32 protein-coding genes and 8 pseudogenes are annotated in these 52,393 nt (G+C 70.2%); 21 read left to right on the top strand and 19 right to left on the bottom strand.

The annotated features are described in order from the left end of the window. Nucleotides 1-744: 744 nt before the first annotated feature. Nucleotides 745-1,225: pseudogene (locus tag ACH4DZ_RS43270) on the top strand (DEAD/DEAH box helicase family protein); the annotation flags it as partial. Nucleotides 1,226-1,773: 548 nt separating this feature from the next. On the opposite strand, the gene ACH4DZ_RS43265 reads toward ACH4DZ_RS43270, so the two are convergent. From ACH4DZ_RS43265 to ACH4DZ_RS43230, 8 genes and pseudogenes are all read right to left on the bottom strand, one after another. Beyond that, on the bottom strand, nucleotides 1,774-2,268 hold the full coding sequence (locus tag ACH4DZ_RS43265) for a GNAT family N-acetyltransferase (RefSeq protein ID WP_398295108.1): 495 nt from the start codon (nucleotides 2,266-2,268) through the stop codon (nucleotides 1,774-1,776). 351 nt (nucleotides 2,269-2,619) lie between these two features. Next, nucleotides 2,620-2,802, bottom strand: a pseudogene (locus tag ACH4DZ_RS43260) (transcriptional regulator); the annotation flags it as partial. A 757-nt stretch (nucleotides 2,803-3,559) separates the two neighbouring features. Continuing rightward, nucleotides 3,560-4,864: a helix-turn-helix domain-containing protein gene (locus tag ACH4DZ_RS43255; protein ID WP_398295106.1), complete on the bottom strand. Its 1,305-nt coding sequence runs from the start codon at nucleotides 4,862-4,864 to the stop codon at nucleotides 3,560-3,562. A gap of 276 nt (nucleotides 4,865-5,140) precedes the next feature. Next, on the bottom strand, nucleotides 5,141-5,398 hold the full coding sequence (locus ACH4DZ_RS43250) for a hypothetical protein (protein ID WP_398295104.1): 258 nt from the start codon (nucleotides 5,396-5,398) through the stop codon (nucleotides 5,141-5,143). Between the two features lie 305 nt (nucleotides 5,399-5,703). After that, nucleotides 5,704-5,874, bottom strand: coding sequence for a hypothetical protein (locus tag ACH4DZ_RS43245; protein ID WP_398295103.1), 171 nt, complete (start codon nucleotides 5,872-5,874; stop codon nucleotides 5,704-5,706). 93 nt (nucleotides 5,875-5,967) lie between these two features. Further along, complete coding sequence (locus ACH4DZ_RS43240) at nucleotides 5,968-6,246, bottom strand: hypothetical protein (RefSeq protein WP_398295101.1); 279 nt, start codon at nucleotides 6,244-6,246, stop codon at nucleotides 5,968-5,970. A gap of 66 nt (nucleotides 6,247-6,312) precedes the next feature. Further along, the gene (locus tag ACH4DZ_RS43235; RefSeq protein ID WP_398295099.1) at nucleotides 6,313-6,483 is read right to left on the bottom strand and encodes a hypothetical protein; all 171 of its coding nucleotides are present in this window, start codon (nucleotides 6,481-6,483) and stop codon (nucleotides 6,313-6,315) included. A 1,279-nt stretch (nucleotides 6,484-7,762) separates the two neighbouring features. Further along, nucleotides 7,763-7,870 (bottom strand): annotated as a pseudogene (locus tag ACH4DZ_RS43230) (transcriptional regulator); the annotation flags it as partial. Nucleotides 7,871-8,003: 133 nt separating this feature from the next. Between ACH4DZ_RS43230 and ACH4DZ_RS43225 the strand changes: the two are divergent. Then, nucleotides 8,004-9,743, top strand: a complete 1,740-nt coding sequence (locus ACH4DZ_RS43225) for an AIPR family protein (protein ID WP_398295097.1) — start codon at nucleotides 8,004-8,006, stop codon at nucleotides 9,741-9,743. Nucleotides 9,744-9,746: 3 nt separating this feature from the next. Here ACH4DZ_RS43225 and ACH4DZ_RS43220 read toward each other — a convergent pair whose 3' ends face one another. Beyond that, entirely contained in the window at nucleotides 9,747-10,034 is a 288-nt protein-coding gene (locus tag ACH4DZ_RS43220) for a hypothetical protein (RefSeq protein ID WP_398295095.1), read from the bottom strand. 706 nt (nucleotides 10,035-10,740) lie between these two features. Here ACH4DZ_RS43220 and ACH4DZ_RS43215 point away from each other — a divergent pair. From ACH4DZ_RS43215 to ACH4DZ_RS43200, 4 genes and pseudogenes are all read left to right on the top strand, one after another. Further along, nucleotides 10,741-11,004, top strand: coding sequence for a hypothetical protein (locus tag ACH4DZ_RS43215; protein ID WP_398295093.1), 264 nt, complete (start codon nucleotides 10,741-10,743; stop codon nucleotides 11,002-11,004). 26 nt (nucleotides 11,005-11,030) lie between these two features. Further along, nucleotides 11,031-11,450: a hypothetical protein gene (locus tag ACH4DZ_RS43210; protein ID WP_398295091.1), complete on the top strand. Its 420-nt coding sequence runs from the start codon at nucleotides 11,031-11,033 to the stop codon at nucleotides 11,448-11,450. A gap of 694 nt (nucleotides 11,451-12,144) precedes the next feature. Further along, nucleotides 12,145-12,486, top strand: a complete 342-nt coding sequence (locus ACH4DZ_RS43205) for a DEAD/DEAH box helicase family protein (protein ID WP_398295112.1) — start codon at nucleotides 12,145-12,147, stop codon at nucleotides 12,484-12,486. A gap of 320 nt (nucleotides 12,487-12,806) precedes the next feature. After that, nucleotides 12,807-12,920, top strand: a pseudogene (locus tag ACH4DZ_RS43200) (hypothetical protein); the annotation flags it as partial. A gap of 309 nt (nucleotides 12,921-13,229) precedes the next feature. Here the strand turns inward: ACH4DZ_RS43200 and ACH4DZ_RS43195 are convergent. Further along, nucleotides 13,230-14,716, bottom strand: a pseudogene (locus ACH4DZ_RS43195) (UvrD-helicase domain-containing protein). A 68-nt stretch (nucleotides 14,717-14,784) separates the two neighbouring features. On the opposite strand from ACH4DZ_RS43195, the gene ACH4DZ_RS43190 reads away from it, so the two are divergent. Both ACH4DZ_RS43190 and ACH4DZ_RS43185 read left to right on the top strand, forming a co-directional pair. Next, nucleotides 14,785-14,910, top strand: a complete 126-nt coding sequence (locus ACH4DZ_RS43190) for a hypothetical protein (RefSeq protein WP_398295089.1) — start codon at nucleotides 14,785-14,787, stop codon at nucleotides 14,908-14,910. Nucleotides 14,911-15,482: 572 nt separating this feature from the next. Further along, entirely contained in the window at nucleotides 15,483-15,677 is a 195-nt protein-coding gene (locus ACH4DZ_RS43185) for a hypothetical protein (protein WP_398295087.1), read from the top strand. A 426-nt stretch (nucleotides 15,678-16,103) separates the two neighbouring features. Here the strand turns inward: ACH4DZ_RS43185 and ACH4DZ_RS43180 are convergent, their stop codons facing one another. Beyond that, nucleotides 16,104-16,583, bottom strand: coding sequence for a cupin domain-containing protein (locus ACH4DZ_RS43180; protein ID WP_398295085.1), 480 nt, complete (start codon nucleotides 16,581-16,583; stop codon nucleotides 16,104-16,106). A gap of 90 nt (nucleotides 16,584-16,673) precedes the next feature. Between ACH4DZ_RS43180 and ACH4DZ_RS43175 the strand changes: the two genes are divergently transcribed. Next, on the top strand, nucleotides 16,674-17,138 hold the full coding sequence (locus tag ACH4DZ_RS43175) for a MarR family winged helix-turn-helix transcriptional regulator (protein ID WP_398295083.1): 465 nt from the start codon (nucleotides 16,674-16,676) through the stop codon (nucleotides 17,136-17,138). 897 nt (nucleotides 17,139-18,035) lie between these two features. On the opposite strand, the gene ACH4DZ_RS43170 is transcribed toward ACH4DZ_RS43175, so the two are convergent. Further along, on the bottom strand, nucleotides 18,036-18,824 hold the full coding sequence (locus ACH4DZ_RS43170) for a GntR family transcriptional regulator (protein WP_398295081.1): 789 nt from the start codon (nucleotides 18,822-18,824) through the stop codon (nucleotides 18,036-18,038). A 148-nt stretch (nucleotides 18,825-18,972) separates the two neighbouring features. Here ACH4DZ_RS43170 and ACH4DZ_RS43165 point away from each other — a divergent pair, with 148 nt between their 5' ends. Next, a complete protein-coding gene (locus ACH4DZ_RS43165; RefSeq protein ID WP_398295114.1) occupies nucleotides 18,973-19,281 on the top strand; it encodes a hypothetical protein in 309 nt (102 codons plus the stop codon). Between the two features lie 279 nt (nucleotides 19,282-19,560). On the opposite strand, the pseudogene ACH4DZ_RS43160 reads toward ACH4DZ_RS43165, so the two are convergent. Beyond that, nucleotides 19,561-19,818, bottom strand: a pseudogene (locus ACH4DZ_RS43160) (HD domain-containing protein); the annotation flags it as partial. A gap of 565 nt (nucleotides 19,819-20,383) precedes the next feature. On the opposite strand from ACH4DZ_RS43160, the gene ACH4DZ_RS43155 reads away from it, so the two are divergent. After that, on the top strand, nucleotides 20,384-20,848 hold the full coding sequence (locus tag ACH4DZ_RS43155; RefSeq protein WP_398295079.1) for a hypothetical protein: 465 nt from the start codon (nucleotides 20,384-20,386) through the stop codon (nucleotides 20,846-20,848). Nucleotides 20,849-21,498: 650 nt separating this feature from the next. Then, nucleotides 21,499-22,989: an FG-GAP and VCBS repeat-containing protein gene (locus ACH4DZ_RS43150; RefSeq protein ID WP_398295077.1), complete on the top strand. Its 1,491-nt coding sequence runs from the start codon at nucleotides 21,499-21,501 to the stop codon at nucleotides 22,987-22,989. A gap of 199 nt (nucleotides 22,990-23,188) precedes the next feature. Here the strand turns inward: ACH4DZ_RS43150 and ACH4DZ_RS43145 are convergent, their stop codons facing one another. After that, entirely contained in the window at nucleotides 23,189-23,635 is a 447-nt protein-coding gene (locus tag ACH4DZ_RS43145) for a hypothetical protein (protein ID WP_398295075.1), read from the bottom strand. A gap of 377 nt (nucleotides 23,636-24,012) precedes the next feature. On the opposite strand from ACH4DZ_RS43145, the gene ACH4DZ_RS43140 reads away from it, so the two are divergent. Together ACH4DZ_RS43140 and ACH4DZ_RS43135 are read left to right on the top strand one after the other, a co-directional pair. Next, nucleotides 24,013-24,429: a phosphopantetheine-binding protein gene (locus tag ACH4DZ_RS43140; RefSeq protein WP_398295073.1), complete on the top strand. Its 417-nt coding sequence runs from the start codon at nucleotides 24,013-24,015 to the stop codon at nucleotides 24,427-24,429. 677 nt (nucleotides 24,430-25,106) lie between these two features. Further along, a pseudogene (locus tag ACH4DZ_RS43135) lies at nucleotides 25,107-25,634 on the top strand (nucleotidyl transferase AbiEii/AbiGii toxin family protein); the annotation flags it as partial. A 128-nt stretch (nucleotides 25,635-25,762) separates the two neighbouring features. Here the strand turns inward: ACH4DZ_RS43135 and ACH4DZ_RS43130 are convergent. The 3 genes from ACH4DZ_RS43130 to ACH4DZ_RS43120 are packed head-to-tail and all read right to left on the bottom strand — an operon-like array spanning nucleotide 25,763 to nucleotide 45,284. Continuing rightward, the gene (locus tag ACH4DZ_RS43130; protein ID WP_398295071.1) at nucleotides 25,763-26,770 is read right to left on the bottom strand and encodes a 3-oxoacyl-[acyl-carrier-protein] synthase III C-terminal domain-containing protein; all 1,008 of its coding nucleotides are present in this window, start codon (nucleotides 26,768-26,770) and stop codon (nucleotides 25,763-25,765) included. A 3-nt stretch (nucleotides 26,771-26,773) separates the two neighbouring features. Further along, the gene (locus ACH4DZ_RS43125; RefSeq protein ID WP_398295069.1) at nucleotides 26,774-33,907 is read right to left on the bottom strand and encodes an amino acid adenylation domain-containing protein; all 7,134 of its coding nucleotides are present in this window, start codon (nucleotides 33,905-33,907) and stop codon (nucleotides 26,774-26,776) included. A gap of 34 nt (nucleotides 33,908-33,941) precedes the next feature. Then, a complete protein-coding gene (locus ACH4DZ_RS43120) occupies nucleotides 33,942-45,284 on the bottom strand; it encodes an amino acid adenylation domain-containing protein (RefSeq protein WP_398295067.1) in 11,343 nt (3,780 codons plus the stop codon). Between the two features lie 485 nt (nucleotides 45,285-45,769). On the opposite strand from ACH4DZ_RS43120, the gene ACH4DZ_RS43115 reads away from it, so the two are divergent. The 4 genes from ACH4DZ_RS43115 to ACH4DZ_RS43100 are packed head-to-tail and all read left to right on the top strand — an operon-like array spanning nucleotide 45,770 to nucleotide 49,426. Continuing rightward, nucleotides 45,770-46,078 (top strand): acyl carrier protein, encoded by a 309-nt coding sequence (locus ACH4DZ_RS43115; RefSeq protein WP_398295065.1) that lies wholly within the window; start codon nucleotides 45,770-45,772, stop codon nucleotides 46,076-46,078. 29 nt (nucleotides 46,079-46,107) lie between these two features. Next, the gene (locus ACH4DZ_RS43110; RefSeq protein WP_398295063.1) at nucleotides 46,108-47,256 is read left to right on the top strand and encodes an acyl-CoA dehydrogenase family protein; all 1,149 of its coding nucleotides are present in this window, start codon (nucleotides 46,108-46,110) and stop codon (nucleotides 47,254-47,256) included. Continuing rightward, the gene (locus tag ACH4DZ_RS43105) at nucleotides 47,253-48,488 is read left to right on the top strand and encodes an HAD-IIIC family phosphatase (RefSeq protein ID WP_398295061.1); all 1,236 of its coding nucleotides are present in this window, start codon (nucleotides 47,253-47,255) and stop codon (nucleotides 48,486-48,488) included. The genes ACH4DZ_RS43110 and ACH4DZ_RS43105 overlap by 4 nt, the downstream gene beginning before the upstream one ends. Next, nucleotides 48,485-49,426, top strand: coding sequence for a 3-hydroxyacyl-CoA dehydrogenase family protein (locus tag ACH4DZ_RS43100; RefSeq protein ID WP_398295059.1), 942 nt, complete (start codon nucleotides 48,485-48,487; stop codon nucleotides 49,424-49,426). Before ACH4DZ_RS43105 ends, ACH4DZ_RS43100 begins: the two co-directional genes overlap by 4 nt. A 112-nt stretch (nucleotides 49,427-49,538) precedes the next feature. Here ACH4DZ_RS43100 and ACH4DZ_RS43095 read toward each other — a convergent pair whose 3' ends face one another. Continuing rightward, nucleotides 49,539-49,982: a zinc ribbon domain-containing protein gene (locus ACH4DZ_RS43095; protein ID WP_398295110.1), complete on the bottom strand. Its 444-nt coding sequence runs from the start codon at nucleotides 49,980-49,982 to the stop codon at nucleotides 49,539-49,541. Between the two features lie 141 nt (nucleotides 49,983-50,123). Between ACH4DZ_RS43095 and ACH4DZ_RS43090 the strand changes: the two genes are divergently transcribed. Beyond that, nucleotides 50,124-50,432 (top strand): helix-turn-helix transcriptional regulator, encoded by a 309-nt coding sequence (locus tag ACH4DZ_RS43090; RefSeq protein WP_398295057.1) that lies wholly within the window; start codon nucleotides 50,124-50,126, stop codon nucleotides 50,430-50,432. A gap of 154 nt (nucleotides 50,433-50,586) precedes the next feature. Then, nucleotides 50,587-51,264 carry a class I SAM-dependent methyltransferase gene (locus tag ACH4DZ_RS43085; protein WP_398295055.1) on the top strand — a complete coding sequence of 226 codons (678 nt, stop codon included), beginning with the start codon at nucleotides 50,587-50,589 and terminating at the stop codon, nucleotides 51,262-51,264. Between the two features lie 216 nt (nucleotides 51,265-51,480). Here ACH4DZ_RS43085 and ACH4DZ_RS43080 read toward each other — a convergent pair. Next, nucleotides 51,481-52,056, bottom strand: a pseudogene (locus ACH4DZ_RS43080) (TetR/AcrR family transcriptional regulator); the annotation flags it as partial. 52 nt (nucleotides 52,057-52,108) lie between these two features. Between ACH4DZ_RS43080 and ACH4DZ_RS43075 the strand changes: the two are divergent. Further along, on the top strand, nucleotides 52,109-52,393 hold a 285-nt coding region (locus ACH4DZ_RS43075), incomplete at its 3' end, for an NAD-dependent epimerase/dehydratase family protein (protein WP_398295053.1).

Raw genomic sequence — 52,393 nt, 5'->3', positions numbered from 1 at the left:
CGCGCGGTCTGCTCCGCAGACACGACGCGACGACGCTACGCGTCGTTACCGTGGCTACGCCACGGAGCATTGCGCTCCGCGCAATGCGGCGGAACTCCGTTCCGCCTCCCGGAATCGCTCCGCGATCCAGGACGGATCCGGCTGACGCCGGATCAGGACCTGGTACGGGCCTGCTCCGCAGTCCTGTACCGGAGCTGACGCACCCTCCGGGCGCGTCAGAAAAGAGGCTGGCTACAGGGGGTCAGTGGCGTCTGGCTCGCCGGTTCGCCCGGTTGCGGATCAGGAGACTGCTAAAGAGCACGCTCAGGAGGGCTTGATAGAAGGCCTGTCCTACGGAGCCTTCAGCTATGCGCCACACCGTCAGACTCAAGCACAGGACCAGCATCGGCCAGTACACCCAGGCCATCCAGCGGGCTCCCGGCTTCGTCCAGGCCGGCGGGTGATGTCTTTCTGATGATCGGGTCACGCGTACACCTCCCGCTTTGCGGGTACCTGCATTCACCGCAGACAGGCCAGAGTTCCCGATCCCGTCGGGTTCGGTCATCACCGGACAAGATCTGGCCACTTTCGAACCAACCGCGTGCGTCACTTTCAACTCCAGCTTGCTTCTGGGATGATGGCTCAGTACTTCCCCCTCACGTAGAGGTCCAGAAGAACACCAATCTGTGGGAGTCAAGGAATTCGTCATTTTGGAGCCTGGATGAATTCTGGGTTCAGAATAGACCACCTCCTCGAATATTGAGAATGCGAGTTCTTGTGACTCAGATGGAATTGCGTCCGCATCAGGCTGAGGCAGTCGATAACGTCGTTCGTATTCTCGGTGTGCCGCCCGGTGGCCGTATGCCTCCTGAGGGTTTGAGGACTCAGGTAATCGCCGCTACCGGCTCCGGAAAAACCCTGATTGGTGCCAAGTCGGCGCACCGGCTTGCGGCCCGGCGTGTGCTGGTGTTGGTGCCGACGCTGGACCTGCTGACACAGATGGCCGGCGCCTGGCGCAGGGCGGGCCGTTCCGGGGCGATGGTCGGGGTCTGCTCACTGCGGGCGGAGGAGAGCCAGGGGCTGCCGTGCACGACCGAGCTGGTCGCCTGGATGGCAGGCTGCAGACGGTCACGGTGCGAGGCGCACCGTACGAGTGGGGATGGTCTGAAGCGGTGGGGCGGCCGTGCACGACCAGGCGCAGCTGCCTGCTGAGCGCCGGCTGTACATGACGGCCACCGCGCGGGTCTGAAAGCTTGCATTTGATCGGCTTTTCGATGTCCCGTGAGCGCCTAGGGGTGGGCGCCGCAGACGCAAAAGTTTCATCGCGTCTCTTACCGTTGGCCGCATGCCTTGATCGATGAGTGCTTCCCGCTGGTGGGCACTACAGAGGGCCCCTCGTGATCAGCCGCCGCGGTCCTGTGCCAGGTCAAATGACCTGGCACAGGTAAACGGGCTACGAGCGATTCCTGCCGCGAGTCGCTCTGACTGTTCTTTGGGGCCGAACTGGACACAGGCAGCTACGACCTCGGCATTAGCGTCACCCCCGCCGAGTTCCATGCCCTTGTGATCACACACAACGCCTTCCACGGCGACTGGAACTACACACTGGCTCCCGTTCCACCGCGAAGTTGGCCAATGGTGTCGTTCATCAGCCAGGTCTGGTACCCACCTTCGTTGCACTCTGTCGCGTAGGGGAGGGGCCCGTAGTCGGCCCGGTAGTCCAGGCAGTTGCGCGTGGCGTTGTTCTGCAGGTGGTAGTAGGCCGGTGCGCCGACCCACGAGCAAGATCAAGTTCTATGGCTGGAGGTTGCGCTGGTACCAAGTGCCTGCCTTGCCGCCGAGATCGGCCGGGGTGGCAGGGCCAACCGAGACGAACCCGGCCTTGGCCAAAACTTTCTGGGACGCGGCGTTGTCGTGGGAGGTGGCCGCCCGCAGTGTGAGCAGGCCGTGCATCGCTGTCGCCATCCGGCACAGCTCCCGGACGGTCGCGGTCGCCACGCCGCGGCTGGCGACCCGCTCCGCGACCCGGTAGCCGAGTCTGGCAGTGCCGTCCTCCAAGTCGTACAGGTTGAACCTGCCGAGCACCGAGCCGTCCTCGGCGACGAGCACGTAGAAGGCGCAGATGCCGGCCTCCTGTTCGGCCAGCGAGGCGTTGTACCGGTCGGTGAACTGGTCGAAGAAGTCGTCGCCGCGGTCGGAGATCGAGGCAGCGAAGTAGGCGCGGTTCGCCAGCTCGAAGGCCAGAACCGCCGGGGCGTGGCCGGCATGCAGCGGCTTCAGCTTAGGCATTGCCCGACCTTACTCAGACGGTCCGTTGCGGCCACCTGGTTTTGCAGACAGCTCCAAGACCAGGGCACATAACGATCTACGACTGGAGTACTAGGTGGTCACATTCGCGGGGAAATAGCCACAACCCCTCTTGAGCAATGGATCGAGCTACTAGGCGCATGCAAGGAAGAAATACTGCAATGGCGAGATGAGATGGGGCGCCGGGGTTTAACGGTTCGACTGGATCCTGAGCTCCTCCTTTGAGCCACCTACTAGCGGTGGCTGAATATGCAAATTCCCTGCGACTTACACCGCCGGAGCAGGTGTTGCGGTCTTCCTGGAAATGCGGGGACATCGTCGCTCCGTGAAAGGTTAGGCGGCGAAGCCGATGTTGGTGGCGTACTCGTACTGCCCCCACTGCGAGCCGAGGTCGACGACCTGGTCCGCCCGCGCCTTGTCCACGTCCTGGTCGTCACCGGCCGCCCACGCGGAGACGGTCCGGTCCCAGTTGTGGACGTTCATGGTGCGGAATTCCATGGCGCGCTGGCGGGGCCGGTCCTTTCACCCCTCAATCCATACGCTGCCGAAGAGATCTCCTGTTCCGTCTCCGTCCCCTCCGAGCCAGCAACCTCCCACCTTGCGGTCCGGACGTTCCTCCTCACGAGGAGGAACGCCCGGTGCCAGCAGTCGCTCCTGCATCAGCAGTGCTATCGGCGCACGTTGACGGTGATCTGCCATCCGGCATTACCAGCCGCGGCAGTGGCTACCGCCACGGCAATGAGCGGTGGGCCTCCAAGAGCCCAAATGGCAGTCGCGGCGGTGATGCCGCCGGCACACAGTCCCATCTGTGCCCAGTGCAGGGCGCGACTGGTGTCGCGGGGTGGTGTCGTTGCGTGTTCGCCGTCGCGGTCTCCTTCTGGGGTACCGTCGGCGGATGTCACGCGGTGGCTGGATGTCATGCGGTGGTCCTTTGCTTTTCGATTGGGCAGGACGGCCGTCCCGGGTGACGCGGCTTGGGGAAGCACGGTTTTGCTTGGCGGCTGCCGTTGCTTCCCTTTGTCGTGTCGGGGCTGGTCATGCGGGTTCAAGGTACAGAGGCGTGCGCCGGGCAAAGGGCGCCCCCGTGGGTGTTATGTCCGAATTTCGGCGACCCGGGGCAACGTCATTCAGAAGTTTCGGTATGGTCGCCGTACCCGCTACGCCTTCTCTGCAGTAGATCCGCAAAACGGCAGGTAGAAGCGTTGCCCTGCATTCCGACGGCACTGCAACAACGGTGGTGGGGATCACATCGCAACGAGTCTGCGATCGGCTCTCAAGCGCCGCTATTGCTGGTTGCTGGCTGGCTCAGTTGGGCGCTGTGGTCTTCCTGATTGCTGCCGTGAGAAGCCAGTAGCCCTTCCTGGACGGGATCACCGTGGAGCTGACCGGCGGCCGCAGGTTGTGGCGTGACGGCTTTGCCCAGTGGTTGCAGCGGGGCAGGCTGGCGCGCCATGCCGGTGAAACGGTTTTTGGCCCCCTGTGCCTTGGGGAGGGCGTAGTCGGAGACGATCAGAACATCCAGGTGGAATGATCGACGGATGTGACGCCGCAGAGCGGTGTGCAACGCCGGGTGCCACGTGTCTGACTGCAGAAGTTCTTCTGTCTTCTTGTTCTTCACGAACACAGGGATGTCCAGGCGGTTCCGCTGCAGCCGGGGCTGGCGCACCGTGGAGTCGCGAAGCGCGCGCAGTTGCGGACGGCTGAGAGTTCCAGATGTGTTCTCCAGGAGGTCAGCCCATGCCTTGTGCACGCGTTTGCTGACTTCAGGACAGTCCACGCACTCTATTCGTTGCAGCACGACGTCGGACAACCTCACCCGACGCGTGGCGGCGCAGCGCAGGCACTCGACAGTCCAGGGCGTGTCAAAGCTGCGGTAGCGCTCCAGAGCGTCGAAACCGGCCTTGCGTAGCAGTCGTGCCGCGGTGTCCTGCAGCACCTCACCTGTTGGGTTGGCTGCGACGACCGCTTCCAGATTTTTCATCTCCCGCACATCGCCCTGGCGCTCGATGTCGGCGCGCTGTTGCGCCCGCACCCATGCCTCGACCCACAGGTCTTGGGAACGGGGGGCCAGTCCGCACCCCACCAGAAATGCTTCTAACGAGGCCATCGAGCCGGGCACTTGGCGCCGTGTGGCAATGCGGTTCGCGCTGCTGCGAGACAGGTCCATGCCCGCAGTCCGGGCTCTTCTCTGCATCGCGCGGTAGGACGGTGCCCCACTTGCCTGCCAGAGTTTCTCTAGTGCGGCACTGAAATCCTGAAAATCCCTGATCAACCGGGGCGAAGGTATCTGTGCGCCGGGCTCGCGGTTTTGCTGGCCTGCGCGGTAGGCGTCGAGCCACATCCGATCGGTCTCGTCGATGTCCATCGCGCAGGCGTGTGCAAAGGCGCGGACCACCTCGCGTTTCGGCACCATCCGGCCCGAAGCCGCTCGCTGTAGCGTGGCAGCGCTGTAGGGCGGCGCCTGTTCTGCGAGCGCGTCATACGTCACGCCAAGGATCTTTCGGGCGTTACGCAACTCCTGGGCCAGTTTGCCCAGCGGACTCACAGGGTCTGGGATCGGCTTTTCCGGTCGTCCCACCGCGTCACACCTCGCTCCACAAGGCGCGTACGACGACTATGCATGACAGTGCTCCTATCCGTCGCTGCCCGCTCCGTGCGTGCAGCCGTACTTGATGCTCCAACCGACAATGAGCCAACGGCAGTTGGCGCTACCGTCAAATCGCACAGCATCTTGCCACCTGCCCGGACCAGCCGTAGAGCCGTACGTGAAAATTCATTGATGTCCCGTCCGAAAAAGCAAGCCAGTCATGGCATGAGACACTTTGAATCAATACTTGACCAGCACTTTCAGGGCTCAGTGAGAACAGATGGATGCCGCCACCGCGCTTTTAATTTCATTTCGTCCCACGGCTGCTTGCACGGTTCCATCAGCACTGGCACTATCAAAATCACTTTCACCGAACACGGTGTTGGCCCTGTCTGCTTGGCTCCAACCGCCGATGACCAGGGAAAACCAGCCGGACGCGTTGGCGCGCTGAACGGCTAGCAAAGGGTCGACCCGACGAATCGGGTCGGCCCTTTCGCATGCCGGATTGCGCTTCTTGACGATCACGGATCAGGCGGTGCTGATTCACGCACGATCTTGATCTTTAACGAACGCCTGCGATCGGGTACGGATCTAGCGAAGCATCCGGAATTTCCCGCTCCGCCAGTCTCGTGCCCGCCCTCACCCCGCAGTCGGTGGCGAAGATCCGCATGTGTCGAACACGACACCCGTCCGTGCCAAGCAAGCCGCATCTCAGACGGTGTGCTTCGCACCGCCGGCAACCCGCCCACGTACGGCGTGCCGGTGTCGCACGTCCTCGGGCGGTGGCCTGTGCACGGTGGCCACCGCCGGAGATTACAGACGGTCTGCGGTCACAGCAGTCGCTCGGCCCAGACGAAGCCGAAGCCAATCAGGCCGGTGCCGAGGCTGTAGCAGGCGCCGCGCAGGATGTGGGTCAGCGCAGTCCTTCGGCGGCGGGCGATCCAGGCCATGGCCGGGGTGCGCGGTTTCGTCTCCGCGGCTGGCGGGTGGCTAGGGTGCATGACAAAGCATGCCTTTCTGGGTGGCGTCGTGGTGGGGAGTCCGCCCGGCCGGGGCCTTGGAACCGGCGGCTGGGGGCAGGACTCCCCCTGCTTTTATGTCTGGGACCGGTCAGCGGCCCGTGCCGAACTCCCGCAGGCTGGCCACCAGCTGCCGGTCAGGCCGGACGACGATGACGGAGCAGCAGGGTGTGCGTGCGGCGAGGCGGTCGATCTCGTTTTCCGGGCGGGGGCGAGGGCGCGGGAGCCGTTGGTGCGTACGTAGCGGGCGAAGAGTTCCAGGCCTTCGAGGAAGGCGGCGTCGGGCGGGGTGGTGTCGGCCATGGAGTGGATGAGCTGGTGGAACCAGTGCCAGGCCCGCCGTGACTCGCCCAAGGCGAGGTGGTGCAGGTGCAGGCAGTAGGCGGCGGCGCGGCTGCCGGCGCCAGCGGCGAGCTGTCACTAGAACTGCGCGGATTCCTGATGTCCGGTCAGGTAAAGCAGGCAGCCGAAGACGAGGGCGCCGTCGACGTCGAGTTCTTCCTCGGTGAGCGCTCCGCGGTCCGGCCCTTCGGCGATCTTCGCGACGTGGGTGGCGGCGTCGGGTTCATTGAGAACCCACCGGCAGACCACGCCCAGGCGCTGGCCGGCCTGTGCCGAGCGGGTGACTTAGGTGGTGGGGGGCGGCGGGAAGCGTCCGCGGCCAGGCGGCGCAGGCCGGCGGCGACGTCGAAGCGCTGCGGAGACCGGGAGGCGGGCGTCGGCCAGGAGAGTGTCGATGGCGGTGGTCATGAGTCTTCTCGCAGGCACCCAGCGTCAACTCGACTGTGCCGAGCGGCTGTTGGGCTTGACCCCTCCCTAAGTGATTTGCCGGGCGAAACACTCACGCCGCCCCACAGAAAATCACCGACTGTCCCCGAACCGCCACCCTGTGCGGCCTTCAACAACCAGCGCTAGTCACCCTCAGTAGTCCCCTGATCAGGCTCAACCCGTCCGAAGGACGCTACGAACAACCCTCCGCATCACCATCGTGTTCTGCGTCACGCCCCCACCTCACCCGGCGCGCCCCAAGCCTCCGCACCTCGCCTCACCACCCCACCGGGCGAAGCGCACTGCCCAACTGCACCAGTGCCGCGGCCGTTCCGGCGCTGTGTTCGTCGCAGTCCCGATCCGGGGTGACCGAACATGAACCGGTCCGAGCCCTACACGCGTACGCATGCACGCGTGTCTTGGGCACCAGGATTCATAACGCACGGCCGACGATGGCACGCACGGAGTGCCAGAGGATGCCTCAATGGAGGCGGACCGTGCGTCACCCGGCGGGTTGGACGCGAAGGACAGCGGCCGCGTCCAGGATGTCGACGACCTTCAGGCTCATGGCGTCGTTGATGATCGCAGCGGCCCTCGCTGCAACTGAATCCGACACCGCCTCCGTCGTCCGATAACACTCCGCCGCCGCCGGAACAGCCCGAGATGCTGTAACCCGACCCCGTCAACCGTGCGGCCATGTCCACTTTCCGCCGGTGACCGCCCTCACCCTGATCGGCCCGAGCCCGTACGCCTCCGGAACTGTCAAGGTGTCCCCCACATGGACCTTGATCTCGCACGTCCCGTCAGCGCACGGCCCAGTGGGCGAGGGCGCCGCAGTGGCCGTTCGTGTGGGATCGGACGCCGACCCGGATGCAGATCTGCTGGGCCGGCTCTCGGCGGGGGACTCATCCGAAGGGTCCGAGGAACACGACGTGAGAACGGCGAACACGACGGCGACAATAGCAACGCCGGCAGATGACGCTCCTCTGCACATCATGCTTTCCATTGAACCCTGCCACCTCCGCCTGGACAGGTACACCTCAAGACGCGCCCAAAGACCTTCGCCGCCACAGTCGGCTCCGGCCGGAGCCGATGTTGACGTCTGGCCCCACTGCGAGCCGAGGTCAACGACCTGGTCCACCCACTCCTCGTCCAGTTCCTGGTCGTCGCCGGCCGCCCACGCGCCGACGATCCGGTCCCAGTGACGGACGTAGTGGCCCGACCTCGGGATGCAGCTCCCTGACAGTGCTACCCGCATCCGGGCGGCACGCGGGGGTGTTCACAGTCGCGTCAGCCTGTCAGCATCTTTTATTGGGGTTTCCAACACTTGGCGGGGGCATTACATGGCGTCGACGCAAAATAACGATCAACGGCTGCTCGACCGGATCCTGGAGGACCAGCACCGGAAGCTGGCACCAGAGAAGAGCAGAGATGACTTTTTTACCTTCTTCTCTGCGGACAAAGCACTGCAGGACTGGGACCTCGACAACGATGAGATCACGGACGGCATCGTCGACGGGGCGCATGACTGCGGGATCGACGGTATATGGACTTTCGTCGATGAACGTTACATCACCGCGGATGCACATCAGTACCTGCCATCGCGGGCAAATAAGATTGAGTTGGTGCTTTTACAGGCTAAAAACTCGTCGGGCTATCAGGAAACGGTCATTGAGAAGCTGCACTTCCATCTTCCCACACTGTTAGACATGAGCCGCAACGAGGAAGAATTATCAGCGCACACAAATGCCAAGCTCCTGGACCGCACACGGAGATTCCTTCACATCCTTGAGGAGCTGGCTTCGTCCTTTCCCCAAGTACGCGTCAAAGTGATTTATGCCAGCAAAGCAGCAGAGACTCCACATCCCAATGTCAAATCAAAAGGTGACAGGCTACGCAGGGAGATCGCAAGGATCACTTCTGACACCAAGGCAGAAATTGAGTACCTCAGCGCAGCAGATCTGCGTGAACGTACCGCTCGCGGTGCCAGAGCGGTCGCACAGCTGGTGTTCACCGAAACCCCTATGAGCACCTCGCTCGGCGAGGGATACGTATGCCTCGCCCGCATAGATGAATATTACCGCTTCATCACCTCAGACAACGAGGCACTACGACTGGAACTGTTCGATTCCAACGTACGTGACTACGCAGGGTCCACAGCGGTAAATACTGCAATCGGCGAAACCCTCAAATCCGGCACAGGAGAAGACTTCTGGTGGTTCAACAACGGCGTCAGCGTCGTAGCAGATGCCGCCCAAATCGCCGGAAAAAGAATCATTGTCAAAGATCCACAGATCGTCAACGGACTGCAGACCAGCCACGAAATCTACAGCTACTTCCAAAATGGCGGTCAACACCGAGACCGCTCACTGCTGGTGAAAATTGTCGTAGCACCAGAATCCGGAACCGCACGCGATCGCATCATTCGTGCCACCAACAGTCAAACTCAGCTGCCCGCTGGCGCACTACGTGCCACCGAATCAATTCAGAAGGACATCGAAGAGAGCCTTACACACGCCGGCGGCTACTATTACGAACGCCGCGCCAACTACTATCGCAATCTTGGGTTCCCCATTGACCGCGTCGTCAGCATGACCCGGTTGGCGCGAGAATTTACTGCCTTCGCTCAACACGAACCGCACACCGCTCTCCGACACTCGGAGGCACTTCTCTTAGATGACCAGCGCTACGCACAGATTTTTTCCCCTCGCCACAACCTCGACCTCTATCGACTCTGTCTCGATGTTCACACTCGGCTGCGCACTTTCCTCACTCAGTACGCCGAAGACCGACCCCTGCTAGGAGAAACACTGGAGAACTGGCTCTACCACCTAGCAGCCATGTCCGCTTACACGCTTACCAGGCTGCGCCAACCCATCATGAAGGACCTCCTCAACATCGACTTCGACCACCTCAGCGACGACCTAATGTTCCGCATGACCGGCACCTTAGAACAGAACTTCAAAAGCGCCTTGCGTCACAATAAAGCTGGCGGCGTCGACCGGATCGCTCGCACCCCAGACTTCACCACCAGGCTCCGTCAAGCCGTTATCTCTCAAAGTCGCTATCGCATTGCCCGATAGTCCTCAGCCCTTACTGCGGCACACGGTCAGCGACTGCCAAAAACAATTACGCGGCTTGGTGACGTACTCGTACCGACCCCACAGGGAGCCGAGGTCGACGACCTGGTCCACCCACGCGTCGTCCAGCTCCTGATCGTCGCCGGCCGCCCACGCAACAACGATGCGGTCCCAGTCTCGGACGTTGAGATGCCAGAACTCAACGGGGCACTGGCGAGGCTGGCTGACCTGGAGATGGTTGAGGGGGTGCACTTCGACGCGAATGCCCCGGCCGTCACGGGGTGAGGCGGGCACGGAGGTAGCGGGCGACGTTGTGGCAGCGAACGGTGCCGTAAGCCTCGTCAACTGCGGTGAGGTTTCTGCTTGAGGAGCCGCGTGCCTGCGCGGCCCGTGGCCGCCCGTCTACGCGCTCTTCCGCGACCGGTCCGTGCCCGTCGTCCCAGTCGGCCTCCTTGATCTCGGTCCAGGTGATCCAGGTGGTGGCGTATGCCTGGTCCGGCCATGAGGCAAGCTGATCGAGTTCGGCCGAACGGTCTCCGATGCATCGTGCGGGAGTCCCCGGTCTGCAGCCAGCGGCCGGGAGTTGGCGTAGTTGCGGACTCCGAAAAGGCAGCCGAACGCGTCGCAGTTCCTGGTGATGTTGAGGAAGAAGAGGTCGATGGCGGCTCGCCAAACCGAGTCCTTCCCCTCCTTGTGAAGGTGCCATGCCCGGCATTCGACATAGCCGCTGATGTCCGTCCCCATGACGGAGATTCTGCAACCGCCGTCAACCGGGTTTGGGGGCAGCCGGCCACCGATGCCGCCACGGACCGTCGCCCCGCCCGGTGCTGGCCACCCCCCTCCGCCGCGCGCGGTTGCGCTGCAGCGTCGCCGTACTCGGCGCTCCCCGCGGCTGCTGCCGTCACGATGGCGGTACGGGCTCCGCGCCGCCGGTGTACGGGGGCGGCCGTGTTCTTCTCGCACGGCAGACTGGGTGACGCCATCCGCGGCAGGGGGACACATGCAAGACGATGGTGCGGTAGTCCGGGAGCTTTCGGGAGACGCCTGGTGGAGCGCCATGCTCAAGCAGTCCGATGACCTGACCAGGGCAGCGCAGGCTCGCGTCCCGCAGGCGGTCACCCGGATGGACGCACTCCTGCAGGCGCGGGCCGTCGGCTTCGCCGCCGTACGAGCCGACGTCCTCTCGCCGTTCATCGCCGCGTCCCGACACGGCCTTGGGGCGGACGAGTCTGCGGGGTTGCGGACGAGTCTGCGGGGTTTTTGACGGCCCTGGATGCCCGGCTCCTGCACATGGACTCCGCGGGGTTCGTCAGGCCGCAATCCTTCCGGCCGGAAAACCCCGGCGGCCGGGACGCCCTGTTCAGCCGCAACGGCTCCGGTATCTCGCTCAACCTGGAGTATCTGATCCAGCTCACCGCCGCAGCCGAGTTCATCTCCATCCACGGCATCGCCGGCCATGATGTCTGCTTCGAGCAGGGCGAGTTCGATGCCGTGGTCGAGACCGATGGCGTACCGGCGACAGCGATGGAGGCCAAGGCCAGGATCCAAGGATCTGACAGCCTGACAGGTCTGCTGGCATCACTCCTGAAAATTGCGTCACTTCTGGCACTGGATGAGTTCTGGGAGTGCGAAAACCCGGGCGCCGCAGTCAGCCTGAACATCAGCGTAAATACGCCACTCTCAGGAAGATCACCACGGGAGCCCCCGTGACCTTGGTGCTGGTCGCCGAAGGCGCGCGCTGGACCTTCGACGCAGGCGCAGCCGACGGCTGCCTGGAGCTGGCGCCCCGGCCATGCTGACCGGCACTGGGCAGACGGTCGGCCCCGGACCCGGTCACCCACGGTGTGCTGCTTCGTTGAGGACCGGCAGGGGGGAGCCCTCATTGTGGCGGGGTGCGCCCCTCCACAATGAGGGCATGGCAGTCAGCCGGCAGTCCTCTTTGTCCGGGGCGGGCCTGGCTCGGGCCTGGCTGAGGATCTTACGCTCTACCGGGAGAAGCTCCGGCGGCGTCTTCCCACCGCCCTGGAGGACCTGCGCGGGCCGGTGACCGGTGTGATCGAGCTGCCGCTGCACGTGACGTGGTCAGATATGACCGTCTACGGCCTCGACGAAGCGCGCCAGCGCACGGGGCTCTTGGGCCGTGCAATGAGCCGACCGTCTCACAACCCGGCTCCTCGAAGACACCAGCCAGTGCGACACCGACTGACCCGGCCGCCGCCACGACCCACCGGCCGAAGCCTCCCTCCTCCTGCTCCTGCCCCCAGGAGCAGACGCGCGGCCGGTACAACTGGTCCACAAGCAGGGCGGCTCCACTAACGCGTCTGCGGCCGTCCTGAATCAATGACCAGCAGCACTGCACAACTCGTCGTCAGATCAGAGAACAAGGAGACCGGGCGTGACGCGCATGGAGCTACGACCGCATCAGGTCGAAGCCGTCGACGCCGTCCTGCGGCACCTGTCAGCACCTCCTGGTGGCCGTATGCCCCCGGAGGGTTTGAGGGCTCAGGTAATCGCCGCCACCGGCTCCGGAAAAACCCTGATCGGCGCGGAGTCGGCGCACCGGCTTGCGGCCCGGCGTGTGCTGGTGTTGGTGCCGACGCTGGATCTGCTGACGCAGATGGCCGGCGCCTGGCGCAGGGCGGGCCGGTCGGGGGCGATGGTCGGGGTCTGCTCACTGCGGGCGGAGGAGAGCCAGGGGCTGCCGTGCACGACCGACCCGGACGAGCCGGTCGCCTCGCCCACATGAAAGCCCACGGCGCCCGCCCACCCGGGCGGGCGGGCGGGCGAACTGATCGTCCAGGGCGAAGACCTCGGAGCCTGGGCGGGGGCGCAGCGGACGGGGTGGGACACGCTGATGCCCGCGCAGCAGTACCTGCTGGAGACCCTCGGCATCGAACCGCCCCCAGAAGGCGAGACGCTCGGGCCTGTGCGGCGATCGCAGGACGAGCGGAGGACTGCCAACCTCGCAGCTGCCCGCCAGTTCCACGCCCGCGAAGGGCATCTGCGACCAGCTCGTAAGCACGTCGAAATGATCGACGTGGACGGTGACGGGAGAGCGAGCCGGAGGCAGTGAAGCTTGGGGCATGGCTCGACAACACCCGCCGCCGGATCGGGAAGCTGAGCGCGGAGCGGCGTGCGCAGTTGGCCAGCCTCGGCCTGGAGTGGGCGGCGCGGTGGTGACGTGGTCGTGGTGATCCGCGAGTCGTTTCACGTATCACCGGCGTCCGCGTGCGTGCGCTTCGCCGGATGGGTGTGAGCTGGGGAAACGCTGCATTCCGCGCCGCAGTTCCAGCGGACGGACAGGAAGGACACCGAGGTCCCCCCTCGGCATGTACGAAAGCCAGGCGCAGCCAGTCGCCGCCTGCTCGTAGGGCTTGGACACACCCACCGACGGCAGCCCGGGTACCTCGGGCCGCCTCGGGCCTCCCCTGCGGCGAGATCTACGCGTGCCCGCTTCTTGCCGGCAGTGACGCAGGTGCGCTGGGATGGTCATCGATCATCGATCCAGGACAGGCCTCCGATGTCGAGGCGGGTGCGGGGGCGGGTGCAGGTGCAGGTGCGGTGGCGGGGGCAGGTGACGGCGACGTAGGCGAGGCGGGCTTCGCCGTCGTCGATCGGGCCGGGCACCGGGCGGCCGGTGTCGTCGAGTTGGTCAGTGTCTCTGGGCGGGGTGAAGTCGTCGGCGATTTTCACCCGCGGCCATGCGCGGCCATGCGCGGCCTTTGGCTTTGTGGGCGGTGGAGACGGTGGCCTCGGCCTGTTGTTCGGGGACGAGTTGGGCGCCGGCGGACAGGATGGCGTCGGTGCCGTGGGTGTCGACGAGGTCGACGAGTGGCTGCAGGTCCCGTCCGGCCGGGTCGTAGGCGGCGTAGGCCTGCAGGTCTCCCCAGGAGGGGAACAGGACCAGTTCGGGGTGGGTGGTGCGGTGGCCTTCTTTCAGGTCGTGGGCGGCCAGGGCCAGGGCGCGCAGGGTGTCTCCTCCGCCGACCAGGGCAACGCGGTGTCCGGCGGTGAGCAGGTTCATGACCTGGGCCATGGCGCCGACGTTGGTGCGGCACAGGACGGCGTCGGGCCGGGTGAGGGGGCCGAGTTCGGTGGGCACGGTGGTGGTGCCGGTGAGGCGGATCGGGGCGTCGGCGATGGCCAGCCACCGGTTGGCCTCGTCGGCGAGGCGGGGGCCGAAGCGGAAGGACTGGGACAGGGCGAGCTGGGTGCCGTCGAAGCCGGTCATGATGTCCTTGGCGCCGCGCCAGTGGTAGACGGCCTGAGCGGAGTCGCCGACCATGACCAGCTGGGCGTGGCCGCGCTGGTCGAGGAAGATCTGTTCCGACGACGGGGTTGGTGTCCTGGGCCTCGTCGAGCAGGAGGAAGTCGGTGTCGATCTTCGGGCTCGTGAGGGCCCAGATTTTCAGTTAGTGGTCGTGGTCGCAGCGGACGACGCCGTCGTCCGGATGCTGGAGGCCGTCCCAGGCTTTGCGGGCGAACGGCACGATGCGGGCGGCGAGTTGGGCGTGCAGGGCGCCGTCTTCTAGGCCGCGCAGGCGCGGGACGTGGCGACGGGTGATGGCCTCGTCTGCTGTGTGGCAGAAACGGGCCACGGTGCGCAGGGCGGCGTTGGAGAGGGCCTTCTGGGACAGGTCACGGTCGCCGATGCGGAGGGCTCTGGTGATACCGAGGGCGTGTCCGGTCTGCCAGGCGGGGCGGCGTGGGGCGCCCAGGCGGCGGGTGTAGCGGTGGCCGACGGCGGCGTAGGCCAGGGCGCGGGCGGTCTTGCAGGTGACGGTGGAGGGGAAGCGGGAGCGGGCGTCCTGGGCGATGGCCCGGTTGCAGGCGAGGCAGCGGCCGCGGCGGGCGGTGGCGTGGGCGAGCTGGGCCAGAGTGGTGGTTTCGCCGGTGCCCGCGCCGGCCTGGAGGGCCAGGTGGTGGCCGGCGCGGAAGACGTCGGCCGCCGCCTGCTGTTCGTCGGTCGGATTCAGCACGGCGCGACTGCGGGAGCGCGGGTGAGCGCGTGCCCGACGGCTGCCAGAAGGTGAGAGACGGCGGCGTGGGCAAACAGGTGCTGGACAGCCTGGTCGAGGCACTCGGCCTCCTCGCTGCCGTGCCGGGCGAGGGCCCGATGGAGGGTCTGCTGCAGGAAAACGGGGAGCGGTTGCCGCCCCCCCCCACCTGATCCGTCCACCTGATCCGTCCACACACCCACCGACCATGCACAACCGATCAGGAAACCCACTCCAGCACAACACCACCCCCGGACCAGGCACAAACTGCCCGACCAGCACAAATAGGCGCCGGGCCTTTAACTCCACCCATACCCAAACAAGCCCGACCCCTCTCCACACAAAACATATAACCCCAGCTCAAACACCCCGCCCCACCCACCAGAACCGCGCACCCAACCTCTCAACACACCAGCAAAACACCAGGTCAACCACCACCCGGTACACCAACAAGCCCTTTTCCCAGCGTCAGCATGAACATCCACGACATCCTGCAGAACCCGGACGAGCACGTCCGCTTCGCGGCCTACCTCGAAAAACTGGGGCACGCTGCCGACGCGAACGACGTCGACCTGCTCAGGCGTGTGCTCACCGATCCAGACCGGACGACGGCCCAGTCCGCTGTGCTGAAGCACCTGGGCCGTCGAGCCGCCGGCCTCTGCCCCGCTCACGCCTACGAAGGGTGGGCGCAGGCGATGACCCGGGCCACGATCGACCACCCCTTCCTGGATCAGCGCCTGCGGGAGTGGTCACTGTTCCGCGCCCCACGCTCACGCTGCGCCGGCAGCCAAGGAACCTGCTCGCGTCATCCAACTGGCTCCAGCTCAAGACCGCCGCCGGGACGAACACCGAGGCCATCGAGATCCTCACCGAAGCCGGCCGCACCAAACGGATCCGCAACACCGCCGGAATCAGCCTCAGCCACCGCAGCGAGACCTGAAGTCAGCCCATCCACACCTCTAGACCGCTGCTTGAGGTCTCGGGTCCCGCACCGCCATTCCGGTTACGTGCCGCGGCGCACACCGGGATCTGTCCGCGCAAGCACGGCCCCTGGGGACGGATCCGCGTCCTGGACAACGATCACGAGACCTCGACGGAAAAACCGCACTGTGGCCACAACAGCCAGGGCCGGGCGATCGCGTGGGCGGGCAGCGCCCCCGACGACGGGTGAGCGCACCAGGTTGTGCCGCCGCCCGCGGACTGCAGTCGGCGGCGGCGTGAGGGCCAGCGAGCAGGACCCCGGGCGGGCTGGGCGGGCTGGGCGGCCCGCAGCTTTCCCTGTCCGGGTCAGCGATATCGCACACCAGGGCCCTCACGCACCTCAGCGCGGCGTTCGTGGGGGTTCACGACGTAGCGGTGCATCGCCTCACGTGCGGCTGCCGGGTACGGCTCCCGGCGGGCCGAGAATGATGTCGCCCAGGTCGGCCGCCACCTCCCCGAACGGCTCCGGTGTGAACGTGAGGCCGGCGTTCACCAGCCGTTCGGGGATGCCCGCTCGCCTGATCAGTTCGGAAAGCCCGGCGGGCGAGGACACCTGCAGCGCACGACAGCCGGTCGGCCCCATCTGCAGGGCGTGGGGTGTCCCCATCGCGATGGCATAGAAGTCACCGGAACGCAGGGTCAGCACCTCGTCGCCGGCCCACACGTGCAGCGAACCCTCCACCACCCAGAACCTTTCCTCGTAACGGGTGTGCATGTGCAGCGGAGTCCGGTGCCCGGCACCCTGATAGGTATCGGTGAAGTCGTGCCGCCCCTCCGTCTCGTCACTGAAGGCCAAAATGGTCGTGAACGTCGACTCCCCCAGCCGGAAAGCACGATCACGGTCCTTGTGCACCACGGAGCTCATCAACACACCCAATCGATCTTTGACTTTAACGTTGAAGTCAAGCTACCCCCGGATGACATCAACGTTCAAGTCATGGGCTAACTTGGCGACATGGCCGACACCGATGAACCGGACTGGCTCTCAAAGGACGAGCTGTGGGCGTGGCAGGCACTCGCCACCGTGCTCATGCGACTCCCGGGCATCCTCGACACGCAGTTGCAGCGCGACGCCGGCATCAACTTCTTCGAATACCTGGTGCTGTCCGGCCTGTCCATGGCACCCGACAGAACCATGCGCATGAGCGAACTTGCCGACGCCGCGCAGGGTTCGCTGTCTCGGCTCTCACAGGGAGTAGCCCGGCTGGAGAAGCGCGGATGGGTGCGCCGCTGCCCCGACCCGGCCGACGGCCGCTACACCCTCGCCACCCTCACCAATGACGGCCTGGCCATGGTCACCGCAACCGCGCCCGGCCACGCACAGGCCGTGCGCCGCCATGTGATCAGCCCTCTCACCAAGACCCAGCAAAGGCAACTGCAGGCGATCAGCAACCGTATCGTCGACACCTTCGACTACTGACCTTGCCGGATTGGCTACGGGGGCTGAAGGTCGCCCGGTTTCGGCGAGGCAGCCGTCGACGAGTTCCGGGCAGCGCTGCACGCAGACGAGGCCCCGACGCAGAGTGCGGGCGAAGCCCCGACACAGGGTGCGGGCGAGATGGCCGGAGACGGTAAAGGCAGCGCCGGCCACCCGCCCTCCCCGTGACAGGAACCAGACCCACCCCTCCACCGGATCCAAGCCCGAGTCCGGCCGGCAGGAGGAAAGATGAGCGGTCATGAGCCAACCGTGGCCCACGGCGCAGTCACACAGTCCCACGATGCGACGGGGGCTGAGGCTGTCCCGGACAACAGTGATCAGGACGCCGAACTGGTGGTGCACGCAGACCACGACGCCGCGGCAGCCCTGCCGGCAGAAGCCGGCCCGGGACGGCACAGGCAAGCACGGCGAACCTGCCGTCACCGGATTCAGCAACAGCAGCCCACGCCACCGCGACCGCGATCCCGGGGTAGCCGCGCACAATCGCCATGCAGCAGATCCTTCGCACCATCGTGGGGCGCGGCTACGACGCCGGATTCGTGCCCGGCGCGGCGAGCCGGTGCGCCCGGCGACGCGGCCGCGGGCGGGCGGACCGATCACGTGCGTCACCTGCCGCACCCGTCCGGTGCACCGGCCGTGGCAACGACCGGTTCCGGCACCAGCTCCACGTGCCGCCGCTCGTCGCGGGCCGGAAGCAGGGTCCGTACGAATCAGCTGCCGGACGCGCGAGGCGACCAGTTCCGCTTCCGTCCGGCCGTGCGCAGATCTGCGCCGGGCCCGTCGCGTATCAGCCGCGCCGGGCGTCGGAGAGTGTCAGTTCGCCGTCCGGCCGGGACGGTTCCGATGAACGGAGCCTGCGCGTCGACCCGAGGGGCGGGATCAGCCGGTGATGGAGGCCCGGAAGTGGTACCTGTCGCCGCGGAAGACCGCGGCGGTGAGCTCCAGAGGCTGGGCGTCCTGGTTGAACGCGAGCTGGGTGGCGACCAGGACGGGGGTCGCGTCGGTGATCTCCAGGAGGCCGCGCTCCTCCTCGGTCGGGTGCCGGGCCTCCACGGAGTAGTCGGCGACCTTGGGCAGCTGGGGCGGGTCCGCGCGGCGGAGGGTCGCGAACAGGGTGTCCCTGGTGAAGTCGGCCTCCGCCAGCCGCGGACACAGCCCGAGGGGCAGCCGGTTGTGCTCCAGGACGACGACGAGGCCGTCGAGGAAACGCAGCCTGCGCATCTCGAACAGCGCTCCCCCAGGGCCTACCCGCAGCTGTTCGGACTCCTGGACCGTCGCCGCCCGGACCCTGGATTCCAGCACCTCGTCCCGGAGCCGGAACCCGTGCTGTGCGGCGTAGTCGGCGAAACCCTGCACAGCCTGCCCGCCCCGGGGATCAGGCGACTGCGGGTGACGGGGGACCGCACGCTCGTAGCCCTGGGCGAGGAACCATCCGCGGGCCGGCGAGGACTCGATGACGCCGCGTTCGGCCAGCTCGTTCAGCGCGCTGCGCAGTGTGACGCGTGAGACGCCGTACCGGGCGGCCAGCGAACGCTCGGACGGCAGACGGTCCCCGGGACGCGCGTGATCGGCGGCGATGGCGCTCAGCAGGCGTCCGGCGACCCGGGAGTACAGAGGCAGGGAGTCGGGATCCAGCAGGCCCTGCGGGAGAGTGACATCAGATGGCATACCAGATGTATACCAGTTTTGAGCGGACCAGATTAATACCAGATGGAGGCCATTGACGGCCGAAGTGCGTACCAATAGCATCCGGGCGTATCCGAGGCCACGCGCCCCGCTGCCGGATTGCGACCTCGGGCGAGCCCTGGAGCACAACATGCGGAAGCCCCCGGACGCAGTGATGACAGGCCAGAAGGCGGGTGAGCCGCGCGGCATCACCTCCGCGGACCCGGCGCATCCACTGGACATCGAGGCGGCCTCACACCTGACGCCCGCCCCGCAGGACACCCCGCTCTCACCCCTGAGCGCCCACCTACCCGGCCACTACCGGCGGGCCCGGTCCGGCGCGCTCTCCGCAGCACCCCGGGACCCGGTCCTCGACCGGATCAGAGACATCCCGCGCGACCACGACCGCGCATGCCGTGCCTGCCGTGCCTGCCGTGCCCAGGACAAGGAGTACGTGTGACCACCCCCACCCACACCATGACGCCCCAGGGCAGCGGGGCCGACCACACCGCCGCGGCCAGTTCCGCTTGCCATTCCTGTCGCCATCGGGCTCGCTGCGTACCGGGCAGCAGCAGAGTGAGCAGGGCCAGCAAACGTGTGGTGACGGCGTAGGCGGTAGGTGCCGACTGGAGCACGGCCGCGGAAAGATCGTGCAGTTCACGGCTGACGTCGGCCAAGCCCGCCGCGCGGGCCATGGCGCGAAGACTTCGATGGTCTCGCGGGCTTTGCCGTACTGCTTGGCTGCGGCGACGAACTCTATGGTGCGCATGTTGTGGAGTCGGTCGGCAAGGCGAATGACCAGCACCGCCTCGCTGTGCGGCGGCTGGGCAGACCGCGGCGCGGCGTCCGGCGGGATGGCACGCAGGTCGACGGTGCTGACATCTGCCACCAACTGGGCAACGCTCAGGCCTAATTGCCCAGCCAGACGATCCGGCGGACAGAGTGTGTCCTCGATGACGTCGTGCAACAGGGCGGCGCAGACCACGGTCGGCGACATACCGACGTCGGCGACAATCCGGGCAACGGCAAAGGCGATCCTGCGGGAAACCGTGCCCGCCAGGGCGTCGAGCCGGTCCCGCTCGGTGAACAGCCGCCGGTGATGGCAGCGCAGGGCGTCCACCTCGTCGACCTGCTCAGCCAGGATCCGGCCGACCTCGGGAAGCCCCACGCCCAGCGCCAGCGGGGACCTCTGTCACCGAAAGCCCGGGGCGGCCGTCGTCCTCACTTTGGGTGCTGACCTGCTCATCCTGGCCGGCCAATAGGACACGGCCACCCCCTCCCACGGCCCGGCTCGTTGGGCAGACCAGGCGCACCGGCTCCCCTCGAAACGTGCGCTTGGTGAGGACCCGAGCCGCAGCCGGCCTCGGTCTGCAGTGGGCAGCGGCGCGTGATGAAGGGTCAGCTGTGTGTGCGCCCGCGCAATGACCGCGTGAAACTTCGGTCCCGAGCTTCGGTCCCATCCCTGCGAGGGGTTTACATACGCGGGCAGACCGGACGGGTGCACACCCCCCATAGGCTACTTCTTGTAGTCAAGTGACTACCTTGAGTAGAAGGAGATGGGGATGCTTACCACAACTGCGGGCCGGCTGGCGGCTCTTGCTTCAACAGTCCTGATGCTGGTCGGCGGGGTTGGCGTGAGCGCAGCCCAGGCCCAGGCGAATCCCGGGCCCATCACGTACTCGATCGAATTCTCCAACCCCCGGGAGAGCGACGACAACGACCTGCCCGAACCGTACGGAGAAGTCGTGGTGAGGGCGCCATGGGGCCAGCAGACCGCCCTCTGGGAGCACCCGGACCGGGACATCAACACCCCCACTCTGCCGCGCTACCCGCTGTTCGGCGGCGCCGAGCACCGGTACGTCCCCCACCCCGTCACCGAGGTGTGCGCCTTCGTGGGCGAGGACGACACCGGCATCAACGACGACGACATCCTCGCCGACGGCTGCGTCCCCTACACCGGGCCCGGCACCTACACCATCAGCGCCGAAGGCGGATCCGTGACCGTCGCCGTGTATCACTTCGGCTAATGAGTCGGACCCCGGGAGCACTGGGCGTTCCGGTGGGGGTGGCGACCACGGTGGTCGTCGCTCGGGCGCCCGCCTTTCGGCAAGTCCCTGGCGCGTCACGGAAGATGTGCATCCAGCGGACCCCTGGATCCTGAGGCTGCTGACCGGGGCAGGCCGGACGGCTCGTTCTCGTCCGCCGGCGGCGACGACATCGCCCCCTCGATGATGACGCCGGTGCCTCGGTACCTGGACGACGAAGTCGTGCATTGAGCGGCGGGGACATCATCGTGGTCTGGTCGCTTCTTCTCGTGGATATGCCGAACGGCCGCCATCCCCGTGGTCCGGGGTGGCGGCTGTTCGGTTTGGTGGCGAGAGTCAAGCTGAACCAACCTCGGACACGGGGCTGCATGCGGATCGCTGCTCGGCTGCAACATGGTTCCGGTTCTCTCAGAACCCGTTCATCGACCACCCGAGTGAGGTGAGGCGATCTGGTAGACCGACGGTGACACGCGCTGAACTCCCTTTGCAAACAACGGCGTTCAGCGCCACACCGGTCTCCTCGGTTACGAATCCATGACATTGGGACGTACAACTGGGATCGCCCGGCTCGAGTCGTACCCACTGAACGCGGCCTTCCGCGTACAGAACCGACCGACTCGAAAGGCTCACGTATGTCCCGAGCACACCGCCGGACCCGTACCGCGCTCACCGCACCCCTGGCAGCCGCGGTGCTGTTTGCCGGAGGATTCGGCGCCATGGCTCTCACGGGGGGCCCGGCGCTGGCGGCCACCGCGGCCGCGGACACTCAGGACGACTTCAACGGCGACGGATACGCCGACCTGGTCGTGTCGGCCCCGGACGCCACGATCTCCAGCAAGGCCAAGGCGGGCTACGTGGCCGTCACGTACGGCTCCGCCAACGGTGTCTCCACCGCCAACAAGAAGCTCATCAGCCGCTCAACCAGCGGCGTTCCCGGCTCCGCCACCGCGAACCAGCGTTTTGGGACCAACTTCACCAAGGGCGACCTCGACGGCGACGGCTTCAGCGACCTGGTGATCTCGGGCGGCAGTCCCGGCTCCGTCATCCTCTGGGGCTCCGCCTCCGGACTCACCGGCGGCACGGCCATACCCGGGTACGGGCAGTCCCCCACGACCGGCGACTTCGACGGCGACGGCAAGACGGACCTCGCCCTGTTCTCCTACCTGTCCGGCGCGGGCGACGACCCGTCGAGCGGCGACGCCACCGTGTGGAAGGGCCCGGTCACCCGCGCCGGACAGCCCACCGCCACCCTGCCCCTGCTGGACAAGGCCGACTGGTGGGGCTACGACACCCCCGACGCGTCCTGCGCCACCAACGGCCGCGGCTGCCAAGAGGACGGTGACTCGATCAGCGGCCCCATCCGCTCCACCCGGACCGGCGACGTCAACGGCGACGGCAAAGACGACATCGTCGCCTGGAAGTACGCGGGCGACGGCCGGTGGGGCAACCATCTTCTCCTCGGCGGCGGCAGCACGGGCTTCACCACCGGCTGGACCCCCTCGGACGGCACGGCGACCGGTACGGGCACCGGCATCGGGGACGTGAACAACGACGGGTTTGACGACGTCGTTGTGGGCAACCACGGGAACGGCGGCAAGGTCCAGATCGCGTTCGGGTCGGCCTCCGGCCTGTCCGAGGAGCGCGTACAGACCTTCGACCAGGACCTGCCCGGCTTCCCCGGCGTGGAGGAGGAGGGCGACGGGATCGGCTCCACGGTCTCGGTGGCGGACGTCAACGGTGACGGCTTCGGCGACATCGCGCTCGGCATCCCGGGCGAGGACATCGGCGACATCACCGACGCCGGGTCCCTCGCCCTGGTCCCCGGCAGCGCCTCCGGTGTCACGGGCGCCGGAACGCAGACCTTCCACCAGGACACCGCCTCCGTCCCCGGGGTCGCCGAGAACGACGACCAGTTCGGGGCGAGCAGCGCACTGCTGGACCTCGACGGTGACGGCCACGCCGACCTCGCGGCCGGTTCCCTGGCCGAGAACGCCTGGAACGGCGCGGTCTGGGTGCTGCGCGGCACGGCGACCGGACTCACGGCCACGTCGTCCCTCGCGTTCGGCGCCGGCGACCTTGCGGCGCCCGCCACGGGCGCCCGCTTCGGCGCGCTCCTGCGCTGAGCGAGCCGATCGGGCAACGGGGGTTCGGTGGGGCGGCCTGGTGCCGCCCCACCGTCATGTCCGGCCAGCCGGCGACACGACCCGACCCCAAGCTCGCTATGGGCTTTCCAGCAAAGATCTTGGCTCCGAGCTGAGCTGAAGCGCGATAGGTGGCACAAACGCGGGCTTGTTGTCACCGAGGTCGGCGACTCCTCTCCCTTTACGGAGAGTCTTGACCGCTGAACCCGGAGTCGTGTCCCCCGGTGGGCCGATGTGGTCGGCGTTCCGGAAGCCGCGTGATCGCGGCGCTCACTGCCAGCCCGAGCGTGACACCGACAGCGGCGCCAACGCTCTGCGCCCAGGCATCGTCAAAGGAGCCGGGCAGGACGGCTCTTGTGAGCCGGCTGGCAGCCGACAGGACTGTCAGCGCGGCCAGTGTGGCCGTCCAGCGGTACCGCACCCCGTCGATGATGTCGCCATAAAAGAGGAGCAGCAGTGCCATGCCGAACTCGTCGTCCCAGCCGATCGCGGTGAGCCCGGCCCCGAAGGCAAGCGCGAACAGCCAGAGCCCCACCAGTTGCCGGACGAACGTGGGCGGCTGGCGTCTTGCACCACGCGGGGGCCGGAAGAACCGTGTGATGTGCTGGACAATCGCGTACTTCTGCATGACTCGCGTCCCGATCCCCCGGGGTAGCCGACTTCTGTCGACGCTCAGTAGTAGGACACACAGGAGCAGGACGCGGTTGTAGTGAAGTGTCGTCTCGGGGAGCCGCTGTCACACAGCTCCTCACAGGCTGGACGGCGCGGCAAGTCCTTGACCTGGACCAGTACGCGCTGCTGCAGAACTACAAGGTGCCGCCGGCCGACGACGAGCGCCTCGCCCATACACGCGTGGACGCAGCCTGGGCCGCGAGGTGGATTCTCGCCCGCGTCGCCGACCGCGGATGGCCACCTGACCTCTTCGCCGAGTTCGACTACTCGCGGGCGCATGTCGGGCCCCCGCCAGCCCCACAAGGGCGGACGGATCGGCAAGAAGTACCCAGGATGGCCCTCAACGAATTGCTGGAGGGGCTGGCGAACCACCATCACCCCCATCGGCACTCCGAGGTCGATGCCCCTCACCGCCAACGGAAAACTGGACCCGTCACGGCTCCCCGTACCCCTGCCGCAGGCCCGCCGCGGCACCGCTCGCCCGGCGGGGAGAGCGACCCGGCGGCACCTCGGCCGGTGTCCGGCGGCATCACGGAGGACATTCCGCGTATCTGGAGCCGCCTCCTGAAGACGGAGGTGGGCCCCGACGACAACTTCTTCGAGTGGGGAGGAAACTCTCTCCTGGTGCTTCGCACCCTCTCCGAGATGCAAAGAAGGCGCATACCGAAACCGTCGGTCAGGGAGTTCCACGACAACTCGACCGCGGCGCAGTTCATCCGGCTCGTCAGCGGTCTGGAGGCGAACACCTGAGACATCGCGCCCGCGTAAGCCCGCATACAGTACGAGGCAGCTCTGGGAGCGGGCCGCGATCCGGGCACGATCCGCCCGGTCCAAAACATCCGTTCCGGGGTCCCGCCGCCCAGTGGATCGAACGCCTTGTCACACTCGTACCCACCGTCGGAGTGCACGGCTTCGTCGTCCGGCCCGAACGAGATCACCGCTGGCGGATCCGCACGTTCGCGGCCGAAGTCGCACCCGCAGTCCGCGAAGCCCTCACAGCGGACAGCCGGACTGTTCAGCGGTAACAGCACGCGGCCGTCACGCCCGAAGATCACACCGGATACCTCGGTGCTGCTATCCGCGCATGTGGGGATGGTCTCCAGCTGGACCCGTACCTGGGTGTAGGCATGGTCTGCTCCCCGCGCCTGCACACCAGCCTGTGGTCCCGGCCGACGCGGGTCGTCCTGTGCCTGTACGGCAGCCGGTCCGCCAGATCCCGGCCGAGCTCGGCTGGTTGGAGCCCGCCGGAGTGCCGTTGTTGTCCACGTCGGCTGCCGGCCCGGCTACGGGAGACCAGGCTGGGGATGCCCGATCATGCCGGTCCGGATACAGGACGTAGGAGTCATGGCCGAGGACCTCGACACCGCTGCGCTTGAGAGCCGCCGGCCCGTCCTGCCCAAGACGATCGGCCGCGGCGTACGCGCCGTGTGGGCGGAACACTTCCCGTCGTTGCGGCCGGCGGCAGCCGCGTGCGCCTGCGTGGCCTGCCCGAGCATCACCGGCGGTTGCTCACCGACGCGCTGGCCGCCGGGCGTCCGTACAGGCTGGCACTGATGGGCGGCTACGTCGTCCAGGCCCACGGCCTCGTGCAGCGGCCCAGCCAGGACCTCGACTTCGCCACCGAGCACCCCGCCGGCAGGACGGAGATCATCGAGCAGATCACGGGCTCGCTCACCGACCGGGCCGGCGGATCACCGTCGTCGACGTGGCGCCGCTCAAGCCCCGCTTCCTCACCACCGAACCGCCCACCGAGGCCACCTGCGAGGTGGATCTACAAGGAAGTGCTGTGGCGCCCGCCCGTCGTCACGGACATCGGCCCCGTCCCAAACCCGGACGACCTCATCGGCACCAAGGTACGCGCGCTCGGCGACCGCAGGCTTGCCCGCGACGCCATCGACGTCCACGCCGCCCGCCACCTGTACACCCTTCCCGAGCTGGAAGCCCTCGCCGCCCGGCGCCCCGACGAATTCGACCTCGGAGAACTCCACGACCGACTCGAAGGCATGGAGTGGATCAGCGAGCCGACGACCCGCCCACTGCCGCCCTGCCATGTCATGAGGGCCCTAGCCGCACGCCTGCCGCCTCACAGGAAGTGCGAGCGGCCTCCCGGGCGGATGCCGCTCTCCACGAGCATGGCGCTCCAGGACGCCGACGGGCTGGCGTTGAACACCAGTGCCTCGGCGGACTCGGCCGTGCCGTCCCTGGCGAGCGCGGAGTACAGATTGAGCAGTACGTCGTTGGGGCCGAGGTGGCCGTAACGGCGGAGGTTGTCGGGGCACGCGTCGTCGATGGCGATCCCGAGCGCGTCCGCCTGGAAGCGGAAGGATCCGGCCGACATGTTCTGGGTGATGTGGTAGCGGATGTCGGAGGGCAGCCGGCCGTTGCGTTCGAGGATCTGCCGGTGCAGTACCCGCATGCGGTCGCGGGTCTCCATGGCCAGCTCGAAGGAGTAGCGGGGGATGTCGGTGCACTCCTCGCGCCACTGCTCGTAGGGCCGGTCGCGGAAGTCGACGCGGAACAGATCCCAGTAGGCGCCGCTGGTCTGCGCCACGATGTCGAGAATCCTGACGGGGCCCTCCCGGGCGACCACGAGCGCCTGCCCGCAGTCGCCGTACACGGTGACCGGGTGGCGGTAGCGGTGCGGGGCGGCGGGCTTGCTGCCGTGCGTCACCAGGACGTGCCGGATGTCCGGGTCGGCGTACAGCAGGCCCCGCGCGGCCAGCAGCCCGGGGACGATCGAGGTGCAGCCCAGTCCGCCGACGGAGAACGCCAGCGCCCGTCCCGCACCGAGCAGCGCCTGGGTCCTGGTCGCCTCGGAGACGGCGAACGCCTCGGGAGCCCGGGAGTCGATCACGATCAGGGCGTCCAGCTCATCGGGGCTCAGACCCGCCTCGGCGAGCGCCTGCCGGCCGGAGCGCACTCCCAGCTCGACCGCGTCCAGTTCGTCGTCGGCGCGGATCCGGTCGATGCCGAGGGACAGGCAGGACTCCCGCTGCACGGGGGTGAGCGCGGCCAGTTCGGGCAGATCCTCGACGGCGACGGACCGGGTGGGCAGGTACCAGGACGCGGCACGCAGCGCGAAGGACGGCATCGCTCACTCGGCCAGTTCCGCGAAGGCGCGGGCACCTTCGTCGGCGAGCGCCTCGGCCTCCTGCTCGGTGCATCGACCGTCGTACAGGATGATCAGTTGCAGTTCTCCCTGGGTGACCGTGGTGGTCAGTACCAGGGGGAACGCCTCGGGCATCCGCTTCGGGGCCGGCGCGAAACCGTCGAGGCGGCTGCGCAGTAGCGTCACGCCCGTGTCGAAACCTGATCCGTCGTGGGTGCCGTGGATGACCAGCGCCTCGGGCTCGGGCAGTGCCCGCAGCGGGGCGAGCGCCGGTGCGGCGGGGGTCAGGTGGCGCAGCAGGCCGTAGCCGACACCGTCGTTGGGGACGGACCGGACGCGGTCGGTGACCGCCGGCAGGTTGTCCCGGACGCTCGCCGCGGGGTCGACCGGCAGCATCAGCGGATGCACGCTGGTGAACCAGCCGATCGCCGGGGAGCGGCCGGCGGGCCGGTAGACGTTCGGGGTCGCCGCGCCTTCCGTCATCACGTACGCGCCGGTGGTGCCGGACCAGCGGGCCAGCGCGCAGGCGAAGGCGCACATCGCCGCCGCCTCCGTACCCGGGCCGCCCTTGAGCACAGGGGCCACCTGGTCCACGGTGAGGCGCCGGCGGGCGACGCCGCCGGGGCCGAGGCGGGGCGGCGGCGGGTCGGTGAGGAGGGCGGCGCCGGAGCGCAGCGTACTGGTCCAGTAGGCCAGTTCCCCGGCCAGTTCGTCGCAGTCCGCCATGTCCTGGAGGTGCTGCGACCACTGGCGCCAGGTCCGCGACGGCCCCGGCGGGGGCAGCGGCCGTCCGGCGAGCAGCTCGGTGAGCGCCGCGTCCAGGTCGTCGATGAGGACGACGGTGGCGACGTTGTCGAAGACGAAGTGGTGGATGACCAGGACGAGCCGGCCGCCCCGGCCGTGGCCGCGGTCGTAGTGGCGCACCCGCAGCACCGGGCCGCGTTCAAGGTCGATCTCCGACCGCAACTGCTCCAGGTCCCGTGCCAGGTGAGCCCGCTCCTCGTCCTCGTCGAGGGCGGGCAGCACCTGTACGTCGAAGACGTCGCGGGCGCCCGGCTCGGTGCACTCGATCCGCCAGCCCAGGCTGTTGCGGCGGAAGCGGTAGCGCAGTGTCTCGTGCCGGGCGATGAGGTGTTCGACGGCTGTGCGCATGATGTCGCCGCTGATCCGGGTCGTGGTCTCCAGCGGGTGGACCTCCAGGAAGTCCGGTGCGCCAGGGGGCATCCGTTCGAGGAAGCCGCGCATGATGGGGGTCAGGTGCGGAGGGCCCGCCGGCCGCTCGGCGGGTGCGGGGGCGGCCGGTCCGGCGGCCCGGGGCGGCGGTTCGGGCATGTCCACGGTCGCGGCCGCCGCCAGTTCCCGCAGGCTGTGGTGCTGCAGCATCTGCTGGGGGGTGAAGTGCACCCCCGCCTTGGCTGCGCGGGCGGCGACCCGCACGCCGAGGACGGAGTCGCCGCCCAGCTCGAAGAAGTTGTCGTCGGCCCGGACTCCGTCCACCACCAGCAGTTCGGCGACAATCCGTACGACGACGTCCGTGGCCCAGTCCTGCGGGCCGCCGGTCGTCGACGACGTGGCGACGCCGGGTGCGGCGGGCACCGGCGTGATGGGTGTCGGTGGTGCGGTGGGCGTTCTCGGTGCGGTGGGCGGCATGGTCATCTCCCTCAGACTCCTGCGGTCGAGCTTGCCGGTCGCGGTCCGTGGCAGGCGCTCGTGCGACACGACCGCGGTCGGCACCATGAAGGCGGGCAGCGCCCGTGCGATCCGGTCGAGCAGTTCCTCCCCGGCGGGGGCGGGCTCACCGGAAGCCACGTGGGCGATCAGCCGGGTGGAACCGCTCGGCGCCGTCACGTCCACCACCGCGGCCTCGCGTACCCCCGGGTGGGCGAGCAGTACCCGCTCCGCCTCGGCGGGCTCGACCCGCCGACCGCCGACCTCCACCTGGTCGTCGAGCCGTCCGGTGAACTCCACGGTGCCGTCCGGGCGCAGCCGCCCCAGGTCAGCGGTCCGGTACCGGCGCGCGCCCGGCTCGGTGGAGTGCGGGTCGGCGACGAACCGGGCGGCGGTGAGTCCCGGCAGTCCGCGGTAGCCGCGGCCGACCGCTGCTCCCCCGACGGTGATCTCCCCGATCTCCCCGGCCGGGACGGGTCGCCCCGACGCGTCCAGCAGGCTGACGGAGGTCGCGGTGACCGGTCCGCCGATGGAGGGCGGCCCGCCCTCGCCGACGGCCGGGCCGATCTCGCCGGCGGTGGAGACGACCGTGCACTCGGTGGGCCCGTACATGTTGACCAGCCGGAACGGGCAGCCGGCCGGCGGGAACACGCGCAGTCGGTCGCCGCCTGTGGTCACCACCCGCAGGCGCAGGTCGGGCGGCCACTCCCCCTCGCTCAGCACGATCTCGGCGAGCTGGGTGGGCAGGAAGGCTGCCGTGATCCGGTGGTCGGCGAGCCTGCGCAGGAACGCGCCGGGTTCCTCCGGTGCGCTCGGCGCGAAGTGCAGCGTGGCGCCGATGCACAGCGTCGCCCACACCTCCAGCACCGTGATGTCGAAACCCGGCGCCGCGGTCTGCAGCACCTGGTCGTCGGGGGTCAGTCGCAGCTCGTTTCGGTACCAGCGCACCAGGGCGGTCAGGTTCCGGTGCTCGATCTCGCAGCCGTGCGGTCGGCCGGTGGAGCCCGAGGTGTAGGCGAGGTAGGCGAGGTCGCGCGGGTCGGACCTGCGCGGCAGGTACTCGGCCTCAGCCTCCACCTCACCTTCGTCCCCAGTCTCGCCCTCGTCCCTGTCCCCGTCCCTGTCCCCGTTCCTGTCCCCGTCCTCGTCCTCGTCCTCGTCCTCGTCCTCGTCGCCCGGAGCTGGTTCCGTCGTGTCGATCGGCGTACACGGCCGCCCCTCCAGGTCGCCGAGGACCGTCGGAACACCGCCGGGGCCGGCGGTCTCCAGGTCGGTGAGCACGTCCTCGATCCGCTGCCGCGGCCAGCCGGGGTCCACGAGGACGAACGCGGCCCCCGCCCTGGCCACGGCGAGCCAGCCCACCACCAGGTCGACACCCCGCTCGGCGACGACCGGCACCGTACTCCGCGCCTCCACGCCGGCCGCGACGAGGCGGCGGGCCAGCCGGTCGGCCATCGCGTCGATCTCCCCGTAGGTGTACGCGCGCCCGTGGACGACGACCGCCGGACGGCCGGGACGTTCCGCGGCGCGGGCGGCCACCTCCTCGTGCACGAGCGGGCCGTCGTGGGCGGCGGACGGGGCGCCGGAGAGGACGGAGGGCCGCGGGTCAGGGGCGGTCGAAGGCGCCGACGGCAGGTCGGCCACCCGCCGCCCGGGGTCCTCCAGTGCTGCGCGCAGCAGGGCGGGCAGCCAGGCGGTGAGCCCGCGTACGGTCTCGCGGTCGAACAGCGCGAGCGCGTACTCCACGTAGGCGTGCATCGGGCCGTCGTCCTGGTCGGTGACGCCGAAGGTGAGGTCGAATTTGGCGGTGCCGGGGGCGATGCCCGCGATCTCCCTGTCGAGCAGGCGGGTGATCTCCAGACCGACGGGGACCTGGGCCGGGGCGGGGGCGTTCTGGAACGTGTAGGCGACGTCGTAGAGCGGATGGCGGCCGGGTTCGCGGGTCCGGCACACCTCGGACACGATCTTCTCGAACGGCAGGTCCTCGTGGTCGAGGACCCCGGCGACGGTGTCCGCGCACCGGCGCACCACGTCGGTGAACGTGAGGTCGCCGCCGACCCTCGTACGGAACGGCGGCAGGTTGTTGAAGTAACCGATCAGTTCGTGTGTTGCGGGGTTGACCCGCCCCGACGTGCCGACACCGACGACGATGTCGTCGGTGCCCGTCCAGTGGTGGAGCAGGACGTCCACGAGGGCCAGCATGGTGACGAACGTGGTGACGCCCTGGGCGCGGCTGTACTCCCGTACGGCGGTGGCCAGTTCGGCGTCGACGGTGAATTCCACCAGGTCGCCTCTGAAGTCCTGGGCGGCGGGGCGCGGCCGGTCCAGCGGGAGCGGGACCGTGCGCAGCCCGGCGAGCTGCTCCCGCCAGAAGCCGAGTGAGGCCTCCAGCCGGGGCCCGGTCAGCCAGGAGCGCTGCCAGGCCGCGTAGTCGGCGTACTGCACGGGCAGCGCGGGCAGGTCTGCCGGGCGCCCGGTGCGCCGGGCCCGGTACAGCTCGAAGAGGTCACGGAAGAACACCGCCGGGGACCAGCCGTCGAAGACGATGTGGTGGTACGTGTACAGCAGCACGTGGTCGTCGTCGGCCAGGCGCAGCAGTGTGGTCCGCAGCAGCGGTCCTGCGGCCAGGTCGAAGGGGCGCAGGGCCTCGGTCTCGGCGAGGCTGCGGGCCTCTTCCTCGCGGCGGGCCGGGGGCAGAGTGCCGAGGTCGGTCAGTGGCAGGTCCGGGCCCTGGGGCAGCACGTGGACGTACGGTTCGCCGTCGTCGTCGCGCACGCAGATGCGCAGGATCTCGTGGCGGTCGCCGAGGTCGCGCAACGCGCCGCGCAGTGCGGCGACGTCCAGGGGGCCGCGCAGCCGCAGGTCGGCCGGGATGTTGTAGAGCGGGCTCGCGGGGTGGAGCCGGTCCAGGTACCAGAGTTGTTCCTGGCCGAAGGAGAGCGGGAGCCGGCCGCCGCGCGGGACGGGGGTGATGGACCTGTCGGTGCGCGGGGCGTCGCCGCGGGAGCGCAGTTCCTCGACGCGTCGGGCGAGTTTGGCGGCCGTGCGGTGCGCGTAGAGGTCAGCGAAGGTCAGCCCCACGCCGAGGTCGCGTTCCAGCCGCCGCAGCACGCTGATCCCGGCGATCGATGTGCCGCCCAGGGCGAAGTAGTCGGAGTCGGGGCGCACATCGGCGGCCCCCAGCACCTCCTCCCACACGGCGACGACGACCGGCTCGGCGGGGGCGCCCGCGAGAGGCGGCCCGGTGGGCGGCGCCGCGTCCGCGGGGGTGCCCGGGAGGGGCTGCGGCGCCGGGGGGCGCCGCACCCAGCAGCGCACCGGTTCGAAGGGGTAGGTGGGTGCTTCGACGCGTGCGACGGGCCGGGCGTGCGGGTCGGTGCCCGTAGCGGTGTAGTGGTGCTCCCAGTCGAGCGTGGCGCCGGCGGTGTAGAGGTGGCCGAGGCGGTCGAGAAGTCCGCGGCGGCCCCGGCCGTCGAGGAGGGTGACCATCGGCAGGTCGGGCGCGACGCGGCGGATCTCACGGGTGAGCACACCGTCGGCGGCCATCTCGACGAGGACGGCGCCGTCGCGCCGGAAGCCCTGTACCACCTGGCGCAGCCGGGCCGGGTCGACGAGGTCGGGCGGTGGGGCCGCGGCTGCCGCGAGAGCGGCGTCGCGGGCGGACAGCTCGCCCTGGGCGGCGCGCACGGCGAGCGTGCCGGCGCCGGAGCCGACGAAGTGGGGGTCGCTCACGCCCCAGGATGCGAGCAGCCGGTGCAGGGCGAGTTGGCGCAGGAGCAGCAGGCCCCGCGGGCCGGTCTTCTCGGCGTCCGGGCCGTCCTGCGCCCTGTGCAGCGCGGGCTCCTCGGCGGCGAGCCGTGCCCAGGCTCCCTCGTCGATGACGGCGTCGGCGGAGAACAGCAGGACCACCCGGCGTTCCGGTACCGCTTGCATGTCGTCCGGCAGGGTGGCGGACCGCAGGGCGTGGGCGAGTTCCCCCATGTCCGTCGCGGTCCACGCCAGCCGGAAGGGGTGGTCGTCCCGGCCCCTGTTCAGAGTGTGCGCCACGGCGCGCAGGGAGTGTCCGGTGGTCTCGGCGAAGTCCGCCAGGTGCCGGAGCTGACGGGCGAGGGCGGATGCCGACTTCGCCGAGACGGTGACCAGCTCGGCGTCGGCCGCCGGGGGGTCGTCAGGGGCCGGTTCCACGGGCTGTTCGGGCGGCTGCTCCAGCACGGCGTGGACGTTGGTGCCGGTCAGTCCGAAGGAGCTGACCCCGGCCCGTCGAGGAGTCGGACCGGCGGGCCATGCCCCGCCGGCCGGGTCGACGCGCACCGGCCCCCGGAAGTCGATCAGCGGATTGGCCTCGTCGAAGTGTGCGGAGGGGTAGCGCACGCCGTGCCGGACGCTGCCCAGCGCCTTGAGGAGGCCGACGATGCCCGCCGCGTTGCCCAGATGTCCGATGTCGCCCTTCACCGAGCCGATCACGCACGCCGGGGTGTGCACCCCCGCGTCGCCGAACGCCTGCCGCAGCGCCTCGACCTCCACGACGTCACCGAGCGGCGTGGCCGACCCGTGGCACTCCACGTAGCCCACGGATTGTGCCTCGACACCCGCGTCACGCCACGCCGCCGTGATCACCTCGGCCTGTGCGGCCTGGCTGGGCGCGCCCATGCTGGCCGCCCGGTAGCCGTTGTGGTTGACCGCGATGCCCTTCAGCACCCCCAGGATCGTGTCGTGGTCGGCGAGCGCCCTGGACAGCGGCTTCAGCAGCACGATGCCGCCGCCCTCGCCGCCCACGGTGCCGTCGGCACGCGCGTCGAACGGTCGGCAGGTCCCGGTCGGGGACTCCACACCGCGCAGCGTCTCGCGGTCCTGCGCAGGCGTGAGCGCCGTCTGGACGCTGAGGCCCCCGGCGAGCGCGAGGTCGGCGTCCCCGCAGCGCAGCATGCGTACGGCCTGCGCAACCGCGGCGAGCGCGCTGCTGCACGCGGTGTCCACGACCAGTGAAGGCCCGGCGAGGTCGAGCAGATACGACACCCGGGCGGAAAGGGCCGCGGGCAGCGTGCCGAGGATGTGCTGGGGATCGTCCTTGGGCACCAGGCTCTCGTACGTCGGATCGACCTCGGCCAGGACCACGGCGGTGCGGGATCCCCGCAGCCGACCCGGGGCGTAGCCGGCGTGTTCCACGGCCCGGTGCGCCAGCTGCAGGGCGAGCCGCTGGTGCGGGTCCATCAGCTCGGCCTCACGCCGGGAGATGCCGAAGAACGCGTGGTCGAAGAGGTCGACCCGGTCCAGGTAGCCCATGGTCAGGTACGCCGCGCCGGAGACACCGCCGGTATGGCGCACCCGGTCCGCGCCGGGCCGTCCGATGCCGTCGTAGCCGGTCCGCAGGCGTTCGTGAAAGTCCGTCAGGTCCGCGGCGCCGGGAAACATGCCGGCGGCTCCGATGACCGCCACCTCGTGGTCCTGCACACCCAACCCCCGGTCATTCGCGCGGACAGTCGTCTCACAGGTCGTGGCGGGTCCCGGTGGGCGTCCGGGGTCCCCGCCGTTCGTCCACCAGGCGCGCCATCGCCTCGATGGTCGGGTGCTCGAAGAGCAGGGCCACCGGCAGTTCCCGCCCGCACAGGTCCTCCATCCGTGACCTGAGGTCCAGCAGGGCGAGGGAGGATCCCCCGGCGTCGAAGAACTTCTCCCGTACGTCGAAGGCGCGCCGTCCGAGGAGGCCCGCCCAGTGCCGTTCGACCGCGCGTTCCGTCTCCGTACGCGGCGCCCGGCGCGCGACCGGCTCCGGTGCCGGGTCCGGGCGCGCGGCCAGGGCGCGGCGGTCGGTCTTGCCCGTGGCGGTGCGGGGCAGTGCCCGCAGGACGGTGATCGGGGCGGGCACCGCGGCCGCCGGGAGGTGCCGGAGCAGCCAGTCGCGCAGCTCGCCGGGGTCCGTCCCGGAGGGTGCCGCCGTCACATGGGCCCGCAGCCCGGGGCGGCCGGCCGCGTCGTCGCAGGCGGTCACGACCGCCTCCGCGACGCTCTCGTGCCGGGCCAGCAGCTGCTCGACGCCGTCGAGTTCCACCCGTACGCCCGCCACCTTGATCTGGCGGTCGGTGCGGCCGCGGAACTCCAGAAGTCCTTCGGCCGTGCGCCGGGCCAGGTCGCCGGTGCGGTACATCCGCGCACCGGGTGTGGGCGCGAAGGGGTCGGCGACGAACCGGTCCGCGGTCGTCGCGGGCGCGCCGAGGTAGCCCTGTGCGACGCCGTGCCCGCCGAGGTACAGCTCACCGGTGACACCGTGCGGGACCATGCGCAGACAGCGGTCCAGGACGTACGCCCGCACGCCCGGCAGCGGCCGGCCGATCGGCGGCGGCGTCCACCCCTCACGCTCCTCGGCCGGCCAGTCGGTGGCGTCGTAGCAGGTGGCGAAGACGGTCGTCTCGCTCGGTCCGTACCCGTTGAGCACCCTGTACGGCACCGGGCCGGCGGGCAGCCGGGTGAGCCGCTCGCCGCCGAGCAGGACGTGGCGCAGCCGGTCCGCGCCGTCCAGCGCCCGCTCGGCGAACAGGCGCTCCCCGACAGCGGTCGGGAAGAAGCAGGCGGTCAGTTCCTCGGCGGCGACCCACCGGCCCAGCGCCCGAGGGTCGCGCCGCAGGTGCGGCTCGGCGACGCAGAGGCAGGCACCCCGGCAGAGCGCCGACCAGACCTCCCACACGGACGCGTCGAAGGAGAGGTCGGCGACCTGGCCACACCGGTCGCCCGCGCCGAGGCGGATACCGGTGTCGGTGCCTGCGCCTGCGCCTGCGCCTGCGCCGGTCCAGGACAGCAGGTTCACCATCGCCCCGTGGGTGATGACCACGCCCTTGGGATGTCCGGTGGAACCGGAGGTGTACACGCATGCCAGCGGATCCTCGGGGCCCGGTCGCGGCCGGGACGCCGCCGGCCCTGCGGGCAGGACGGTGTCGCGGGTCAGCACCACCGTGGCTCCGCAGCCGTCCACGATCGCCCGCAGCCTGTGCGGTGGCACGTCGGGCTCCACGGCGACGTACGCGGCGCCCGTCCTCGCCAGCGCGACGAAGACGGTGACGGCCCGCACGCCCGGCGGCAGGACGACGCAGACCCGGTCGCCCCGGCGGACGCCGAGGGCCGCCAGCCGGGCCGCGAGCCGCTCCGCCCTGCGGTTCAGCTCCTGGTACGTCACCACCTGTCCGCCTCCCCGGACGGCGGGTGCCCGTGGGTGGCGGCGGACCATGGTGTCGAACAGTTCGGCGACCGAGGCACCGGCGGGCCGGGCCGGGGCGCCGGTGCTGACCGCGTCGGTCTCGCGGCGCTCCTGCGCGTCGAGCACGGAGAACCGGCACAGCGGCGTGTCTGGGGCGTTCGCGGCCGCTTCGAGCAGCGCGAGCAGATGGCGGGCGAGCCGGTCGGCGGTGGCCGCGGCGAACAGGTCGGCGTTGTAGCAGAGGTCGCCCACGAGCGCGCCGGACAGCTCCCGGAAGTCGAAGGTGAGGTCGAACGGGGCGGCCGGGGTGTCCGTCTCCACTTCGGACACCCGCAGACCGGCCAGCGCGGGCGCCACCCGCGGGGTGTTCTGCAGGACGGCCATCACCTGGACCAGCGGGGTGCGGCCGGTGTCCCGTTCCACGCCGAGCGCCTCGACGACCTGCTCGAAGGGGGTCTCGGCGTGCTCGAACGCCGCCATTACCATCGCGCGCGTCTCGCCGAGGAGTCCGGCGAAGGAACGCGTCTCGTCCACCCGGCCACGGAGCACGACCGTGTTCACGAAGAAGCCGACGAGGCGCTCGAACTCCGGCCGGTCGCGCCCGGCGACGGCCGTGCCGATGGCGATGTCGTCCTGGGCGCAGTGCCGGGCGAGCACCACCTGGAGGGCGGCGACCAGCACGGTGAACAGGGTCGTGTCGTGCCGGGCGCCGAGTGCGCGCAGCCGCCCGGTGAGTGCGGCCGGGATCTCGAAGCGCCGGTGTCGGCCGGTCGCGGTCCGCACGGCCGGGCGCGGCCGGTCGGTGGGCAGGTCCAGCGTCTGTACACCGGCCAGCGTACGGCGCCAGTACGCGAGGCGAGCGTCGGCCGCGGGGGTGGAGCGGCGGCGGCGCTGCCAGTCGGCGAAGTCGGCGTACTGCGCGGGCAGCGGCGGCAGCCGGAGATCGCTCCCCCGCACGGCCGCGGAGTAGCAGGCGCCCAGCTCCTCGGTGAGCACACCCATCGACCAGCCGTCGCTGACGATGTGGTGCATCCCCAGGTGCAGGACATGGTCGTCGTGCGCCAGGCGCAGCAATGCGGCCCGCAGCACGGGACCGCGGCGGAGATCGAACGGGCGGACGGTCTCTGCGCGCAGGACACGGTCGAGTTCCGCGCCCCGTTCCGCTTCCGGGAAGGCGGAGAGGTCCGTCAGCCGGGGCGCCGACGGCCGGTGCGCGAGCACGGCCCCGGTGCCGGAGTCGGTGAAGACGGTCCGCAGGATCTCGTGCCGCTGGGTGATCGTCGTCAGCGCCGCGGCCAGCGCCCCCGAGTCGAGCGGACCGCGCAGGCGCAGCGACAGCGCGGAGTTGTAGTCGGCGCCGTGCGGTGCGAGGCAGTGCAGGAACCACAGCCGCCGCTGGCCGAAGGACAACGGCGTCCCGGTTGCCCGCTCCCCTGCCCCGGGCGCTCGCGGCGCGGGGGTGGCCGTGCCGTCCCCGGCGGTCCGGCGGTGACCGGCCGGCCCGGCTCCGGACACGCCCGGTGCGAGGGCCACCGCATCACCCCGCACCGGCCGCCGGCCGTCGGGGGCGGGCAGCCCCTGCGCGAGCCGGGCGACGGTCGGGTGGTCGAACAGGGTGCGGGGCGAAACCTCGACGCCGAGAGCTGCCCGGATGCGTGAGGTGATCTGCACGCAGAGGATCGAGTCGCCGCCCAGCACGAAGAAGTCGTCGTGGACACCGACCCGTTCCAGCCGCAGCACCTGCGCCCAGATCCGGACGAGGCCGTGCTCGGTGCGGGTGCGCGGTGCGGCGTACGGGACCGGCCCCGGGCGGCGTACGGGAACGGCGGGGCCGGCCGGCGAATGTCCCCTGGTGCCGTCCGGACGCGGCAGCGACCCCAGTGGACGCCACGGGTCGGCCCCGACGTCGGCCAGCAGCGCGACGAGGTGACGGGCCATCCCACGGGGCGTGGCCTCGTCGAAGAGCGCCGGGTCGTACGTCAGCCGTAGAGACAGCTCGTCGTCGGCGAAGACCACGGCGTTGAGCGGGTAGTTGGTCACCTCGACCGCGTCCAGCCCGGCCGCCGTGACACCGTGCGCGGCGAGGGCGGGAGCGATCGGGTAGTTCTCGAACACCACGATGCTGTCGAAGAGGTTCACGTCGGCGGGCACCTCGCCGAACGATCGCAACCCGGTCAGGGGCACGTGGTCGTGGGGCTGCGCCTCGATCCGGCCGTCCTGCAGCGCCCGTAACCACGGCACCAGTTCGGCCGCCGGGTCGAACGCCACCCGGACCGGCACGGTGTTGATGAACATCCCGACCATGGACTCGATCCCGGGGACGTCCGGCGGGCGCCCGGACACCGTCACTCCGAAGCACACGTCGTCGCCGCCCCCGTACTGGGAGAGCAGCACCGCCCACATCCCCTGGACGACCGTGCCCGTCGTCAGCCGCTGCCGCCGGGCGAAGGCGTGGAGCGCGGTGGAGCCGGCGGCCGACAGGCGGACGTCCACGGCCGCGGTCGCCCGGCCCGAGTGCGCACGGGCCGGCGGCCGGTCGAAGGGCAGTGCGGTGGGCGAGCGCAGACCGCCCAGGACCGCACGCCAGTGGGCGGCCGCGCGGCCGAAGTCCTGCCCGGCCAGCCATCGCACATGGTCGCGGAACGGCGGCCGGGGCGGCAGCTCGGTGCCGGGCGACGCGTGGCGTGTGAGGACATCGGCCAGGACCTGGGAGACGCTCCATCCGTCCAGCAGCAGATGGTGGAAGGTCCAGACGAGCCGTACCCGGTCCTGCGGGAGCCGGACCAGGATGAGCCGCGCCGCCGGCGGCGCGGCCAGGTCGAGGGCCGTCGTGCGGTCGGCCGCCAGCAGCTCGCGCAGCCGGTCGCTCTCCTCGGCCGGCGGCAGTGCCCTCCAGTCGTGGTGGGTGACCGGGAGGTCGGCCTGCCGGTGGACCGCCTGGAGAGGCGTCCCCTCGTCCGTCCAGACGACGGCGGTCCGCAGTTCCGGCGTCCGGTCGACGGTCCGCTGCCAGGCTCGGGCCAGGGCGACCGGGTCGGCGACCGCGTCGAGGACGAGATGCACCTGTTCGAGGTAGACGCCCGGCTCGGACAGACTGTGGAACAGCATTCCGCTCTGCATGGAGGTCAGCGGATACACGTCCAGGACCGAGGTGCCGTCGCCCACCAGCCGGTCCACCTCCGCCTGGTCGAGACCGGCGAGCGGGAAGTCGGACGGGGTCGCGCCGCCGGAACCCGGTCGCGCGCAGTGCGCGACGATCTCCTCCAGGGCGGTCAGCACACCGTCCGCCAGGGCGCGGACCGTAGCCTCCCGATGCAGGTCGGCGCAGTAGTGCCAGGTGAACTCCAGTACGCCGTCGGTGACCGCGGCGGTGACGTCGAGCAGCCGCTCGCGGTCGCCTTCCGAAGCGTCCCGGTAGAGGTCGATGGGGCCGGGCGGGCGGTGGAAGAGCCCACCCGGTGCGGTCTCGGTGTCGAACCGGCCGAGGTAGTTGAAACTCAGCGGCGGCTCGGCCCCGGCCAGGGCGCGACGGGTGTCCGCGGGGCCGAGCCGGCGCAGCGCGCCGTACCCGACGCCCCTGTTCGGCACGGCGCGCAGCTGCTCCTTCACCGACTTGATCACCTCGCCCCAGCCGGCCGCGCCCGGCACGCACAGGACGACGGGGAACAGGGAGGTGAACCAGCCGACCGTGCCGGACAGGTCGGTGTCCGCCCCGGGGAGCACTTCTTCCCGGCCGTGCCCCTCCAGGGTGAGAGCCACCTCGGGCCGCCCGGTCCACCGGGCCGTCACGACGGCCAGTGCGCTCAGCAGGACGTCGTTGACCTGGGTGCGGTAGGTGCCGGGGACGGTGCGCAGCAGCGCCTCGGTGTGCGCGCGGTCCAGCGTCACGGTCATCGTCCGCTCGGCGGCCAGGGTGTTGCGGCCGGCCAGGTCCGTGGGCAGCTCCGCCCGGACGGACCGGGTCACGTCGGTCCAGTGAGGGGTCTCCTCGTCGAAGCCGCCGGCTGCCGTGTGGTCGCTCAGCCGGCGCGCCCATTCCTGGAACGACGTGGTGCGGGGGCCGAGATCGACGGGTGCGCCGGCCGCGGCCTGCCGGTACGCGCCGTCCAGTTCGGTCAGCAGGACGCGCCACGACACTCCGTCCACCACGAGGTGGTGAGCGGTGAGGAGGAGCCGGGACGCGCGCCCCGGCCCCAGGGTGAACAGCACGACGTGGGCCGGCGGGCCGGTGTCCGTGCACACCGCGTTCTGCGTCTGCGCCACGGCCGTCGCGATGGCGGTCTCCTGGGCGGGCGTGTCCAGGTCGGACAGGTCGATGTGCCGGAACGCGAGGCCTTCGCCGTCCGTCGCCGTGTGCTGGCGCCAGCCGTCGGCCGCCTTCTCGAAACGCAGCCGCCAGGCATCGTGCCGTTGCGACACCGCCGTGACGGCGGCACGCAGTGCTTCCGCCCGGACCCCGGGAACCAGTTCGGCCATCAGCCACTGGTTGAAGTGTCCGGGGGTCTCCGCGGCTCCGTCGAGGAACCATCGCTGGACCGGGGTCAGCGGTACGGGCCCCGCCGGCGCCGCCGTGCCGGGCGCAGGGCTTGTTCCAGCGGTCGCGGCGGTGGCGAGCCGGGCCACGGTCTGCCGCAGGAAGATGTCCTTCGACGTCAGCCGCAGGCCCGCCGCGCGCGCCCTGGCCACCACCTGGATGGAGAGGATGGAGTCCCCGCCGAGGTCGAAGAAGTTGTCCTCGACTCCGATCCGGGCGACCCCGAGCACGTCGGCCCACACCTGGCTCAGCGTCCGCTCGGCCGGGGTGCGCGGTGCGACGTGACCCCGTTCGGGGGGCCGGGGAGGCGGCAGCGCCCGGCGGTCGACCTTCCCGTGCGCGGTCAGCGGCATGCGGTCCAGCACCACATAGCCGGTGGGCACCAGGTATCCGGGCAGCACCCCTTCCAGGTGGGTGCGCAGCGCTGCCGGTGTCGGCGCCGGTGTGTGCCGCGCCGTCACGTAGGCCACCAGACGTCGGTGGCCTACGTCGGTGCGTGCCACGACAGTGGCCTCGCCCACGTCCGGATGGCGGGTCAGGGCCTCTTCCACCTCGGCGACCTCGACCCGGAACCCCCTGATCTTCACCTGGTCGTCCGACCGGCCCAGGAACTCCAGCTCGCCGGTGGACCGCCACCGCACCAGGTCCCCGGTGCGGTACAGCCGCTCGCCGCCACGGCCGGAGAACGGGTCGGCGACGAATCGTGCGGCGGTCAGCCCCGGCCGGCCGAGGTATCCACGGCTCAGGCCCTCGCCCCCGATGAGCAGTTCGCCGGGCACGCCGACCGGGACAGGGCGCAGTGCGCCGTCCACGACATGGCATCGCGTTCCGTCGATCGGCCGCCCGATGGGTGCGGAGGTGACCGGCTGCCGGGCGTCGAAGCGGTGACAGGTGGTGAAGGTGGTGCCCTCGGTCGGTCCGTAGCCGTTCACCAGTTCCAGGCCCGGCACCGCCCGCAGCGCCCGGTCGCAGTGGGCGGAAGAAAGCACGTCGCCCCCGGCGATCAGCCGCCGCAGTCCGCCGAGGACGCCCGGGTCGGTGTCGACCACCTCCTCGAACAGGCCAGCGGTCAGCCAGAGCGACGTCACTCCCTCGGCGGCGAGGAACCGGCCCAGCTCGTGCACGGACAGCACGCCCGGCGGGGCGATCGCCAGCCGGGCCCCGTTGGTGAGCGCGCCCCAGATCTCGTACGTGGCGGCGTCGAAGGACACCGAGGAGGTCAGCGCCAGAACGTCCCGCGGGCCGGGGCGTATCTCCCGCGCCCGGCACAGCCGTACCACCGAACGGTGCTCGACCAGCACGCCCTTGGGCCCTCCGGTGGACCCGGAGGTGTACATGACGTACACGAGGTCGCGCGGTCCCGCGGCGGTCGACCCCCGCGGATCCGTGCGGGCGGTGCGGTCCGTGCCGTTCACGGGGGCCTGCCCCGGCACGTCGTCCACGTACGCCAGGTGTGCGGCTCCCGCGGGCAGTGCGTCCCGCAGCCGCTCCTCGGTGAGCACCAGGTCGACCGCCGAGTCGGTGAGCATGAACGCCAGCCGCCCGGCCGGGTACCGCGGGTCCAGCGGCAGATACGCCGCGCCCGCCCGCAGGATGCCCAGCAGCGCCACGACCAGGGTGACGCCGCGCTCCAGGCAGACCCCGACCACGGCGCCCGGTCCGATGCCGCGTGCGGTCAGCCGGGCCGCCACCTCGTCGGCACGGCTCAGCAGCCTGGCGTAGGTCAGCGTCTCCTCCCCGGCCGTCACGGCTGTCGCCCCGGGCCGCCGCCGCGCCTGTTCGGCGACGAGGTCGCAGACGGTGCGTCCGGCCGGGCCGGTCTCCCCGGCCCAGCTCCACTGTGACAGCCGGGACAGCTCTGCCGCGGTCAGCATCGGCAGCCGGGACAGCCGGCATCGCGGTTGCGCGGCGATCCCCTCCAGCAGGACGAGCAGGTGACCGGCCAGCCGGGCGGCCGTGTCCGGTGCGAAGAGGTCGGTGTTGTACTCGATCGTCCCGGCCAGCGCCCCGTCCCTGGGCTCCAGTTCCAGGGTGACGTCGAACAGTGCGGACGTGCTGGGCAGCGGAGTCTCCTCGGCGTGCAGGCCCGCCATCCGCAGCGGCTGCCGAGGGGCGTTCTGCAGCACCAGGGCGAGCTGGAACAGCGGGGAACGGCTGGCGTCCCGCTCGGGGCGTACCGCGTCCACCAGCCGGTCGTACGGGAGCGCGTCGTGGGCGAACGCCTCCAGGACCGTCGCCCGCACCCGGCCGAGGAACTCCGTGAAGGCCAGCGCGCCGTCGACCTGCGAGCGGAGCACGACGGTGTTGACGAAGAACCCGGCCAGCCCTTCCAGTTCGGCCAGGTCACGGCCGGAGGTGGCCGTGCCCAGCGCCACGTCGCGCTGTCCGCCGTAGCGGGCGAGCAGCACCTGCACGGCGGCGGCGAGGACCATGAACGGCGTCGCCCCGCACGCACGCCCCACCTCGGTCAGCCGCGCGGTCAGCGAAGCCGGGACGGTGAAGCGGTGCAGCGCGCCCGAAAAGGTGCGTACGGCGGTCCGCGGGCGGTCGGTCGGCAGCTCTGCCGGGCTCATCCCGGCGAGCTGCCGCCGCCAGTACGCGAGAGCGCCGTCCAGGGCGGGGCCGGCCAGCCGTTCGTGCTGCCACGCCGCGAAGTCCGCGTACTGCACGGGCAGCGGGGCCAGGCGCGGCGGCTCGCCGCGCGCCGCGGCCGAGTACAGCTCGCCCAGGTCCCCGGTGAGCACACCGGTCGACCATCCGTCGGTCACGATGTGGTGCTGGTGGAGGACGAGCAGGTGGTCGTCGTCGGCGGAGCGCACCAGCAGCACCCGCAGCAGCGGGCCGCGCCGGAGGTCGAAGGGGCGGCCCAGCTCCGCGTGCAGTACCCGGTCGGCCTCGGCGGACCGCTCCGGCTCCGGCCGCCCGGTCAGGTCCACCGGTTCGACGGGTACGGCGAAGGGCGGGCCGACGATCTGGACGCCGCGGCCGTCCACCGTGTCGAACGTGGTGCGCAACGGCTCGTGCCGCGCCACCAGCGCGTCCAGCGCCGTGCGCAGCGCCTCGGTGTCCAGCTCGCCGCGCAGCCGGAAACCCGTCGCCGTACCGTATTCGGTGCCGCCCGGCTGGAACTGGTCGAGGAACCAGAGGCGTTGCTGCGCGGCGGAGAGGGGGAGCGGGCGGTCGCGGGGAAGCGCCTCGATGGGGTGCGCCCGGTCCGCCGTGCCTGCCGCGGCGGCCACGGCGGCGACGGTGCCGTGCTCGAACAGCGCCGCAGTGGTGAGGTTGTCGGCCTGCAGCACGGACCCGGTGTGCCGCCGCAGCTCCGAGACGATCCGCATGGCCAGGACCGAGTCTCCGCCCAGCGCCAGGAAGTCGTCGTGCACACCGACGCGCGCGACGCCGAGCGCCCGCTGCCAGACCTCCGCCACCAGTTCCTCGGCGGGGGTACGCGGTGACTCGTGGGCGACGCCCGCGTCCGGTTCGGCGGGTGGCAGCGCGCGCCTGTCCACCTTTCCGTTCGGCAGCAGCGGGATGCGGTCCAGGACGATCAGGACGGCCGGTACCAGCGGGCGAGGCAGGACGCCGTCGAAGAAGGCGCGCAGTTCGGCGGGGCCGGTCCGCGCCCCCGCCGGTGTCCGCGCCGTCACCGCGTAGCCCGCGAGGAACGCGTGTCCGGCCGCGCCGTCCCGGCGCACGCCCGGTACCACCACGGCGTCGGCCACCTCCGGGTGGCTCATCAGCGCCGCCTCGCTCTCGCGCGGCTCGACCCGTACTCCCCTGATCTGCACCTGGTCGTCGACCCGCCCGAGGAACTCCGTCTCGCCGTCCGCGCGCGTGCGGACCAGGTCACCGGTCCGGTACAGCCGGGACCCGGCGGGTCCGTGCGGGTCGGCGACGAAACCGGCCGCGGTTCGGCCGGGGTGGCCGTGGTAGCCGCGGGCCAGCCCCGGCCCCGCGAGGTACAGCTCACCGGGCGTTCCGGCGGGGACGGGCCGAAGGGCGCCGTCCAGCACCCGGGCGCGAAGACCGGCCACGGGCCGTCCGATCAGCGGCCGTTCACCGGGGCGTACCGGCCGGACGAGCGCGTCGACGGTGGCCTCCGTGGGGCCGTAGCTGTTGTAGCACCGGGTGCCGGGCGCGGCGGCGAGCGCCTCACTCAGCGCGCTGTCGAGCGCCTCGCCTCCCACGGTGATGACCGAGGGCCGGTGCCGGCCCTCGTCCAGCAGGCCGGACGCCACCAGGGGGCGCAGATGGGAGGGTGTCTCGTCCAGGACGTCGATCCGGTGGTGTTCGACGTACGCGAGCATGGCCGCGGCGTCCTCGTGGGTGTCGTGATCGACGATGTGCAGTTCGTGCCCGGCCAGCAGCCACAGCAGTGGCGCCCAGGAGGCGTCGAACGACAGGGGCGCGGTGTGCGCCACGCGCAACCGCCGGCCCCCGGCGTCCCGCACCGCCGGGTCGACGACCCGGGCACGGTGGTCGTGGAAGAGGTTGGTCAGACCCACGTGCGTGACGGTGACCCCTTTGGGGGTGCCCGAGGAGCCGGAGGTGTACGTCAGACAGGCTGCGTTCAGTGGAAGGGGGCCGGGCACGGTCGGGCCGCCGGTGGCAGGGGGGTCCGTGACCAGGGCGTCGGCGGCGGGTGGGCCGGCATGGAGCAGCGGTGTTGCGGCGTCCTCAGGTACGAAACCGGCGTCGTTCGGCGCCTCGGCGTCCAGGAACACCGGGTCGGCCCCGCTCGCGGTCAGCCGGTGCGCAAGGTCCCGGCGGGTGAGCACCAGAGGGGCGGAGCAGTCGTCGAGCAGGAGGCGCAGCCGCTCGTCCGGGTGGCGCGGGTCCAGCGGGACCAGTACCCCGCCGGCCCGCACGATCGCGAACAGGCCGGCCACCATGTCCACACCGCGCTCGACGCACAGACCGACCGGCGTCTCCGGGCGGACGCCGCGCCCGGCGAGGCGCGTGGTGAGCCGGTGGACGCGGTCCGCCAGTTCACCGAAGGTGACGTGCGCCGCTTCGTGCCGCACGGCGGTCGCGTGCAAGCTACGCGTCGCCTGCGCGTCGAAGAGGTCACCCAGCACGAGTTCCCCCGCACCTCGTCCGCGCATTCAACGCCTTCCGGTCCGACTGAGAAAGGACCGCCGAGCTGCGGTCCGACGCCGTTCACCCACCGTCATCGAAATAGGTGACGAATATGCGTCCTGCCTCTGGCGCGCCGTGCACTCGATTGAATTCGCCGACCGATCACTAGCCCGGCGATGCTAACAGTGCCCACGAAAAGCGACAACGCATCGGCCCGCAATGCCCCGAGGAGGCCGGAAACCGATCCCCTCACTGTCGACCATCCGCCGAAAAGCACCCCTTGACGTGCCGCGCACCGGTCTGCTCGTGGCCTTTCACCTGCTCCTGCGGGCACAACGCGGGTTCAGGAGACGCTCTTGGCCACCGGTATGCCGCGATGATATGAACGACCAGGATGCGCGACGTGACCGATCTTTCCTGAGGAGACCGAGTGGACGATCGACATCCGGATACCGTCGGAGATCCTTTCAGAGATCCGATCGCGGATCCGGTCCCGCCTCCGACGGACAGTGTGCTCGACAATCTTCGATCATTCCTGGCCTCGGCCCTGCCCGGTGTCGACCTGGATATTCACGACGACTACTTCGAGCAGGGAAACGCGAATTCCCTGTTCGCCCTGGAACTGGTCACCTTCGTGGAACGGGAATTCTCGGTCGTCGTCGAGGTGGAGGACCTCGATCTGGACAATTTCCGCACTCTCGCCCGTACCGTCGAATTCGTCCGCGCCAAACGTGCCGCCCCTTCACCCGGCCCGGCGCGGGCGGGCAGTTTCCCGGACGTGAGCGGTGCCCCGGACAGGGGCGAGGCCGCGGATGGCTGAGCGGACCGACGACAAGAGCGGGTCCTGGCATGGATGAGACGGCCGGGGCGCTGTTCGCCGACTCCGTCCGGCCGCACGCCACCTCCTGGGACCTCGCCGGGGAGATTCCCGCCGGGATCGTCCGGGACCTGGCCCGCGCCGGTCTGCTCGCGTGCGACCTGCCCGCCCGGTACGGCGGAGACGCCTCGTCACCGCTGGCGCTGGGGAGGCTCTGCGCCGAACTGGGCGGCGTCTGCACGTCGCTGCGCAGCCTGGTGACCGTGCAGGGCATGGTCGCCGCGAGTGTGCTGCGCTGGGGCACCGAGGAGCAGCGGTCCCGCTGGCTGCCCGCGCTGGCCGGCGGCGACCTGCTGGCCGGATTCGCCGCCACGGAGGACGGCGCGGGCACGGAACTGTCCTCCGTGGTCTCGACCGTCCGGCGCGAGGGCACCGCTCTCGTACTGGACGGCCGGAAGCGATGGGTGACCTTCGGCGGGCTCGCCGATGTCCTCCTGGTGCTCGCCCGGCTCGACGGACACCTGGCCACCGTGCTGGTCGAGACGGACCGGCCGGGGGTCGCCACGGAGCCGGTTCGCGGCCTGCTCGGACTACGCGCGGCGCATGTGTCCCACGTCCGCTTCGACTCCGTACGCGTCCCGCAGGAGAACCAGTTGGCGCCTGCGGGCTTCGGGCTCTCCCATGTCACCGCGACCGCGCTCGACCACGGCCGCTACACGGTCGCGTGGGGCTGCGCGGCCATGGCCGCGGCCTGTGTGGACCACGTCTCGGCGCACACCGCCGCCCGTCGGCAGGGGACGGTCCTCCTCCGCGACCACCAGGTGGTCCGGGCCCGGCTCGGACGTGCCGTGGTCGCCGCCTCCTCAGCTCGCGAACTGTGCCTACGGGCCGCCGCATCGCGGCAGCACGGCGGTCCCGAGGCACTGATGGACACCGTGATCGCCAAGTACGCGGCGGCCGGGGCCGCCGCGACAGTGAGCCAGGACGCCCTCCAGTTGATGGGCGCCGCGGGCTGCACCGCCGACAGTCCGGTGGAGCGCTTCTTCCGGGACGCGAGGATCACCCAGCTGATCGAGGGGGCGGAACAGGTGGCAGAAGTGCGCATCGGGGACCACGCGCTGCGCGAACGGGCCGGACGGACGGCCGGTGACCGGGTGACGGCGGACGGCCCGGTCCGATGAGCACGGTGAAGTGCCTGGTCTGGGATCTCGACGACACCCTCTGGGACGGGGTGGTGCTGGAGGGCGACCGGCCCCGGCCGTTCGCCGTCGCCGTCGAGACGCTGCGGACCCTCGACCGACGGGGCATCCTGCACGCGGTGGCGAGCCGCGGACATCCGCAGACCTCCGCGGCTCACCTGGCCCACCACGACCTCGCCGAGCTGTTCAGCGCGGTGGAGATCGGCTGGGGCAGCAAGTCCGACGCCGTGGACCGGATCGCCCGCGCGCTCGGGCTCGCGCTGGACGCCGTCGCGTTCGTGGACAACGACCCCGTCGAACGGGCGGAGGTGGCCGCGGTGCACCCCGGCATCCGCTGCTACCGTGCCGACCAGCTCGACGAACTGCCCGACCGCCCCGAGTTCAATCCCGAGTTCGTCACGGACGAGGCGCGGCAGCGCCGTCGGCTGTACCGCGTGGAGCGCCACCGCACCTGGGCCGAGCAGGAGTTCGAGGGGTCGAGGGGCGAGTTCCTCGCCTCCCTCGATCTGACCATGACGGTCCGGCGCGCGAGCGAGGGGGACTTGGCGCGCGCCCACGAACTGACCGTACGCACCCACCAGCTCAACACCACCGGACGCACCTTCGACATGACCGAACTGCGGCACCTGAGCGCGTCGCCCGGCCACGAGGTCCTGGTCGCCGGGTTGCGGGACCGGTTCGGCTCCTACGGCACGATCGGACTCGCCGTCTCGGAACTGGCCGGAGCCGACAGCGTGTTGCTGCTGTTGCTGACCTCGTGCCGGGTGCTGTCACGCGGTGTCGGCGCCGTACTGCTGGACCACGTCGTGCACCGGGCGGTAGGGGCGGGTCTGCGTCCGGTGGCGCGGTTCGTGTCCACTCCGGTGAACCAGGCCATGCTGGTGACCCTGCGGTTCGCCGGGTTCGAGGTCGTCGAGCGGCACGGCGACCGGATGGTGCTGGCCGTGGACCCCGACCGGCCGCGCCCGCGCGGTCCCCGCCACGTCCGCGTCGTCACCGCCGCCGCAGGCGCCGGCGTCGGCGTCGGCGTCGGCACCCCGGGCGGAGCGAGCCCAGGCGATATCGCCCGACAGACCGCTGGAACCCACGGGAGCGACGGAACTCACGGAAGCTATGGAACCCAAGGAACCGACGGGACCGGCGAATTCGGCGGGAGCGGCAGAACGGAGAGGGCCGACCGGGTTGAGGACGCCGACGAGAGGACAAGTCAGTGACGGACGCGGCAAGGCACACGGGCGGCGACTGTGCCGACGAGGTCGGCGCAGCCAGGGTTGCGCCGCCGGTCGGCGTGGTCGGCGCGGGCGTGATGGGAGTCGGGGTCACCCAATGCCTGGTCGCGGCCGGGTACACCGTGGTGACCGTCGACACCGATCCGGCCGCCCTGGCAACCGCGCCCCGGCGGTTGCTCGACGGACTACGTCTGCACCGGCTGCTGCATCCCGGTACCGGTGACGCCTCGCCGTCGGACTCGCCCTCCTCCCGCGTGTGCTGGAGCGACCAGCTCCGCGACCTCGCCGACGCCTCGTTCGTCGTCGAGTGCACCCGGGAGAACACCTCCGCGAAGGAGAGGGTGTTCCGCGAGCTGGACGCGCTCTGCACTCCGCGGACCGTCCTCGCCTCCTGCACCTCCGCCATTCCGATCGGCCGGCTGGCCGCCGTCACCGACCGCGCCGACCGGGTGCTGGGCCTGCACTTCATGAACCCCGCCCCGCTCAAGGAGACGGTCGAGGTCATCATCGCGCCTACGACCTCCGAGGACACGCTGGACCGCGCCCTGTCCCTCCTCGGCAGCCTCGGCAAGCGGGGCATCGTGGTGTCCGACGCCCCCGGCTTCGTGTCCAACCGAATCCTGATGCTGACCATCAACGAGGCGGCCACCGTGGTCGAGGCGGGCACCGCGGACGCCGCGCGGGTCGACGACATCTTCCAGAGCTGCTTCGGGCACCGTATGGGGCCGCTGGCCACGGCCGACCTGATCGGACTCGACACGGTGCTCGACTCACTGGACGTCCTGCGTCAGCACACCGGCGACGAGAGGTTCCAGCCGTGTCCACTGCTGGCACGGCTGGTCGGCAAGGGCAGGACGGGGCGCAAGAGCGGAGCGGGCTTCCATGAGTACCGGGCACCCACAACCCGGCGCTCGCCCGCCTGACACGCCTCCGACGACGGAGGTACGGCCCGCCGCAAGACCCTGCCGGGTCCCCTTGACGTGCGCCTCGGACTGAAGCCCGAGGATTCTGGCCTCCCGTTCCGTTGCCGTGCCGCTACGCGGCGTGGAGCTCGGTCGGGAGCTGCGCCGGGACCACTCCCGGTCTGACCGGCGCTCCGCAGGCCGACATCGCCGGTCCGGCGGCCGTCTTCACGTTGATCGCAGCGTTGACGCCCCGGTCATGGGCACCGCAGGCGGTGCAGGTCCGTTCCCGGACGTTCAGGGGTTTGCGTCCGTCCCCGACGCCGCAGGTGGAGCAAGTCAGGGAGGTCGGCTCGAAGATCGACCGTCTCCGGACGAGGCCGAGCGGGTGATCGACCACCTGCGTGACCACGGTCTCGGGGTCGATCCTGTCCTGCTGGCTGATACACCGGAATGACACAGCGGTGCACCGGTACCACGAGATCGTCTGGATGGAACAGTCAGACTGCCACGCACCGGGCCGAATCGTCCCGGTGATCCCGACCAGCCCCAACGCACCTGTCCGATACACAGACATGACCACCGTCGAGAAGGCCGACGAGTTCCTGCTCGTGCACACGCTGCGTACCTACGCGGGCCGACGGACCGGCCCACCGGCTGCCTGGGCGCACTGAACGAGGGCGGCACCGGCGCCGCCCTGCCTGCCGCGCACGCGGACGTGGCCCACTCCTGGAGCCGCAAGGAACTCGCCGAGATCAGCCTCATCAGGTCCCGTTCCACGTTCGCTCATGCCTTCAAGAGCCACGTCGGAGTCCCGCCGTTGGAGTACCTGATCCAATGGCGCATGAGCCTCGCGCGCGACGCCCTCGCCCGCGGCACCCTGCCGATCTCCGAGCGCACACGGGCCACGTTCTACCAGTCCGAGAGCGCGCTCAGCACCGCGTTCCGCCGCGTGGTCGGCTCATCGGCCGCACAGTTGCGGAACAAGGCACGGCGGCCATCGCGCTCGGTGGCGAACGAAAGCTGAACGAGGCGTCCTGTGCTGAACCGCGCCGCTCACGCTGGCGACGAAGTCACCGGCACACCGTCCGCTAACACCCCTACCAGCGACGCGGACACACGTTTTGCCGGAGCGGCAACAGAAGTGGCGCAGTCGGGACGCGATGGGTGACGGTGAGGCCGTGACTGACAACATCGCAGGATCGTCCGCGTCCGACATCCCCCTGACTGCCGACGGATACGTCGGCGACCCCGCGGTGCGGGCGGAGTGGGACAACCGGTATGCCGACCGGCAACAGTTGTGGAGCGGCCGGCCCAACGGTGCACTCGTGGCCGAGGTCGCCGGGCTCGAGCCCGGGCGGGTGCTCGATGTCGGCTGCGGCGAGGGCGCGGATGCCATCTGGCTCGCGCGCGCCAGCTGGGACGTGACCGCGCTCGAGGTCTCGGGCGTGGCGCTGGAGCGGGCAGCGGGGCACGCGCGAGACGCCGGCACCACGGTGCGGTGGGTCCACGCCGGGCTGGCGGAAGCGGCGCTTCCGCCTGCTTCCTTCGACCTGGTCTCCGCCCAGTACCCGGCCCTGCTGCGCACCCCTGACGCCGCGGCCGAGCGGGCGCTGCTCGACGCCGTCGCCCCTGGTGGCGTGCTGCTGCTCGTGCACCACGCGGGGATGCACACCCAGCAGCCGGACAACGGCGGATTCGATCCGGCCGACTACATCTGGCCCTCGATGGTCGCCGCTCTGCTCGACGACGACTGGACGGTGGAGGTGGACGAGCAGCGGCCGCGGGTGGCACCTGACGGCGGCGCCGGGGCGCACCACACCGACGACGTAGTACTGCGGGCGCGTCGGCTGCGCTGACGGCACCTCCACCCGCAACAGGCCCGGCACCTGGGCGGACGGTGGGCCGGGGTTGATGTATGCGCCGTCCGCGAGACCCGCGGCTTCCTGACGGTGTGCAGGCAGACCCGGCCAACGAGGCGATCTTCGAGCCCGGCCACGCTCCCACTCAAACCGTCCTGGTCGCGAACGGCGTGGCGCGCCGGTCTGGTGCGCCGGTCTGGTGCGCCGCCAGCGCAGTTGCGTGACCGCCGCGTGGAGCTCGTCGAGGGCGGCGCGGGTGAGAGGTGCCAGCTCGCCGGGGTTCTCGTCCAGCGCGGGGTCGGTCCATCGGCTGAATCCGGTCCTGAACGCGAGGACGCCGAGTTCCGCGGCCACCTGCGCCACGGTCTCCGGTACGCCCCGATCCCTCAGCGCGTCGGCCATGGCCGCGGCCATACCGGTGCTCTTCGACGCGTCACGCCGCTTCAGCTCGTCGTTCGCCTCGACCGCCGCGTGCATCAGCGGCCCGAGCTCACGGTTGAAGGACGTCATCTGGTTCGAGGCGCGCTCCAGGCCGGCCGCGACGGCCGCCATCGGCGTCGCGTCGGCGGGGAAGGCTGCGATCCCTTCGGCCAGCAGGCGGCTGAGGGTCTCCTGTCCCGCCGCGAGCATCTCCCGCTTGTCGGCGAAGTGGCGGTGGAAGGTGCTCCGCGTGAGCCCGGCGCGCTCGGCGATCTGGGCGACCGTCGTGTCGTCGTAGCCCTTCTCGGCGAACAACTCAAGCGCCGCCACGATCAGGCGCTGGCGCGCGTCCGGCTTCCATCTGGGCATGCGGCCATCCTAGTCGATGCGACACCTGTCGCATCACATTGAGGAGCCAGCCATGCATGTCTTCATCACGGGCGGAACCGGACTGGTCGGCTCGGCCGTCGTCGCCGAACTCCTCGGCGCGGGCCACACGATCACGGCGCTCGCCCGCTCCGACGCTTCCGCTGCACACGCCGAGGCCGCCGGCGCCGAGGTACTGCGGGGCGGACTCGCCGACCTCGGAACGCTGCGGAGCGGCGCCGAGAAGGCGGACGGCGTCATCCACCTCGCCTTCGGCAACGACTTCACCTCACCCGAGGCCCTCGCGCGGTGCGTCCGCGAGGAGCAGGAGGCCCTCGCC

The sequence above is a fragment of the Streptomyces sp. NPDC017991 genome, from assembly GCF_044328075.1.
Taxonomy (GTDB): Bacteria; Actinomycetota; Actinomycetes; order Streptomycetales; family Streptomycetaceae; genus Streptomyces.
The sequence above is the reverse complement of the archived record's forward strand: the minus strand, read 5'-3'. Positions and strand labels throughout refer to the sequence as shown.

Excerpts from the sequence above, each read along its gene's own strand:
- ACH4DZ_RS43155 (WP_398295079.1), top strand. The coding sequence starts at position 20,384 with ATGCTTACCACAACTGCGGGCCGGCTGGCGGCTCTTGCTTCAACAGTC.
- ACH4DZ_RS43175 (WP_398295083.1), top strand. The coding sequence starts at position 16,674 with ATGGCCGACACCGATGAACCGGACTGGCTCTCAAAGGACGAGCTGTGG.
- ACH4DZ_RS43165 (WP_398295114.1), top strand. The coding sequence starts at position 18,973 with ATGCGGAAGCCCCCGGACGCAGTGATGACAGGCCAGAAGGCGGGTGAG.
- ACH4DZ_RS43145 (WP_398295075.1), bottom strand. The coding sequence starts at position 23,635 with ATGCAGAAGTACGCGATTGTCCAGCACATCACACGGTTCTTCCGGCCC.
- ACH4DZ_RS43210 (WP_398295091.1), top strand. The coding sequence starts at position 11,031 with ATGGACTCCGCGGGGTTCGTCAGGCCGCAATCCTTCCGGCCGGAAAAC.
- ACH4DZ_RS43105 (WP_398295061.1), top strand. The coding sequence starts at position 47,253 with ATGAGCACGGTGAAGTGCCTGGTCTGGGATCTCGACGACACCCTCTGG.
- ACH4DZ_RS43170 (WP_398295081.1), bottom strand. The coding sequence starts at position 18,824 with ATGCCATCTGATGTCACTCTCCCGCAGGGCCTGCTGGATCCCGACTCC.
- ACH4DZ_RS43225 (WP_398295097.1), top strand. The coding sequence starts at position 8,004 with ATGGCGTCGACGCAAAATAACGATCAACGGCTGCTCGACCGGATCCTG.
- ACH4DZ_RS43150 (WP_398295077.1), top strand. The coding sequence starts at position 21,499 with ATGTCCCGAGCACACCGCCGGACCCGTACCGCGCTCACCGCACCCCTG.
- ACH4DZ_RS43095 (WP_398295110.1), bottom strand. The coding sequence starts at position 49,982 with ATGTCTGTGTATCGGACAGGTGCGTTGGGGCTGGTCGGGATCACCGGG.
- ACH4DZ_RS43110 (WP_398295063.1), top strand. The coding sequence starts at position 46,108 with ATGGATGAGACGGCCGGGGCGCTGTTCGCCGACTCCGTCCGGCCGCAC.
- ACH4DZ_RS43205 (WP_398295112.1), top strand. The coding sequence starts at position 12,145 with ATGGAGCTACGACCGCATCAGGTCGAAGCCGTCGACGCCGTCCTGCGG.
- ACH4DZ_RS43140 (WP_398295073.1), top strand. The coding sequence starts at position 24,013 with ATGGCCCTCAACGAATTGCTGGAGGGGCTGGCGAACCACCATCACCCC.
- ACH4DZ_RS43245 (WP_398295103.1), bottom strand. The coding sequence starts at position 5,874 with ATGCACCCTAGCCACCCGCCAGCCGCGGAGACGAAACCGCGCACCCCG.
- ACH4DZ_RS43130 (WP_398295071.1), bottom strand. The coding sequence starts at position 26,770 with ATGCCGTCCTTCGCGCTGCGTGCCGCGTCCTGGTACCTGCCCACCCGG.
- ACH4DZ_RS43265 (WP_398295108.1), bottom strand. The coding sequence starts at position 2,268 with ATGCCTAAGCTGAAGCCGCTGCATGCCGGCCACGCCCCGGCGGTTCTG.
- ACH4DZ_RS43215 (WP_398295093.1), top strand. The coding sequence starts at position 10,741 with ATGCAAGACGATGGTGCGGTAGTCCGGGAGCTTTCGGGAGACGCCTGG.
- ACH4DZ_RS43180 (WP_398295085.1), bottom strand. The coding sequence starts at position 16,583 with ATGAGCTCCGTGGTGCACAAGGACCGTGATCGTGCTTTCCGGCTGGGG.
- ACH4DZ_RS43120 (WP_398295067.1), bottom strand. The coding sequence starts at position 45,284 with ATGCGCGGACGAGGTGCGGGGGAACTCGTGCTGGGTGACCTCTTCGAC.